Source organism: Kribbella sp. NPDC026596, from assembly GCF_040638415.1.
Taxonomy (GTDB): Bacteria; Actinomycetota; Actinomycetes; order Propionibacteriales; family Kribbellaceae; genus Kribbella.
The window spans coordinates 57672-105281 of sequence record NZ_JBEZYF010000029.1; the positions used below are offsets into that span (position 1 = coordinate 57672).

Genomic DNA, 47610 nt, shown 5'->3' on the forward strand with positions numbered 1-47610 from the left:
TCGAGCACGCGCAGCGGTCGGTCACGATCCGCCCGTCGCAGGGGCCTGACTTCCCGATGTCGTACGACGTCCTCGTGGTGACCGCGGGAGCGGTGACCCGGACGTTCGACGTACCCGGTATCGCCGAACGGGCGATCGGGATGAAGCACGTCGAGGAAGCGGTGGCGATCCGGGACCGGTTACTCACAGCGTTCGACGAGGCGTCCGGCCTCGAGCCCGGTCCGATCCGGCGTCGATTGTTGACAATCACCTATGTCGGCGGCGGTTTCTCCGGAGTGGAAGGGTTCGGTGAGCTCCTGTCGCTCGCTACCTCCCTGCTCAAGCTCTATCCGGAGCTGTCCCAGAGCGACCTCGCCTTCCATCTGGTCGAGGCGACCGGCCGGATCCTGCCGGAGGTCAGCGACAAGCCGGGGCAGTGGGTCGTCTCGATGCTCGAGCAGCGCGGAGCAGAGGTGCACCTGAACACCACGGTGAGGTCGGCCGAGGACGGTCACGTGGTGCTGTCGGACGGAAGCGAGTTCGACTCGGAGCTGATTGTGTGGACGGCCGGCAACGCCGCTACGCGGCTGATGCGTAACCACACCGATCTGCCGCACACCGAGCGCGGTCTCGTGCAGGTCTGCGCCGACCTCCGGATCGGTACCGACGCCAATCCGGTCACGGACGCCTGGGCTGCCGGTGACGACGCGGCCGTTCCGGATCTCGCCTCGGGGACCGAGGGCACTTTCACGGTGCCCAATGCGCAGAACGCCGTACGGCAGGGGAAGTTGCTGGCGAAGAACCTGGTCCGTACGTTGCGCGGGCGGGAGCCGAAGCCGTACGTGCATCACAGCCTGGGGGCCGTGGCGACGCTTGGTCTGGGGAAGGGGATCTTCCAGTACCGCGGGATCGTCATCAAAGGTCTGCTCGCGTGGCTCATGCATCGCGGGTACCACGTCCTTGCGGTCCCGACGTGGGACCGCAAGGTGCGCGTCTTCGCGATCTGGGTCGCCGCGACGTTCTACGGCCGGGACGTCGTCTCGCTGGCCTCGGTCCAGCGTCCGCGGGAGGCGTTCGCGACCGCGGCCGGCGTACCGGCGCTCAGCTCGCACCGACCGGCCGCGTCGAGCGAGCCGGTCGATTCGGGCGAGTCGGTCGAGTCAGTCGATTCGGGCGAGTCGGTCAGTTCGAGTCAGCCGGGATGAGCAGGTCGGTCAGGTCGAAGGCCGGCCCGGCGGCGGGCTGGGTCGGCTCCCAGTCCGGCTCGAGGCTCAGGTAGCTGGCCGGGTCGGCGCGGAGCAGACCGATCAGGACCTCCGCCACGATCCGGCCGCCGACCGGCCCGAGCCGGTCTCCACCGCCGAGGTGCTCGGATTCCTTCAGGATGTAGAACCACAGCGGGGTGCCGTCGGGCCAGGTATCCACGGTGAGCGGCGGTACGCCGATGAACCGCGCGAGCTCCTCACCACTGGGCAGTCCGGTCGTGTCGCCGCGCAGCAGATCGCGGACCGCCAACGATCGGTAAGCCTCGGTGTCGACCACGCCGGTGACCTGCTCGGGCAGACCGATCAGGCTGGCGGCGAGCCGGCCGTCGAGGCGCTTGGCGCGTTGCGCGGGCGGATGCCCGGGCACATCGAAGACCTGGGTGAGATCGAGCCGGTGGTTCGGCGGCCCGAAGCCGACGAGGTCGGGAAAGAGCGGCAGCTCGGGACCGCCCTCGACGAGCCGGTAGGTGTGCCGGATCTGGCCGTGGCCGTAGCGGTACGCCGCGTCCGCGAACTCCAGTGGGATGAACGCCTGCCCTGGTGCGGGCGCGAACCACTGGCCGCCCTTGGTGAGAACCTCGTCGACCAGTTCCGGCCCGACGAGTCGTGGCAGGAAGTCGTGGACCACGATCCATTGGTAGTGCCAGGTGAGCGTGACCCGCGCGTGTTCGAAGACGTCGGCCTCGGGGACGCCCTTGGCCCGCAGATTGTCGACGATCCGATTGTGCGCACGCAGCAGTGCGACATGGAGGGTCAGCGTGAACAGATGGACGTCGTTGCGCGGATCACCGATCAGGGCCACGCCCTGCTGGTTCCGGGGTACGTCGCACCCGTCCGGGCCGAGCAGGAACTTCGCCGGGTCGTGGAGATCGAACAGGTACGGCGAGCCGACCGGACCGTCGGAGTACATGATCTCCAGGTTGAGCTTCGGCGCCCGCGCGTTCTTCAACGCCTCCGTCTCGACTCCACCGGTGATCGGCGACCGGTCCGCGGTGATGTCGTGCGCGACCAGCTGCCCGAAGAACGGCCACCCGGCCGCCTCGGTCGCGTCGTCGCCGACGGTGCTGCGGTCCAGCTCGGCGGCGGCATCGCAGATCCCGCCGTCACCACCGGCGCGCATCAGTACGGCGGGGTCGCTGCCCAACGGATCGAGTCCGGTGAACATGCGCCCGTACCGTGCCCCGCCGGTCGGCCGATCCACACTCCGCACCGAGCTCAGGCAATGGTCCCGCGCCGCCGGATGCCCACTCATTGAAATCCTCCTGGTCTCTACGCCCTGCCACTGTCTACCCCTTGCCATCAGACAAGACAGCACAGCACCCCGTCCTGTGACCGATCAGGAATCGAGAAGCACGGTGGCAGGGTCCGTCACTAGCGTGATGGGCATGACGACAAAGCAGAAGACCGAAGCCCGCAAGCCCGGAACGCCGGGGACGTTCTCGCGCTGGGTGCAGCGGACCATGAACGCGCGGACCAACACCAAGATCCGGAAGGGACGTGCCCAGCTGATGGGCATGGACGTCCTGATCCTCAAGACGGTCGGCCGCCGCAGCGGCGAGCCGCGGGAGACCCCGCTGGCGTGGTTCGCCGACGGCGAGAACGCCTGGCTGGTCGTCGCCTCGGGCGGCGGCAGCCACCACCCGGACTGGCACGCCAACCTGATGTCCCACCCCGACCAGGCCGCCGTCGAACTTCCCGGCAGCACCGCTACCCCCGTCACCCCCCACACCCTCGCCGGCCCCGACCGCGACGACGCCTGGCAGCGCATCACCGCAACCCAGCCCCGCTACGCCAAGTACCAGAAGAAGTCCGACCGCCAGTACCCGATCGTCCGCCTCACCTCACGCTGATCAGAGGATGCGGGTGAGGCGGCCGTCTGGTTGTACGCGGATGGTGGTTCTGCGGGGGCCGACGGTCAGGTCGATGAAGAACATGGTGCCGACGGTGCGGGTGCTGAAGGCAACCTTCTCGGTGGAGGCGGCCGGTACGACGGCGGACAGGATCGTCGCGGTCGATCCAGTCCGGTTGAACTTGACCACCGGGGCCGGTAGCCGGTGGAAGATGTCCGGGAAGTACCAGCCCTGCACCGGATCCTGCCGGCCCTCGGCGAGCGTGATGGCGTCGGCGGGCAACTGCTGGCGGTAAGGGATCTGCAGCAGGTAGATCTTGGAGCTGTCCCCAGGCTTGGCTGCGACAGCCGTGGTCGCCGACTGCACCGTCACCTTCTGGTCCGGCGCCAGGTGCCACAACGTCTCGTACCGCTGATCGCTCGCCGACTGCCCGCGGTCCAGGGTGACGATCAGGTCGGGGTCCTTGAGCACCAGCACGTCCCGGGTTCGCTGTACGCCGATCGCCGGGCTGTCGGTGAGCGTGTAGTACTCCGATGTCGGTGCCATCGCGGCCCGGACCAGCCGGGTCTCCACCGAGGCTGTCTTCGCGGACGGGATCGTCATCACGTTGTGGGCGGCCTGGCTCTTGGTCCAGGTCTGCCACTTGTCGAGCTGGTACCCCGAGTTGCCCGGGTCGATCAGGATGTCCCGGCCGTGGGAGGAGTAGGTGATCGACATGTGGTCGTCGTGCCCGTGCAGCCGACGGCCCGGACCGAACCTGATGCTGTACGTCGACTCCTGCGTGAACGGCCTCGTCTCACCCCACCCGGTCCGGCCGAAGACATAGCCGGCGTCGTAGACCGCGGTACGACGGGCCGGTTTGGTCCCGTGCTGTCCGAGCGTGGCGGCGTACTCGAGGGGAGTGCCGGTGCCGCCCAGCGGGGTCTGGCGGATGGCGTCGCCGACCTGGTGGAGTTCGCCGGTGGACTTGGTGGCGAGGGCGAGCCACTCTGACAGCACACGGCGTCGTTCTTCGATGACCGGTCCCGGGTCGGAGCCGCACCGCTTCAGCGCCGTGGTCGCACGGCCCCAGAGCAGATAGTTGAACATGGCGTACCCGATCGACTGCTCGTTCGTCGACCCCTGCGGGTCGATGGCGGTCGTGATGGCCTCGGTCAGCCGTTGGAGGGCGAGGCTCTTGAGATCGGCCCGCTTGAGCGTGCAGCCGACGCCGAACAGGGCGATGCTCTCGTCGGTGCCGTGGTTCCACGGCCCGCCCCAGTTCTCGGTCATGAACTTGGCGTGATCCAGCAGCGACTGGTCGAGCCACGCGTACTGCGTCGGCAGCGAGCGGACATGCAGTCCGGTGAGCACGGCCTGGCGCGCACAGAGCAGCACGTTGGTGCGGTGCATCGTGGACTCCCAGGCGCCGACGTCCCCCTTCCACGAGTACGGGTTGTCGCGCACCCAGTCCTGGATGATCGCCATCACATGCCTCAGCGCCGTGCGGTCGCCCTTCGCGCCGGCCTCGATGCCTTGCCCCAGCCAGCGCAGCGAATGCAGCCACAGGTACCAGCTCGGCTTCTTGTACGGGTCCGAGCGCCAGTTCACGTCGCCGTTGCCGTCACCGACGCGGTACGGCGGATCGTCGCCCCAGACGAACGTGTCGTCCAGGACCATCTGGACCGGGACCTTCGACTCGATGCCGCTGTAGCCCGTGCACTCGTAGGTCCCGGTCACGGCCACCGGCGTCGTCGGCGGGGGAGAAGCGGGCGTGTCGACCGCCTCGATCGGATCGCTCGGGAGCGGCTCGCTCGGCGTCGGAACGCTCGGTGTCGGAACGCTGGGGGTGACGGGTCCGGCGGCCGCCGTCGTACTGCGGTCCCGGCCGCCGGGCATCAGCACGGCGACCGCGCCGGCGAACGCGACCGCACACACCAGCACGCACACGACCGTCAGCGCGACGGTCGTACCCCACCGCCTGCTCCGCTGCGCAGCCACCCCAGTGCCCCCCAAAGCTCAGCCACGGCCAACGGCCGGCTGTCACGCCGATGAGGTTACAGGGATCGGGGTCCGGCGGCCGACGGCGGCGAGTGTGGTGACGAGGAGGGCGATGGTGCTGCTGGCGGAGGCGACGATCACGCAGGTGATGAAGCCGGTACCGAGGCTGTGGGCAGTACCGAGGAGGGGGCCGAAGGTGGCGACACCGATCGCACCGCCGACTTGGCGGGAGGTGTTGAACGCTGCCGAGGCGGCGCCGTGCAGGGCGGGTTCGACGCCGGCGATGGACTGCGAGGTCATGGTGGGCACGAGGAGCCCGGAGCTGATGCCGATCGGGATGAGCGCAACCACGAGTGGCCACAGCGCCGTCGAAGTACTGGCCCAGGCGAGCCCGAGAAGGGCGATGGCCAGCACGGCCTGACCGATGCTGAGGACAGCCGGGCGGCCGAGTCGTCGGGTGAGCGCGGTCGAGCAGATGTTGGCGACCGAAATCAGTCCGGTCAAGGGCAGGAAGAGGAGACCTGTGGACAGCGCGCTGAGGCCGCGGCCTTGCTGGAGCATCAGGCTCATCGCGAACAGCACGCCGTAGAAGGCGAAGTTGAGCAACGCCCCTTGGATCGCGGTGGTGGCGAAGCCACGGTCGGCGTACAGGCCTGGTGGCAGGAGCGGTTCCCGGCTGAACCGTTCGACCCAGACGAAGCCGGCGAGTCCGGCGACGGTCAGCGCGACGGCTGTGAGGACCGCGGGATACAGCCAGCCCTGTGCGGGAGCTTCGATCAGTGCGAAGACCAGCCCCCCGATCAGTACGGTCGCAGTGCCCATGCCGGCCAGGTCGAGTCGCCGGCCCCGGCGTACGACGGAAGGCATCGAGAGCAGGCTCCAGATCAGGGCCGGGATCCCGATCACCACGTTGACCGCGAAGACGGCCCGCCAGTTCGCGACCGCGACCAGCGATCCACCGAGCAGCGGACCGGCCGCCATCCCGACGCCGCCGGCCGCGGCCCACCAGCTGACCAGCCGGTGCCGGGCGTGCTCGTCGGTCGCCGACGCGGTGGCCAGAACGAGTGCGCTGGGCAACAAAAGTGCGGAGCCCGCGCCCTGGACGAGCCGGGCGAGGTTGAGCATCAGCATCGAGGTGGCGACCGCGCAGACCGCGGACGACGCGGTGAACACCAGCAGGCCGGTCACGAACGCGCGCTTGGCGCCGAGGGTGTCGGTGATCGCCCCGGCACCGAGCATGAGGGCGGCGAAGGACAATGTGTAGGCGTTGACGGACCACTCGAGTTCGGCGCGGGACGCGTTCAGGTGAGTGGCGAGCTGGGCGAGGGTGACGTTCACGATCGTGCCGTCGACGAAGACCATGAAGGCCGCGACGAGCCCGAGGACGACGACGCCACGGCGATGTCCGACAGTCATGAAAGCACTCTAGATCAGTGTTTGATCAGCGTCGAACAATATGCCACTGGGTGGAACAGTTGACCTCGGCGCGAGGTCTGGCCGCCTGCGGCTATGAGTACCACGGACCCAAGGGGCACGTGGGCTTCGCGCCACGCATCCGGCCCGAGGACTTCCGCTGCGCCTTCACCGCGCTGAAGGCTGGGGCCTTTAACCGGCCAAGGTAGTTGTCACCAGCAACCGAGCCGTGGTCGCCCTGACCCACCACCCCGTGATCGTCAGCGACGACCGACCGCTGGAGATCGACCTCCGCAGCTGAGCTGTCAGCCGGCGGGTACGCCGGGGTCGGGTTCGGCGACGTGGCAGGCGGCGTCGTGGTGCTCGCCGAGGCGACGGAGGGTGGGCGTGACCTGGTGGCACTCGTCGACGACCAGCGGGCAGCGCCAGCGGAAGCGGCAGCCGGGGGTCGGGTCGATCACCTTCGGCGGCTCTCCGGTGTCGCCTTCGACAGCTGCGGTCAGCGGTGCCCGGGGATCGGGTACCGCTCCCAGCAGCAGGTCGGTGTAGGGGTGCTTCGGGTTGGCGAGCACCGACTCCGCGGGACCGGCCTCCACGATGTGACCGGCGTACATGATCATCAGCCGGTCCGCGACGTACCGCGCGCTGGCGATGTCGTGGGTGATGTAGAGGAACGACACACCCTCGGTACGCCGCAGCTCGGCCATCAGGTTGAGCAGGCCGATGCGGATCGACACGTCGAGCATCGAGACCGGCTCGTCGGCCAGGATCAGCTTCGGCTTGTGCGCCAAGGCCTGGGCGAACCCGATTCGTTGCCGTTGGCCACCACTGAGCTCGTACGGGTACCGGTGCATGACGTCGGACGCCGGCGACAGCCCGACGGCCTCGATCACCCGCTCGGCCTCCTCGAACCGCTGGTTGCGGTTGAGCTCGGGGCGGTGCAGCTTCAGGCTGCGCAGGATCCCGTGGGACACCCGGAAGGCAGGGTTGAGCGAACTGAACGGATCCTGGAACACCATCGGTACGTCGCCGCGGTAGGCCAACTGGTCGCGGCGCGAGCGCATGCTCGACACGGGCCTGCCCTGGTAGTAGATCTCGCCGCTCGTCGGCTTGTACACGCCGGCGAGCAGTCGCGCGATCGTGCTCTTGCCACTGCCGCTCTCGCCCGCGAGCGCGACGATCTCCTGCCGGCCGATCCGGAGGTCGACATCGTCGACGGCGTGCAGGTGCTGGCGCGAGAAGCCGCGGCCGATCCGGAAGTGCCGGGTCAGCTTCTTGGTCTCGAGCAGTGGTGCCTGGTCCGCGTCGGTCGAGGCAACCTGATCGACATTCACCGCGGTCATGGGACCTCCCGGCCTAGACTGAGGAGTGGAGGGAGCGAAGCGACTGGAGTGACGAGGGAAGGCCGGGAGTCAAAGCCCCATGACCCTGCCGGCGCCGAAGGCCCGGCCAAAAGCACAGTCATGACATGGCCTCTCGGATCGGTTCCTCCAGTGACTTGTGGTCAGGCGCGTGTAGCAGGCAGCGGGCCTGTACCGGGCCGACCTGGTAGAGCTCCGGCGCGATCTTCGGGCAGTCCTCGAAGGCCTTCGGGCAGCGGGGCTGGAAGCGGCAGCCGGGCGGCGGGTCGGCGAGGTTCGGCGGGCTGCCGGGGATCCCGGTCAGGGGCACCTTCGGCCCGCGGATCGACGGGAACGCGTCGAGCAGTCCGCTGCTGTACGGGTGCGCGGGGTGGTCGAAGACCGCCCGGGTGGCGCCGAACTCGACGACCTGCCCGGCGTACATCACCAGGAGCTTGTCGGAGAAGTGGCTGACCAGCGACATGTCGTGGGTGACGAAGATGACCGCGAACCCGAGCTGATGCTGCAGTTCCTTGATCTGCACCATCAACGACCGCTGCGCCACCACGTCGAGGGCGGATGTCGGCTCGTCCATGATGATCAGGTCGGGGGTGAACAGCAGCGCCATCGCGATCATGGCCCGCTGCCGCATCCCGCCGCTGAGCTGGTGCGGGTAGCTCTTCAGGTGGATCGGGTCGATCCCGACCAGGCGCAGGACCTCGGCCGGGCGATCGTCGGCGACCGGTTCGTCGTGCGCCATGATCGCGTCCTGGAACTGGGCACCGATGCTTTTCACCGGGTTGAGCGCGTTCATCGCGCTCTGCATCACCACGGAGAAGTCCCGCCAGCGCATCGCGGCCAGCTTCTTCTCGCTCATGCCGACGAGGTCCTGGCCCTGGAACTTCACACTGCCGCCGGTGATCGCGGCCGGGGAGCTCAGCAGTTGGGCAATGGCGAACAGCAGCGTCGACTTGCCGCAGCCCGATTCGCCGACCACGCCGACGAACTCACCGGCGTGGACGTCGAGATCCACCGCGTCGACCGCGACGACCGGACGGCTGCCGGTGTCGTACTCGACGGTGAGATCCCGGACCTCAAGAATTGGCTGACTTGACACGTCGCCTCCGAACCGGCCGCAGTGCGGGGTTGCTGATCTCGTCGAACGCGTAGTTGAGCAGGGCGAACGACACACCGAGCAGCGCGACCGCCAGACCCGGCGACAAGGCCCAGGCAGGCAGGCCGTTCACCAGGGCGCCTTGGTTCTGCGCCCAGTAGAGCATCGTGCCCCAGCTCAGCGAGTTGGGATCGCCGAGACCGAGGAACTGCAGGCCGGCTGCTGTGAGCACGGCGTACAGCGCGGCGCCGAGGAAGTTCGCGACGATCAGGGAGATCATCGTCGGCAGCATTTCGACCACGATGATGTACGACGACCGTTCGCCCCGGACCCGGGCCGACTCGAGGAAGTCCCGGTTGCGGAGCGACAGTGCCTGCGCGCGCATCTGGCGGGCGCCGTACGACCAGCCGGTCAGGATCAGCACGATGATGATGACGGTCAGGTTGCCCTTACCGGCGTACGTCGCCAGCACGATGATCAGCGGGAACGTCGGGAGCACCAGGAAGACGTCGGTCAGCATCGACAGCCCGTCGTCGGCGAACCCGCCGAGGTAGGCGGCCGAGACCCCGATGATCACCGACAGGATCGTCGCGCCCAAACCCGCGACGACGGCGATGATGAGGGACTCGCGGGTGCTGTAGATGAGTTCGGCGTACACATCCTGGCCGAGGCCCGTCGTCCCGAGCCAGTGGTCGCCGGACGGATGCGCCAGCGGGGTGTCGCCGATTGCGCGCGGATCGCCGTGCAGCCAGGGGACGAAGAGCTGCGGGAACGCCGCGAGCAGGATGAACAGCAGCAGCAGGGCGGCGCCGACCATGGCCTTGCGGTTGCGCATGATGGCGCGCAACAGACCACCGCGCGGGCGGCGGGTCGCGCTCGGTGCTGCGGGCGCGGCGGCGCCGGTGACGATAGCGCTCATCGGTTACCCCTTCGTCCGGGCTCGCGGGTCGAGCAGGAACACCGCGAAGTCGCAGAGCAGGACACAGATCAGTACGGCCAGCGTCACCAGCAGGAAGAGGGCCTGCAGCAACGGGTAGTCCGTACTGACCGTGGCGTTGTAGAACATGTAGCCCAGGCCGGGGTAGTTGAACACGTACTCGACCAGGATCGTGCCGGAGATGACGAAGCCGAGCGACATCGCGAACCCGGACAGGTTCGGCAGGAACGCGTTCCGGCCGGCGTAGCCGAACATGATCCGCCGGCCCGGGATGCCCTTGGCCCGGGCCATCCGGACGTAGTCCTCGGCCAGCGTGGTGACCATGTTGTTGCGCATGGTCAGGATCCAGCCGCCGATCGCGGTGATCAGGATGGTTCCGGCCGGCAGGATGCCGTGCTTGAGCACGCTGCCGATGAACTCGGGGTTGAAGCCCGGCGTCAACCCCTGATCGTAGTTGAAGTCGTTGGGCAGGACCGGATGGCTGCCGATCGCGAACAACGAGATGAACAGCAGCGCGACCCAGAAGTACGGCAGCGCCGACGTCACGATGAAGAGCGGCGGCACGACCCCGTCGATCAGCCCGCCGCGCCGCCAGCCGGCGATCGTGCCGATGAACGTGCCGATGACGAACGCCAGGACGGTTGCGATGCCGACGAGGCCGACCGTCCACGGCAACGCGCTGCCGATCAGCGTGGTCACCGGGACACCGAGGCTGCTGCCGATCGACACGCCCCAGTGCCCGGTCACCATCGCCTTGAGGTACTCGATGTACTGCAGTACGAGGTTCTTGTTCGGATCGAACCCGAACTCGGCCAGGACGGTCTGCAGCTGCTCTGCCGTGACCACCGCGCCACCCTTGCTGAGCCGCTGCCGCAGTGCATCCTCCGGACTGCCGGGCATCATCCGCGGGATGAAGAAGTTCAGCGTCATCGCTGCCCAGAGAGTGAGCACGAAGAACCCGAGACGACGTATCAGGTACCGCACGACCACCAGCTCCTCGTGCTCACTCTCACGAATGATTCCTTACTTCTGGGCCGACTTGGAGTACAGGTTCGTCAGGACCTGTCCGACGTCGGGGATGTTGTACGGCGCGGGCTGGGCGTAGGGGTCGTCCTGCGTCGGCCAGCCTTGGATGTCCGTGGTGTTGTACTGGTACCAGTCGACCGACTCGGTGGTCGGGATGAGCGGCACGTCCTTGATCATGTACGACGAGATCTGCTTGATCAGCTTGACCTGCGTGTCCGGGTCAGCACTCCCGTACTGGTCGAACAGCTTGTCGACCGCGGGGTTGATGTACCGCTCGTAGTTGGTGCTGGCCTGCTTGCCGATCGGCGCGGAGTTCTTCGAGTACAGCAGTTGCCGCAACTCGTAGTACGGCGTGGGCCCGCCGGCCTGGCTGTTGTAGGCCAGGTCGAAGTCACCGGTGTAGAGCTTCTGGTTGAACGACTGCTGCTGCAGGTCCTGGATGGACAGCTCGATCCCGACCGCGGCCAGCTGCTGCTTGACGACCGCGAGCGAGGCGTCCCAGTCGGTGTAGCCGGTGACCGTGATGATGCTGAGCTTGAGCGGGTTGGACGACGAGTACCCGGCGCTCTGCAGTAGTTGCTTGGCCTTGTCCGGGTTCGGCTTGTCGTAGCCGGCCGCCGTCAGCGCGTCCTTGTCGACGTACTTGTCGAAGGTCGGCGTCACGACGCCAGACTGGTTCGCGGCCGGCTGGTAGCCGCTCTCACCGATCTTCGAGATTTGCTCCCGGTCGAGCGTGTACGCGATCGCCTGCCGGACGGCCAGGTTGCTGGTCACCTTGTGCGACGGGTCGAGGTTCGGGATGATCGCCACGTTCGCGGTCGGCGGGAACCAGTAGTTGTTGTCCGGCGACTTGGACTTGTAGAAGTTGTCGATGTTCGGGATGTACTGGCCGCCCCACTGCGCCTTACCGCTGGCGAGGTCGAGGTTGGCCGGGTTGTTGTCCAGGTAGGCCGGGTACTGGACCTTCTGGATGTACGGCTTGCCCGGCTGCCAGTAGGAGCCGTTGGCGGCGTAGGTGATGTTGTTGCTGGTGCAGGACTCGACCGTGAACGCCCCGGTGCCGATCGGCTTCGTGTTCGGCCAGGTGGCCGGCTTGGCGGCCGCCTCACCGGTGGACCAGATGTGCTTGGGCACGATGCCGACCTGGTTGGCGAAGTTGAAGAAGTACGGCTCGGCCGCCCCCTTGAACTGCAGTGTGACCTTGTTCCCGGCCGCGGTGACGCTGGTCAGCCCGGCACCGGTCCACAGCGCGTAGAGGTCCAGGGCCGGCTGCTGCTTCATCAGGTTGAACGTGTAGACCACGTCGTCGGCGCTGAAGGGCTGGCCGTCGCTCCACTTCACGCCGTCGCGGATGGTGAAGACGATCGAGTCCTTCTTCGGCGACCAGGTGAACGCGGTGGCCAGCATGGGCGTGGTGGCACCGCTCTTCAGCACGTTGACGAAGGTCAGCGGCTCGTAGACGAAGCCGAGCGCCTGCTGGTTGACCGCCGGGTTGAACGGGTTGAACTGGCACGGCCAGGTCTGCCCGCCGACGTTGGCGATGGTGACCGTGCCACCCTTCTTGTACTGCCCGGTGCTGCCGCCGCTGCTCGTCGAGGACGTCGGGTTGCTGGATGCACTCCCGATCGGCTTGTCACCGCCCCCACAGCCCGCGGCGGCCAGTACGCCGACCGCCATCGCGGCGACGGCGATCCGTTTGATGCCCCTCATCGTCTCTGCCTTTCACTCCTCGAACTGATGGTCATGCGAATGCCTCTTCGCCGAGGTCCGCCCCCGCGGCCTCGACACCCAGGGCGAGTGCGCCTACCAGCGGCGCGTCGGAAGGGAAACGGGCCACGGCCAGTTCCGGTGGGAAGGGGACAGCCGCGTCGAGCGCCCGGCGCAGCTCCGGTGCGATCTGGTCCCAGGAGCGGACCAGTCCGCCACCGACGACGATCCGGACCGGGTCGACGGCGATGGCCAGGTTGACCAGGTGCATCGCCAGTTCCCGGTGGAACTCGTCGGTGAGTACGGCGGCGTCCGGCTGGGTCCGCGCCAGCGTGAACACATCGGCCGCCGTGACCGGTCGGCCCAGCCGGGCGCTTCCGGTCGTCTCGAGGGCCTGACCACTGACGACGTGTTCCAGGATGGTGCGCTGCTCGGCACCGATCCAAACGTCAGCGGCGGACCGCAGGTTGTAGCCGATCTCGCCGGACGCGCCGTGCGCCCCGGAGATCACGGTGCCGGCGGCAACGATCGCGGTGGCCAGACCGGTGCCGAGGTTGAGGTAGATGCCCGGGTCGCAGCCGGCCAGCGCACCCCAGCGCAGTTCGGCCGCGGCGGCCGCCTTCACGTCGGTCCCGAGCCGGACGGGGATGCCGGGAAAGGCCTCCCGGACCAGTCGGCCGAACGGGAGCTCGCCCCAGCCGGGAAAGGTCGGTGCGAGCTCGACGCGGTCGTCGTACGGAATGCCCAGGGTGGCCACGCCGACGCCGGCGAGCTGCTGGTCCGGGGCGACGTCCGCGAGCAGGTCGCGGGCTGCGGTCAGTCCGCGACCCAGCGCTGCTTCGGCTCCCGCCTCGGCCCGGCTGTCGAGAGTCGTGTCGCCGAGACGCCGGCCGGACAAGTCACCGACGGCAACGGCGATCTTGGTCCCGCCGAAGTCGAGTCCGAGGACGACCGGCGTACGAATCATGGACTGGCAACTCCTCGTGCCTACCAATAGAATCGATAGGAAACTAACTTAACAATCACCGTTGGCACAAGGGCTAACTGTGACTGCTGTTCGAAGCGTTATGGACGCAAGGGGGTCGACGTGACGGTAGTCGCCGGAGGTGCCTCCGCGGCGCGCCCGCAACTGATTCGCGCGATGAACGAACAGGTCCTGCTGGAGCACATCCGGCGGTCCGGACCGGTCTCACGGACCGAGCTGGCACAGCTGTCCGGACTGTCCAAGCCGACGGTGTCCGCGGCGCTGACCACGATCGAGCGCTCCGGGCTGGTGCACACGACCGGTCAGCGGACGGGCGTGCCCGGGCCGGCGGCGCGCCTGTACGAGGTGCGGCCGGAAGCTGGGTTCGTGCTCGGGCTCGATGTCGGGCGGGAGTTCCTGCGGGGCGCGATCGCCGATCTGGCGGGAAACATTCGCTGCCGGCTGAACGTGCGTACCAAGGCCGGTGACGCGATGGCCCGGATCCAGGAACTCTCGGACCTGGCGGGAACGCTCGCGGCCGAGGCGGGGATCAGGACCGAGCAGCTGACGCAGACCGTGCTCGGCAGCCCCGGTGTGTACGACGCTCGGCTCGACGCGCTGACCTTGACCGGGCGACTGTCCGGGTGGGACTCGCCGGCGACGCTGGCCGCGCTGCGTGATCGCTTCGGGGCTGCGTTGATGATCGAGAACGACGTGGATGCCGCCGCGCTGGCGGAGCGGGTGCACGGTCACGGTCGTGACGTCGACAGCTTCGCGTTCGTCTCCGTCGGCACCGGGATCGGGATGGGGCTGGTGCTGGACGGCAAGCTTCGGCACGGTTCGCACGGGGTGGCGGGGGAGATCGGCTATCTGCCGTTCACCGAGGGCAGCGGTAGTGATACACGGGATGCTCGCAAGCGAGGTGGCTTCGACGCGTCGGCCTCGGCGGCGGCAGTGGTCCGAGCCGCTCGGAGGGCGGGGGTGCGTGGCGCCTCGTCGGCCGAGAAGGTGTTCGCGGCGGCAGCGCGCGGCGATGTGGTCGCGGCCGCGGTCGTGGCCGAGGAAGCGCTCCTCGTGGCGAAGGCGGTCTGTACCGTCATCACCGTCGTCGACCCGGACCTGGTTGTCCTGGGTGGTGGCATCGGTCAGGCGCCTGGCTTCCTCGAGGCCGTCGTCGACCAGCTCCGGCTGATGGCGCCGGTGCTGCCCGATGTGAAGGCCAGCGTTCTGGGGACCGACACCGTCGTGGCCGGCTGCATCGCGGCAGGCCTGGACCGCGCTTGGCGAGACCTGGTCGGCCGGATCTCTGCTCCTGCCCTCTAATGTGGTGGGGTGGGCGATCAGTCGAGTTGGCGCGACGAGCGGCGGGAGGCGGCCGCGGCTCATGCTGCCGCGCTCGAACGCAAGAAGGCCGCCGAGACGGCGCAGGCCCGGGAGTTGCTGGTCCATTTCGTGCAGAAGATGAAGAACCTGGGCATCGAGCCGGAGCCGTTGCGGGCACAGGTCATCGGCTCGTCCACCAGCTATCGGACCGATGTCACCGGCTGGTACCTCCGCCGCAACCGCTCACTGGCCGTCGACCTCGACGCGAACTTCTACATCCTCGGCGTCTCGCCCAGCCTCAAATCCCGCCTGACCGGCGTCCACCTCACCCCATCCGACCCACCTCTGGTCGTCGGCCAAGGCGCCCGAGACGGCGAATCCATGCCACTCCAGCACCTACTACAACTCCGCATGGACTCACTCTCCTGGTAGCACCGTCGCAATCAACGCCGTCCCAGGAGCCGTCCGCCCACCCGGACCGGCAGACGGTACGACGTCCTCGGCACTCAGTGCCTCACCACACTCCGAGCAGCAAACCGTCGCCGTGGTGATCCGCCCGCAGGTGGCATGGGTGAACCGCAGCGGCTGACCCGCGGGCGGCGTGGCCCACCGATCGCCCCACGCCGTGAGAGAGATCAGAATCGGCACGAGCTCCTGTCCGGCCTCGGTCAGTGCGTAGGCATAGCGGACCGGATTCTCCTGGTACGGCGTACGCCGTACCAAGCCGCCGTCCATCAGCGTGTTCAACCGGTCGGTCAGCAGATTGCGAGAGATCCCGAGATCGGTCACGAACTGATCGAAGCGGTCCAGACCGAGATAGAGATCCCGCAGCACCAGGGGAGTCCACCAGTCGCCGATGAGTTCGAGCGACTGGGCGAGCGAGCAGTGCATCGTGGCGAAGCTGGTGTTCCGCATGTCACCACTCTAGTCAGTTGCTTCATTGAACTCACTGTCTCTACGGTGGGGGCAACGGATGACGAGGGGAGAGCGGTCGATGTATCACCGGGTTGTGGCGGGGCAGGTGCGGAAGGCTTTTGCGGAGATCAGTGCCGGGAACTGGGAGGCGATGGTGGCCGGGATGGCGCCGAATTTCAGTTACACGTTCTACGGTGATCACGCGTTGGCGGGGCAGCGGCACACCCATGATGCGCTGCGGCGCTGGTGGGAGCGGTGCTTCCGGTTGCTGCCGAATACCCGCTTCGAGGTCCAGGACATTCTGGTCGCCGGCTGGCCGTGGAACACCCGGGTGGCGACCGCGGTGACCGTCCACGTCGGCGTTGTCGACGGTTCGCAGTACGAGAATGTGGTTCATCAGTTCCTCCGGATCCGCTGGGGCAAGATCACCGAAGTCCGCACCCTCGAGGACACCGCGGTCCTCGAGAAGACCCTCGATCGCCTCGCCGCGGCCGGGTACGCCGAAGCCCACGCGGCCCCGATCACCGATCGCCGAACAAGTTGCTAGGGGCAACAAAGAGGCCGGGGCTGTACCGCGGCTGCATCGAGGTCTAATCTCGGAGAGGGCAAATCTGACTGCGCACGTCGGGGGGACGGGATGGCGCTGCGGACGGGCATGCCGACCATGCGGCTTGCGCTGTTGAGGGGCTTCGCCCTGTCCGAAGGCGACCGCACCCTGGACCTGCCGCAGAACGCCGAGCGGCTGGTGACCTTCCTGGCCCTGAACGGCGGCGCCCCCCGGCGCGATTATGTCGCCGGATCGTTGTGGCCGGAGTCGGCCGAGCTGAACGCCGCCGCGAACCTGCGGACGGCGGTCTGGCGGATCCAGCAGGCAGGCGACCGGGTACTCGAAGCCACCCGGTCGCGAGTACAGCTCGCAGCCGACGTCAGGGTCGACCTCCGCGAAGCAACGGCCGTCGCGTTGGGCGTCGACAGCCGGGCGGAGCAGGAGACCGGAGCCGAGTTGCTAGACCTGCTGGACTCGGAACTGCTGCCGGACTGGTACGACGACTGGCTGCCTCCGCATCGAGAACGGTGGCGGCAGACCAGGCTCCACTCGCTGGAGAGTCTGGCGCTGCGGATGGCGCGGGCCGGCCGATTCGCCGTGGCGGTCGACGCTGCGCTGGCGGCTGTCCGGGCCGAGCCGCTCCGCGAGAGTGCGAACCGTTGCCTGATCGAGGTGCACCTGGCCGAAGGCAACGTCTACGAGGCCAGGCGGGTGCTGGAGCTGCATCGGCAGGCGATCCGGGCCGATCTCGGCATCGACCCGTCGCCGCAGTTGGTCGCCCTGGTCAACGGTTCGCGGCACAACGGAGCGTTGACGATGCGTTGACGGGGACCGAGGACCGTTGTCGCAGGGGGCGGTACCTGTCCGTCCCGGGGCTGGGGGGAAGCAGCATGGGCATCGAGCGGCGAGCCGGCCGGTCGTGATGGATGCTGCCGACCAAGTCCTGCTGCGCCTCGCGGACCCCGCTGCCCGACCGACCGTTCTCGATGCCGACGCGCTGCTCCAGCTCGCCATCACCTGCTATGCCGTCGACCCCGCGACCGTGACTGGCGCGACGACGGCCATCTACGACCGGCTCGACCTGGCAGTCGCGCTCCCGGTGCAGACCTCCCTCACCGCCCGGTTGATGCGCGCCGGTGACGCCCTCCCCTGGGACGTCACCGCGGCCTGGGACACCGGCCGACCATCCACCCCCGGTGCGGATGCCGTCATGGTCGGCAGTCTGGTGATCCGTACCGCGGGGCTGGGTGGGCTGATCGAGGCGGTCGAGGTGACCGAGGCCCCGGCCGAGGCGCACTTCAGCGCCGCGCTCGACATCCAGTTGCAGCTGAGTGCGCCGTCGAACGGCGCGGGAGCTCCGCCGCTCGTCCTGCCGGTCGTCGTCGCATTCCTGGTCGACGACGGAACCTCTCCGCGCGACCTGTTGCGTGCCACCGCTGTCGCCCGCCGGGTCGCCCGTACCTATCCGTCGCCGTCGCCGCCGGACGACGCACCGGCCCGCCTCGTCGATCGCGCCGTTTGCTGGGTCGTCCCCGCCGCGGCCTTCGAGGACGAAGGCTGGCCCGGCGGTACGACGGCCGACGAGCGGCTGGCCGCCGCCCGCGCGTGGCTCGGCCCGCAAGGCATTGCTGTCGTCGTCACCTGAGCATCCGCACTACCCACCCGAACTCCGGAGGACCGCATGAGCACCCTGGTGCAACCGGCGTACCCCTACGTGAACGTGACCATCGACACGAGTGCCCTGGTCCCGGCCGCGCAACGGAATCCCGGCGTCGTCGCCGTGGTCGGCAACGCGGCGTCCGGGGCGTCCGCGCCCGCCGGGACGCCGATCGAGGTCACCGACCACGCGTCGATCATGAGCTCGTTCGCCAGTGGTACGACGGCCAACGCCCTGACCCAGAGCCTGGATCTCGTGCTGGCCCAGGACCCCCGGCCGAGCAAGGTGTACGGCGTCCGCACGGGAACCGCCGACGACTACGCCGGCGCGCTGGCCGGTCTCGACGCCGCGGACGACGTCACGTTCGTCGCGCTCGCCGGCGAGACCACCGTCGGTACGGCGACCAGCGGCGCGACCGCGGCCACCGGGCTGATGGCACTCAAGGAACACGTCGAGAACGCGTCGGCCGCGGGTAGCAAACGGATCGCGGTCGCGATGATCGACCCGGCCACACCGCGATCACCGACGTACGTGACCGACGTACTGGCCACGGACAACCCACTGCGCAGTGCGTCCGGCCGGATGGTGCTCGTCGCCGCCCGCGGCGCCACCCTCGACCCGACCAGTACGACGGCGACCGCCGACGCCGCCGCGGCCGTGATGGGCGCGATCGCCGGCTACCCGCCGGGGACCAGCGTGGTGCTCAAGCAGGTCCGCGGTTTCACGATGCCGGTGACGGGTCAGTACACGCCGGCGGAGATCACGGGCCTCGCGGGGGAAGGCGTCATCCCGCTCGTCGACCCCGCGCTGATCCCCGGTTCGGGGCTGTACCTCGGCGACGGCGGGCTGTTCTCCAGCGACGCGGCCCGCAACTACGTCGACCTGGTGACGTTGCTCGACCAGCTCGAGTTCGCGCTGCGGGCCGGGTTGATCGGGGCCATCGGCGACACCGGGATCACCAAGGCTGGGCTGACCGCGGTCCGGGTTCGGATCGAAGGCATCGTCGGGCCGTTCGTGGCGTCGGCCGCGATCGACTCGTTCGCGGTGTCGATCCCGTTGCTCGCGATCCTGTCGGTCCCCGAGAACGCCCGCGACGCCGCCGACGCCGCGCGACTCGTCACCGCCCGGCAGACCCGGCGGGTCGACGTGACGCTGCTCGTCGAGATCGCCGCCACCATCCACCAGCTCAACGTGACGTTGCAGCCGCACTTCTGAGACAGGAACAGCGATGACCATCACGCAGTCCGACTGGAAGACCCGGCTCGGCGTCCGCTTCACCGTCGACGGCAACGAGACCCGCGTCTTCCTCGCCCAGTCCTACGTGCCCACGTTCGGTACCAGTGCGGAGCCGCTGCACTCGATCGAGCGCACCCACGTCGGCGTGGTCGCGACCCCGCAGTCGTTGACCTTCACCCTGTCCGTCACGGCGATCGGTCCGGCTGCGGCCGAGCTCACAGCGCTCGCGTTGCGCGGCGATCCGTTCGACATCGTCCTCCTCGAGCAGGAGGGCGACGACTGGTCCTTCTCCACGATCGTGCTGGAGCAGTGCTACATCACCAGCGCCGCACCGGGGTCGGCCACCGTCAGCGGTGCGCCGGTCGCCACCTTCTCCGGCTTCTCCCTCGCCGCCGCGGTCACCGACAACGCCGGCACGACCACGAAGGCACCGCAGTAGAGGAGAGTCGTCATGGACGAGCCGAGCATCGTCGAGCGCACGGGTCTGGTGCTGCTGAGCCAGGGCGAACTCGTCGTCCCCGCGCCGGACAGCGAGGCCGTTCTCGCCCGGGTCCGCGACGACGGGCTCGTGCTCGAGTTCCCGGTCGAGGTGGAGATACGGATCATCCCCGCCTGTGACCCCGACGACCACGTCGACGCGACGCTGGCCCAACTCACCGCGGCCCTCGAGGCGCTGACGTGACGACGGTACGGATGCCGGTGCGGGTGCGTCTCGAGGTCACCGCGGACCGGGTCGACGACGAGCTGGTCTGGACGGTGACGGATGCCGTCGACGCCGCGCTCGGCCGGGCCGTCGATCGGGCGCTCACCGTGCGAGCCGTCCGCGAGGCGCCGGCCGGCCCGCCGGTGACCGCCGCGATCAGCTTCAGCGGGGACCCGCTGCCCGACCAGTTGGCGGGCGCGCTCGAGCGGTCGTTGCTGACCAGCATCGACCTCGCGGCGGCCCGCCTGACCCGCAGTACGCCGGTGGCCGGCGATGAGGAGGTTCGTTCCGGCGCGGGGGAGGCCCGTGACGACGACCGGGTGGTGTTCGGCGAGGCCGGTGACGCCTATCGGGTTCCGTACTACGACCGTCACGCGGATCCGGTCGACGTACGCCTGCACGGTTTGCCGCAGGACAGCGGTTCGGCCGAGCGCCGGCCGCCGCCACAACGGCTGCGCAGGTTCAAGGACTTCCGGGAGATCGGGGCGGCGGTCCTTCGGCGTACCGGCGGAGTGCCGCCGGAGCAGATCGCCGTCATCGGTGCGCCCGCCACCGGCGACGCAGCGTTCGTCGCGTTCGTTGAGTTCGACGGCGGGCAGGTGCGGGTGGACGCTCTCCCGCTCGCAGTGTGGGACTTTCCGGGCGGCAACCGGCGCGCCGAGCTCGCGAACGTGAACTTCGTCAGTGCGGACCGGTGGAGTTTCTACGGGCAGGCCAGTGGCGAGGCGCAGGTGCGGGACCTCCTCGTCGAGGCGATGATGCTGGACCTCCTGCGCGAGTCCCCGGGCGTTGACCAGGCCGACCTGAAACGCCAGGCCCTGCAACGGATCAAGCGACTTCCGGCCCGCACCAGCGACACGCTGTACCTCTATCAGCTGACCTCCGGAGGCGAGCCGGTCTGGATCGGTGAGGCCGACCCGAAGTTCCCGCGTGGACCGCTCGACGTGCTCGTGCTGACCGAGGACGACCCGGACGAACCGGAGGACAAGTACGGCAACTGTCCACCGCTCGACGCCGAAGAACCCTTCACCTGGCTGAGCATGCTGGGCCTCCTGCACGACGCGCCGTCGACGCCCGACACGCCGTTCCTCGGCGAGCCCGCGATCGAACTGTGGCCGCCCACGATCTCTGCCCGGCTGTCCCGGAAGGTGGCACAGGTCGCGAGCATGCTGCACCTGTCGCCGGGCCCGTACGTCGGCGGCTTCCTGATCGGCGCGATGGCCCACATCGACCGCAACTGCCGGATCCTCACCAGCAACCGCGCTCCGATGTCACCACAGCTGCGCAACATGGCCGCGGCCTTCGGGCTGATCAAGGAACTGGAGCGCGAGTACGTCACGATCATGCTCAGCCAGGACGACCGCCGGGCCTTGCCATGTCCGGTCGCAGGGCAGTCCGAAACCTGGGTACTGCGCTTTGCCGAAGTACTCGGTTCCGCGCGGGACGACGCGGTGGCCTCGATGTTCGTCACGCAGTGCCAGGACGTACTTCTCCAGGTGCTCTTCGCCAGTGGACATGAGCTGTCCAACCGGGCCAACAACTTCGCGTCGTACATGTCGCTGACCCGGATGCTGCTCACCGTCATGCTGGCCGACGTACCCGACTTGATGACGCTGCGCGAGGCGCTGATCGGCGAGCTGCGGCGCGAACGGGCGATCGCGATGGCCTCGACCTCGGTGGGTGGTCCGCTCGCGGCCGGCTGGGTCCGGATGACCGGCTCACTGATCGACTCGATGGTCGAGGAGCCCGTCTCCCGTGAGCCCGAGGCCGGTACGGTCAAGCCGTTCAAGGGCGGCCCGCGGGTGTACGACGGCAAGGGCCGGTGGTGGACGCTCGCCGAGCTGGACGCGGTGATCTCGACCCAGCGTCAGCAGGTGACGAGCATCGACCCTGTCCTCGACAAGGTGTCCGAGGTCGACGATCTGGTCCGCAAGCTCAAGGCCGCGCAGGTGCTGGACGCTTATGCCTCGACCGCGGCCGGCCACGCCCTCACCACCGCGGTCGACGACATCTTCCGGGACCTGCTGACCGACCTGATCCAGGAGAACGACCGCTGGCAGCGCAAGGCGGCCACGGACCGGAAGTACGCCTTCGGCCTGGCGAACTTCACCCGCTCCGACGAGCGAGCCGATTCCGACATCGGCGCCAAGCTGACGGGCATCCACAAGATCGCGGACGAGCAGCTCCGGCCGGCTTTCACCGATCCCGAGGCGTACCTGAACGGCATGCGCCGCCTCGCCGCCGTGGAGATCGGCAAGGCGGAGCTCTCGGAGATCCTCAACCTGGTCGGGCTGACCGTCCTGGCCATCTTCTGCGCACCGCTCGCATTCGCGGTCGGAGTGATCCAGGCAGCGGAAGGTCTGCACACCGCGTTCGAGCACCGCGACCTGCAGCGCGCCATGCTCAACGCCGACGAGATCCTGTCCAAGGCGCAGGTCGAGGCCGAGATGTGGGCCGCGGTCATCAACGCGGCGCTCACCGTGCTGCCCGAGCTTCCGGCGCTGGCTCGTGGCGCCCGGACCGCGGGGCGGGCGCTGGTCAAGGGCGAGGCGACCGAGCTGGCGGCGGCCGCGACCCGGCAGGCGATGCGGGACATCGCCAAGCGGCTCGCCGAGATGAGCCTGGAGCACTTCACGATGCGGTTCACCAAGGAGCTGACGCAGGCGTACCTGATCAACCTGGCGCTGTCGAAGGCGATGAACCGGATCGCCGACGCGGTCGCCTACCAGGTATCCGTCACCGGTGAGGCTTCGGTCGGCGACGCGCTCGACGTACTGGACCGGGCGATCCAAGGACCGTCGACGGGAGGGACGCAGTGAACTTCAGGATCCGGGGCCATCCCAGCGAGATCCGGGTCCGGGTCGCGCTGGAGGGTCATCCCGTCGTCGAGACCTTCGCCCGGCGGTTCGGAGTGGACCGGGAGCACGCGCAGACCGTGGTCACCGAGTCCGTGCTCGACGCGATGGATCTGCTCGGGTCGGCGTACGTCACCAAGATGACGCGGGTCGTCAGCCGGATGACCCAGCTGCGGGAAGCCATCCACTTCGTGTACGAGAAGGTGCTCAACGGTTCGACCGAAGCGCTCGACCGAGTCGAGCTGGCCCGGCGTTTCGAGGAGCTCCATGCCGAGACCAGGCAGCTGGCCGACCCGAAGACGTGGGCCGAGCGCGAGGGCGCCGCGGTGGAACCGCTCCCGCCGATCCCACATTCAGCGCCGCCACCCGTTGAGCCCGTGACCCCGCCGGTCACCGTGGAACCTGTCGCGCCGGTGAAGCGAGCGCCGTCACGCCGACGCGCAGAGCCGCAGTACCCGGGAGCACGTCCCGGCCTCGAGGGCAAGCCGACCCGGGCGCCCCGCGAAGGGGAACCCATCCGGGGCAGCCGGAGCGGCGGGAAGTGGCGTGAGGAGGTCAAGCGCACCGGCGACATCACGCTCGAGCTGGACGTCGACGGCCTGTACTGGAAGTTCCCCGACCTGGAAGAGGGCGTCGTCCTGCACTTCCCCGAGTACGGCTACCGGGTCTGGAAGGAGCCGGGCACGGGGACGATCGTCGAGGAACTGCTGGCCGGTCCGAGCGTCACGAAGGCCCGGCGGTTCACCCGTGGCGAGGATGTCTTGTTCACCGCCGCGGACGTGAGTGAGGCGTATCGCGCGGCCGGGACCGAGCGAGCTCACGGCGCGGGTTCGCCAGGGCTCGGTTTCGATGCGCCGTACGGCGTCGCCCACGCGGTACGGCGGATCAACCAGTGGCTGGAGAACCGCGGAGTCGAGCAGTGGGTCCGCAACCTGCGGGACAACGCCGAGCCGGGCGTGGAGTACCTGTGGACGACGCGGACCAAGAAGAGTGGTCAGACCCTCGCTAACCGCGAGTACACGATCAGCGCGGTCGTCGACGGACAGATCATCGAGCTGTACGTCTTCGAGACGAGCGTGCCGGCCGGGTCCCCGCCGGGCGACGCCACCGTCCAGTTCGATCTCGTCGGAGTCTCGCCGGCCGCGGAGCTGTACGGCGCGCCGCAGACCAAGGAGAGCCGGGCCGCGCTGGAAGCCGCGGCGGAGTCGGGGCAACCGGGTCAGCCGCCGATCGAACGGGTCGAGCCGCCGGAGGTTCTCGTCGATGCACTCAAGCGGACCACACGGACGACGCCGGAGCTCTCGCACCCTGCGGTGGCCCGGACCGGCAAGCGGATCGAGGCGCTGACGAAGCTGCTCGACGGAAAGTTGCTGAGGCACGCGCTGGGTTCGGAGGACGTCCAGTTGGTCGAGGCCATCGACCAACTGACCAACGCGGTCCAGGATCTCCATCGCGAGATCACGACAACGGCTCCGGACGCCGCCCGGCTCGCCCGGATCGACGCGGCGATCAAGGCGTTCGCGGGTCGTGCCGCCCGCTGGACCGACCACGTTACCGCTGCCGACGTACGGGCATTGGTTCGTCAGCTCAAGGCTCTGCGTGGGGAGCAGTGAGATGACCAGCAGCTTCGCGCCGTACCTGCACACCCCGAGTGCGGTCCTGTTCGACGGCGTCATACCCGTACCGCTGTGGGCCGTGACGCAGATGTCGATCGACTCGACCTTCTCGGTCCCGGCGGTCGGCGGGACGAGCCGGCGGGTCGCGTTGCCCGCCCATGACGACACGATCGGACTGAGCGCGGTCCTGATCGGGCCGTTGCGGATGGAGTGGAAGATCGCGCTGGAGAACATCGCGGAGGCGAGCCGCTACGGTACGGCGCTCTCCCCGAAGACCGGTGGCATCGGGACCGGGCTGGTCCTGGTCTCGAGCGCGACGGTGCGGACCAACCTGGCCGTCCAGTCGCTGTCGTTCAGCTTCACCGCCGCGCGCCGCGACACCATCGACCTGACCATGCGGCTGATCCACCTGCCGCCGCCGGGCAGCCTCACCCGGCTGATCGACGTCACCGCGATCGGGGTCGGCGCACTCACCGACGTCCTGCCGTTCTGAGGCCGGCCGATGACCCAGCTTCCCGCCTTCGTCACCCGGCCGCTGATCGACGCGTACGCCGATGCGCTGCCGCCGGTCGTAACCCCGCCGCCGGTCACGCCTGGCACGGTCATCGAATCCGCGCTGACGGACGGCGTACCGTCCCGCCTCGCTCTCGACGCGTCCCGCACCCTCGTGCTGGCGGTGCCGGTCGGGGTCGCCCGGGTCCTGCTGGACGCCGACCCGCTGACCGTCGTCTGGGACGACCTCACCGCCGGGACGTCGTCCGACCGGACACCGGTCGACCTGCCTCGGCCACGACTCACGCTGCTCGTCGGCGAACGGATCGCGGACACCGCCGTGGTGATCGAGCACCGGCCGATCCAGTTGGCCGACCACGGCCGGGCGCAGGTCGAGGTGATCGTCGACCGTCTGGTGCTGACCGCGGCGACGCTGCGTTCTCGTGGCCCGTCCGGCGCCCGGCTCGTTCTGCGCTGGCGCGACCTGCTCGTCGCGGATGACCTCGGCCCGGCACCGACGTCCGGAGACCCGGCTCTCGACCTGGTACGGAGGAGCACGCGATGACCACGACAGGCCTGTCCGGTCCGCTTGGCAGCCCGGGTCGCGACGTCACCCCGGGAACCCTGCCGACGTGGGCACTGGTGTTCTCCGATGACGCCGCCAACGGGTCCCGGCTCCTGACCATCTCCGGGGATACGTACGACGGCAGTGTTACGGCCACGCTGCCCGCCGACCTGTCCGGCGGGCGGTACGAGGTAGTGGTCGAGGGTCTCACCGACGAGGACTACCAACGCATCCGGCGACCCGCCGGGGATCACCTGCGTGCCGAGTTGCACCTGTGGTGGAAGGACTCCGGCTCCGGCGTCCTCGCGGACTTGACCCGTGCGGCCGGTCTGACCGATCTGCTCGGTGGCGCCGCCGACTCTCCGCCGGCCGACAGCCTGGTGGCGGTGATCCGCGTCGACACGCTGCGGCGGCAGGCGGGGGAGCGACGGATCGACACGATCATCAGCGGGCGGGAGCTGGTCTTCGCAAGGCTCGGGGAGGCGGTGGTCCGGGGCCTCTGCTACACGTCGCTCGAAGTGGCCGCCCAGGACATCGCTCGCGTTGCCGGAGTCCCCGTGGTGACGCATGGGTTGAAGGACCTCGCGCCGGCGGCGGACGAGAAGAACTTCGCCGATGTCCGTCCGGGGGCGGCGCTCGAGGCGATGCGGACGGTGCGATCCCAGGCCGCGGCGTCCCTCGGTCGGCAGGGCCTGTCCGCGGCGGTCGTGCGGGACGGCGTACTGCATGTGGGGCTGTGGACGGCCACCGATGCGGGCAGCGCACGGCTCGGCAACGAGCGGGTGCTTGACGCCTCGGGTGGCCTGCTCGCGGTCACGCGCGGCGCCGACGCCGACGCACCGGTACCGGACGCGGCGGGCAAGCAGACGGCCAAGCCACGCGCGACCGTGACCGCGACCTGCCTCGGCCGGCCCGATCTGAAGCCAGGCGACATCGCGAAGATTCCACTGCCTCCCGACGATTTCCCGACCGCGGTGCCGGCCGGGCGCGGGCTGCCGCTGCTCAACGATGTTGCGGACCTGTTCGGCGCGGGGGCGGGCTCGACGGCCGGATCGCCCTGCCTGGTGACCGGAGTGACCCATCGGCTCTCGGTTCGGCAAGGCTTCGTGACGATCGTCCGCGCGGCTGTTCTACGCGACGACAAGGACGACGGCTGGGATCCTGTCCCGCCACCCCGGCACGATGACGTGCACGCCGAACAGGACGCGGTCCGCGGCAGCGTGCCGGCCGACAAGGCTGCGGGCGCGGCCGGAGCGGTCCGTGGGGTCGCGCGTGCGGTGGCTCGTGGCAGTCGGGCACTTCGCCTGCTGGTCGGTCAGATCCGGGCCCATCCCGCCGGTCCGGGCAACTCGCCCGACCAGACGAGCAGCGACATCTGGTACTCCCAGGCTCCGGACGACGGCCGGCCGGCGGCGGTACGACGGCTCCCGGTGACTCCCGATCAGCACGGCGAGCTGCGGCAAGTGCCGGTCGTGACTCCGTTCGCGTTCGGCGGGTACGGCCTCGTCCTGCCCCGCTACCCGGGCGAACGGGTGCTGCTCGCGGACACCGGTGGCGGCCAGGACGTCGTCGACCTCGGCAGCGTGTGGGACGAGGACAGGACGCCACCCGCCGAGCCGGGTGACTGGTGGCTGCTCCTGCCGGTGGCCGTGCCGACCGACGACCTCGAGGCCGGGGAGGACGCGGCACCGCCCGCCGACGGCTTCGCGAGTCACGATCTCACCGACGCCGACGGCCGCCGGATCGTGGAGGTCAGCGGTCTGACTCTGCGGGTGGCCGACGTACTGCGGAAGACCAGCGAACGACCGGATCCGGGCCAGGCCGGGGTCGTGATCCTGGAGAGCACCAAGGGCGGGAAGACGGCGCGCATCGAGTTGCACGACGACGGCACCATCGCGATCACCGGCACCGGGATCACCCTGGACGCCGGCACCGGCGACATCACCCTCAAGGCGGCCGACGTGAAGGTCTCCGTCACCGGCACGATGGACGTGAGCTGATGGCCCGCCCGAAGGTCGTCGTCAAAGATGGCAACCTCACCTGCACGCACACCGGGAAGCGGAGTCTGACCGCGCCGGGCGTGAAGCTCACCGTCGGCACGTCGCCGGTGATCCCGCTGGCGACGGTCCCCGGCGCCGCGCCGTACCAGAGTTGCACGTTCGCTCATCCCTGCATCAGCACCATCGTCACGAGCCTGGGGTCCGGCAAGCTCACCGTCGGTGGCAAGCCGGTGCTGCTCGACAGCGACACGGTCAACTCCGTGAACGACGTACCGACAACCTTCCCGGCCACGGTCATCCCTGGCCAGTCCAAGCTGACCGCCTCGTGAGGACGCCATGAGCCCGATCACCCCCAGCACACCCGACGGCACGTCGTCCGACGAGACGGTCCGGCGTCGCCGGCTGCTCGGTGTCGGTGTCCGCGCCGACCTCGTCGATCCCTCGGACCTGGCCCGTGACGTGAGCCTGCGCAGTACGCCGGGCGGCGTGGACCTCGACGTCGTCGAGGGACTCGACGCGCTCAGCCAGGACCTCGCCGTCGGCCTCACCACCTTGCGGGGCAGCGATCCGTTCAACGCGCGCTTCGGCTTCCTGGGGCTCGGTCCGCTGGCCGAGCAGACCTCACCCGCGATCGCGCGCGAGGCCTTGCGCAGCGCGGTCGCGCAGGTCGTCGCGGCCGACCCGCGGATCCGCCGGATCACCCAACTGACAGCGAGTACGCCGTCGGGCGGCAGCCGGGCGCTGGACGTCACGGTGTCGTTCGAGGCGATCAGCGACGCCGGCGCCACCCTCACCGTGGCCGGGCTCGGCCCGCAAGCAGCCGGGTCTGCGGACGGATCTGAGGATGGACAGGAGGACGGACAGTGAGCGACGACACGAGTCTGGACCTGACCCAGATCCTGGCGGTCGACGACGCGGTCAGCCGCTCGACCGGTAGCGATGGCTTCGGCGTGACCGACGCGGGTTTCCTGCCGAAGCCGTTCACCCGGTTGCTCGCAGAGAAGATCGCGCTGGCCCGACAGCTGATCGACGACGACCTCGACCTGTCCAGCGGCAGTGTGCTGCGCAAGCTGCTGGAGATCAGCGCGCTCGAGGACTCGCGGACCTGGGCCGCACTCGGCGCGCTGTACGACGACGGCTTCGTGAGCACGGCGCGCGGCCGGGCGCTGAGCGACCTGGGTACCGAGCTCGGACTCGACCGCCCGTTCCTCGCGGCCTCGGGTCAGGTCACGCTCACCGCGGCCGGCACACTCCCGGACGGTATCGACCAGCTCGTCCTCCCACGCGGCAGCCGGATGAGCACGTCCGGCGGTCACCGGGTGGCGCTGGCCGCGACGGCGACACTCACTCGGCGGACTACCTCGCTGCCCGCGGCCGTGGTGAGCTTCGACCCCGGTCCGGCCGGGAACCTGGACCCTGCGGTGACCGATGCCGCTAACAACCATCCGCAGCGGATCGACCGCTGGGAAGTTGCCGACAGCAAGCTTTCCGCGCTGCTCGCGGCCGACACCGCGGCCGGTCTGCCCGCCGGTGCGTCGGCCGCCGGCCAGGGGTTGGTCCGCATCGAGCACACTGTCGCTCTGACCGGGGGCGAACAGCACTGGGACGACGACCGGTACCGCGCGCTGCTGCTCGGCGCGCCGCGCTCGGTCTGGTCCACCGACGCGATCGCCACAACGGTCTCGCTGATCCCCGGGGTCCGGCAGGTCAGTGTCCGCGACGGCTGGGGTGGCATCGACCTGTCCCAGTCCGTCTTCGGTGACTTCACCTTCCTCGAGCGACTGTTCGCGACCGATCGCGACCTCGCTTCGCCGTACTTCGTCAGCGTGCTCGTCGCACCTACGGAGGCGGCCGTGTTCGACGGGCCGAACGGATTGCGCGCATCCGTCGAGGCCGCCATCCGGGATGTCCGGCCGGTCGGGGTGTTCCCGGATGTGGTCGAGGCCGACCAGGTGTTCGTCGGCGTCCAGGCCGACATCGTGACGACCGGTCTCGCCCTTCCGGCCGGGAGTACGGCGAGCACGAACTCGAGCCCGTCGGCGCTGGCGCTGAAGGGCCGGCTCGCGGACCGCCTGCACCGCGTCGTCGACCGGCTCCGGATGGCCGAACCGGTCCGGTCAGCGGCAATCACCGCGGCCCTGATGTCCGAGCCCGGCATCACCGATGTCGTCCAGCTCCGGCTGGTCAGATTCCCACCGCTCGTCGACACGGTCGGCAGTACGACGGACGGCGGCGATGGCCCGCAGGTGCTCGGTGCTGATGAGAACCTCAGTCTCGGTGCCGACCAGATCGCGGTTCTGGTCGATGCCCCGGACCTGCTGACGGTGCGGTGAGCCGGCCATGACAGCTGATCTGCTCGCTCAGGTCATGGAGTCCGGCGCCGGGTCATTGGCTGCGGTTGCCCGCGAACTCGTCGGTCCGTTGGCGGGTGCGGCGACTCCGCAACCCTTGCCCTGGGACGCGCAGACTGCGCGGGTAACCGTCCCGGTCGGCAGCCGGTACGCCGTACTGCTGGTGACGCTGCTGGCGGACACCGAGCGGGACCAGCTCGTCGTGGTACCGCGGGTCCTGCTGCCGGCGCCGGCCACGAACCAGCCCGCGGTCACGTTCGCCGAGTGGAGTCAGGCAGGCAGCAGTCTGCCTGGGTACGTTCCGTCGGTGGACGCATCCGGTGTGGCGCCGCAGCTTCGGCTCTCGCTGACTGCGACCCGGATCGCGGCGGACGGCACGACTACGCAACTGTCGCCTGCCGACGTCCGCGGTCTGCTGCGGATCGATCTCGTCCAGGGGCTGACCGGCCGAGTGATGACGGCAGTGCTGGCGGAGAAGCAGCGGTTGCGGCGGAGCGCGCGCGAGATCGCCGCGATGCGGACGCTGGCCGAAGCGCGCGGGAACGCCCTCGATCGGCTCGGGTCGGACCTCAGCTGTCCTCGGTTCGCCGACGAGCTGGTGTGGGACGCCGAGCGGCGCTCACCGGCGACTCAGCCGCTGTCGCCACCGGGTCGCCTCGAGGACGACGCGGAGTACCGCGCCCGACTGGGCTTGTTGCGCGGCTGGCGGTCGCCGACGTCGTCGTGGGTCGAGGACGTCCTCAACAACGCCCCCGGCCCTGGCCTGCCTGGACCTGTCGGGGTCAACGAGCTCCGCAACCCGATCCACCTCGCTTTCCGGTTGGTCGCGCCGGACTCCCCGGGCCGCCGGGCCGAGCTGCTGCAGACCGTTCGCCAGGTGCATCTGATCTGGCCGGCCGGCAGCGCGGACGGCGACGCGGCGCACGCGGGTCGGCTGCTACCGCAACGGGTGCAGGAGCGAGTGACTGCGACTCGCGCCTCCATGGCGCGGTGGGGGTTACCCGACCATCAGCCGCTTTCACCAGGGCTGGCGGGTGCGTTGGAGCTGGTCGAGGCCCGCTGTGATCAGTTGGCGGCACAGCCTTGGACCGCGATCGTCGAGGGGCAGAACGACGACGGTGGCTCGCGGTTCGAGCTCGGACTCGGAGCCCTGTTGTCAGCACCCGTCCCGGCTGTCCTGGATTCAGCGATCGCAGCCGCCGAGGCGCTGGCCGACCCAGGTCTCGTGCCGCAGCCACGGTCGGTCGACCCGGCCGGCGCGTGGATCTTGAATGCGTGTGGACTGCGCACCGCTGAGCTGACACCAGATGGGACCGTGTTCGTCAGCACACTGCCGATGGGACCACTGGTCATCGATCTGGAGCCAGGCCCGGACGCACCGGTGCCCCTGACCGCCACGGCGAGCCTCGCCGGTGCCACGGACACGCAGTACGACGCTCCGCTGGCTGCTGTGGTCGCAGCGATGGCGGCACGTCAGCTGTCCGCTGTCGACGTGTCGGGCCCGCTGTCCGGTGCGCAGCCTGCCTCGACCTTCCCGGACCTCACGCAGCGGCTGGCGCATCTCGGCGTACCGACTGCTGAACAGGTGGATGGATTCGGGCGCCAGCTCGGTGCGGTGTCGACGCGGTTGTTCGCGGCGTTCGACCTGGGACCGGACGGCACTGCGGCGATCACTGCGCATCCGGAGCAGCTCACTGCCACGCTGACGGCCGCCGCGGCGGCGGGGGCGAGCAGTGTGGTCGCGTTCATCAGTTCCGCCGGCAACGTCGTACTGGTCCTGGGTGTGACCGGACTACCCCTTGCCGGAAGCAACTTGGCTGCACGGCAGACCGTGCTCTATCGGTGGGAGTCGCGGGGCCTGGCAGGTAAGGCCGTCCGGCTGGATCCGCTGCGTGGACCAACCACACAGATCTACGCGGCGGGGTCCGGCATCAGCGTGGTGAGCTGCCTGGCTCACGTTCGCGGACTGGGGAACGACCCGTACGAGTGGAGTCCCTCGCTACCAGAGGGATCGCTGCTCACCTTGCGTCAGTACGAGCACCTGATGAACCTGATCGAGTTGGCGACGCCTGTCGGCGTACGGGCCAACACGTGGGAGCTACGCCAGCGACACATCGACGTGGACGGCTCCGGTACGCCGTTCCCGCTCACCGCGGCCGCAGCCCGGACCTACCGGCACTACCGCACCGTACGTTGACCAGCCGCCGCGCAGCGGCCGAGGAGGGGACCATGTCGAGCAACGACAGCAACGCCGAGGAGCCGTTGGTCTTCGGCGTACCGGCAAGCACGATCGCCGCCTCGCTGCGGGAGGCCGGTCTCACCGAGGATGCTGTCATCGCCGTCCTCGGCCAGGGGATCTCCCGCTCGGCCCTGGCAGCCGGGGACGCGGCTGCGGCCGCCGCGGCGGCGGGCTTCACGTTCCAGGTGCAGATCTCCGAGACCGCGCCGGAGTGTGCGCTGACCTATGAACGGTTGTTCGTGCACCCGGACTTCATCGACGGCGTCACCGTCGTGCAGGCGGGACAGACGCCGGACGAGATCGGGTTCAACGCCCGGTTCCACGCGCTCGAGGGGGAGTTCGACAGCATCTCCCGCGACCTGAGCATCTCGAGCAACTGTGTCGCCGAGTTGCGCCGGGAGCTCTTCCAGCTGACCCGGGAGCTGGAAGTGAAGATCACCGAGATCGACGCCCGGATCGCCGCGAAGGGCAAGGACAAGGACACCAAGGAGGGCAAGGAGTCCAAGGAAGGCAAGGAAGGCAAGGAGACGAAGGAGAAGGACTCCAAGGAAGGCAAGGACAAGGAGGGCAAGGACCACAAGGACGGTAAGGACAAGGACCACATCGACAAGGTCACCCACCTCGAGAAGCTGGTGGCGATCGAGAAGCAGCTCGACAACCCGATCATCGCGGGCGAGCCGGCGGAGCCTTCGGGGCGGGCGCGGACGTTCATCACGCTGGAGGACAGGCCGGACGTCGGCGCCTCGGCCCTCCAGGACGACGAGCCACCCTCGGCACCCGCTAAGAAGGCACCCGCCAAGAAGGCACCTGCCAAGAAGGCACCTGCCAAGAAGGCGCCCGCGAAGAAGGCACCGGCGAAGAAGGCGCTCGCCGAGAAGATGACGGCTGAGAAGGCGCCCGCCAAGAAAGCGGCCGCGAAGAAGGCGGCTGCGAAGAAGGCTGTCGAGTCGGGGGAGGGGTGACATGCGGCTGGTGCTGGCGCATTCCCACGACGTCGCCGCGCGGGAGCTGGCCGATCGCTGGGGCGACGACGCCGTATTGCTCACCCCGGCTGAGCTCAGTGCCGAGCGCCTGCTGCTCCACCTCGACACTCAGGGCGAGGCCCGGGCCCAGGTTGCGTCCCGGCCGGAGGTGACGTCGGTGCTCACCCGCCTCGGTGGTATCGGACCCGCGGATCTGGTCCAGGTCGACGCGCAGGATGCGTCGTACGCCGCAGCGGAGTTGGACGCGTTCCTGCGCGCGTGGCTCGGCGCGTGGCCCGGTCCCGTCGTCAACCGCCCGAGTACGACGTGTCTCAACGGACCGGGCTGGCGACGCGAGCAGTGGGCCGTCGCCGCGGCGGCGGTGGGACTCCCTGTCCGTCCGGTGCATCGCCACGCCACACCGGGCGGTGCGCCGGACAGCGGCCCGCTGGAGTCGGCAGCCCGGACGTGGGTGACTGCCATCGGCGACCGTTGGTTCGGGTCAGGACGGGCAGACCTCGGGCACAAGCTGTGCACACTCGCCGAAAGCGTCGGGTGCGTTGCCCTCGAGGCGATGTTCATCGACGACGTGGTCGCGGAGATCAGTCCGTGGCCGAACGTCGCGGCCCCGGAGGTCGCCGACACCTTGGCGCTGATGATGGACGGCATGCAGTGACCGCGCTGCTGTGGGGTCTGCCGGGCGATTCGACGATGGCCGCCGTACACACCGAGCTGGTGAGGTTCGGCGTCCCGGTCCTGTTCGTCGATCAGCGCTCGGTGCTGGACACGGCCGTCGAGCTGAGAGTCGGTGCACGCATCGAGGGCGCCGTACGGGTGGGGGATTCGGTGGTCGACCTGGCTGACGTCGGTGCTGCCTACTTGCGACCCCACGACGGCATGCGGGTGGCCGCCGTACGCGATGAACCTCCCGGCTCGCCGGTACGGCGGCACGTGCAGGAGGTCGCGGACATCTTGTCCACCTGGGCAGAGCTCGCCCCGGCGTTCGTCATCAACCGTCCGTCCGCCTCGGCCGGCAACGGGTCGAAGCCCGCCCAGCTCAGGGAGATCGCCGCCGCCGGCTTCGCTGTGCCCGAGACGCTCGTGACGAACGACCCGGAAGCCGTCGCGGCGTTCTCGACCCGGCACGAGAACGTGGTCTACAAATCCACGAGTGGCATCCGGAGCCGGGTCCGGAGCCTGGCCGACGACGTTTCGCTCGAGGATGTCCGGTCCTGTCCGACCCAGTTCCAGGCCCAGGTGCCGGGCGTCGACGTTCGGGTCCACGTGGTCGGAGCGGAGATCTTCGCGACCCGGATCGACTGCGAGGCCGACGACTACCGCTACGCCTCGCACCAAGGGCTGCCCCGTCCGCGGCTGTCCGCGACCGATCTGCCTGATGACGTCGCGAAGCGCTGCCGGCTGCTGGCCTCCCGCCTCGACCTTCCCGTCGCCGGCGTCGACCTGCGCGTGACACCGGACGAGGAGTGGTTCTGCTTCGAGGTCAACCCGTCGCCTGCCTTCTTGTACTACCAGCAGGCCACCGGCCAGCCCATCGCAACCGCCGTCGCCGGACTGCTGGCGGCCGCCGTGACATGTGCGCGGGTGGCCTGATGACCACAGCGACAGCGGCCCAGGTGGCGGTTGGTTCCGAGGCGGTCTACCTCCACAGATTGCTGACGGATGCAGAGGCGACCACAGCAGCCCAGCAGGTGTTGAAGCCATCGGCAGACTTCCGCGCCAAGTGCTGGCACACCGGGCCGGACCTGAGCACGATCGGTACGCCGCTCTACCGCACCCGGGATCGCCTGGAGTACTACACCGAGCAGGCCCGCGTGACCAACGCGCTGATGTACGACACCTACCGATGGCTGTACGACCGGGTGGCCGATTTCTTCGAGGACCGCTACTCGCACCCGGTGGATTTCGTCGACGGGCTGGCGATTCCCGGCTTCCATCTGATGGCGTACGGCGGCGCCGGCCGGTTCGAGGGTGGGGGCTGGCACCTCGACCAGCTCGCGCAGCAGGTCCCGTACTTCGCTGACCGAGCCTCGGCGATCGACGGCATCGTGAACTTCACCCTCCCGCTCGCGGTCCCCGGTGGCGGCACCGGCATGGACATCCGCGCCGACGAGGGTGAGCCGGCGGAGGTCCACGTGCCCTACCGGCCCGGCGTCGTACTCTTCACCGATCGCGAGCTCCTGCACCGCATCGGCGCCTCGGTCTCTCGCGGCCCGGCGGACTACCGCCTCACCCTGCAGGGTCACGGGGTCTGCTATCGCCGGCGCCTGCTCTTGTTCTGGTGAGGAATTCCGCGCCTGACCGAAACTCGGATGCTTTTGTCGGTGGGGGTCGTTACGGTCGGTTGAGTGCTGACTCTGCTGCGGTATGCGTTGCGTGTTGCACCTGGTAGCACCGCTCTGACGGTGGGCCTCGCTGTGCTCGGCTCTGTGCTGGGGATGGGGGTCACCCTGCTCACCGGTCAGGTCGTCGGTGCCGTTCCAGGTGTGATCGACGACGCCCCGGGAGCAATGTCGTTCACCAGGTTCTGCTGGCTGCTCGGGGCGCTGCTGACGGTGTTCGTGCTGGAGAGCCTTACGCCCGCGATGCACCGAGTGACGTCGTTGATCCTGGACGCGGCGCTCGTCCGCGAGATCGGCACCGGCATCACCGAGCCGCTGCTGACCCCGCGCCGCATCGCGCACCTGGAGGACGCCGAGGTGCTGGATGTGCAGGAGCGGGCGAAGGGCAAGGGCGGCTTCCATCTCGCGCAGGGCTTGGCGAATCTCCCGTGGCTCCTGGCCAGCCGAGTCACGTTGATCGGCTCCGCGGTCATCGTCGGCGTGATGTTCTCCTGGTGGATCGCCGCGATGCTCGTGGCCATGACCATCCTGCTGGAGTGGTGGGGTGGCCGCCTGATCGAGCGCGAGATCGACGTGTGGTGGGGAAACACCGAGGAGCAGCGGCGGGCCAACTACCTGTTCGACCTCGGTATGCGCGACGCGCCCAAGGAGTTGCGCGTCTTCGGCCTGCACAACTGGCTGGTCGAGCGTTACGTGCGCGAGTGGACCGCGGGCTTCCGTGCGGTGTGGGAGCGGCGCGGCAACAACGTGAAGTGGTCGATCCTGATGGGTGGCCTGCAGTTGATCGCGAACGTGGTCGCGATCCTGCTGGTCGGCCGGGCCGCGCTCGACAGCACCCTGCCCCTGACCGAGGTCGCGACGACCGTCCCGGCCATCCTTGCCATCGGAGTGTCGGGGAACGGGTACGGCGTCGTGCAGGTCCGGCGCGGACTGTCGGCGTACCGGGCGATGAAGGAACTGCCCGGCAAGATCGCCGAGCGTCACCCCGAGTCTTCCTCGACCGGCAAGCATCGCATCGAGACGATGCCGGCCCGCGAGATCCGTTTCGAGAACGTGAGCTTCCGCTATCCCGGCTCCGACGTCGATGTGCTGAGCGGCCTCGACCTCACCATCCACGCGCACGAAGCGCTTGCGCTCGTCGGCGTCAACGGTGCCGGGAAGTCGACGCTGGTGAAGTTGCTCGGTGGTGCGTACCGACCGACCACAGGCCGGATCACGGTCGACGGCGTGGACCTGGCCGAGCTCGACCTTGCTGCCTGGCAGCGGCGCATCGCGGCGATCGTGCAGGACTTCCTGCGGTTCCCGCTGTCGGTCACGGACAACGTCGTGTTCGGTGCGGTCGAGCGCGCGGACGACGACCTCACACTGGCCAGGGTTGCCCGTGAGTCCGGGATCGACGAGCTCGTGCGCGGTCTGCCGGAGGGGTGGAACACCGTGCTCGACAAGACCTTCGACGGCGGCGTCGACCTGTCCGGCGGTGAGTGGCAACGGATCGCGCTGGCGCGAGCGCTGTTCGCCGTCCATGCGGGGGCCGGCGTGCTCGTGCTGGACGAGCCGGCGGCGGCGCTCGACGTACGGGCCGAGGCCGAGCTGGTAGAGCGCTATCTCGAGCTGACCTCGGGGGTGGCGTCGCTGATCATCTCCCACCGGTTCTCTGTGGTCCGGAACGCCCACCGCATCTGCGTGCTGGCCGACGGGCGGATCGTCGAGGACGGCACGCACGAACAGTTGCTGGACAAGGGCGGGACGTATGCCGACCTGTTCCGCCTGCAGGCCGAGCGGTACGTCACGGCGCCGGAAGACCCCGAGAGCGAGGCCATCGATGCGTAGCCTGCGGGTCATCTGGCTGTGGCTGGGCACGTCGTTCCGGGCAGCGCCGTTGCTGATGACGATCTCGGCCGTGCTCGTCGCCGCGCGTGCGATCACCGCACCGACGCAGACGTACGGCGTCAGCCGGCTCGTCGACGGGATCGCGAGCGACGAGTCCAGCACGATCGCACTCGGCATCGCCATCATCGCCGTCGGTCTGGCGGTCTCGTTCGTCGCCGATGTCGTGGGCTGGCCGTTGCAGGACACCGCGCAGGAACGCATGGCCGGACGTGTGCACGCCGACCTGGTGGACGTGACCACAGGCATTCCGGGGTTGTCGCATCACGAGCGGCCCGACGTCGCCGACCGGCTGGAGCTGGTCCGCGAACGCGCATGGCGGATGGGTGTCGGCGCCGAGGTTCTGCTGTGGGTGTTCGCGACGGTGACCAACACGGCCACCGTGCTCACGCTGCTCGGGTCCGTGCATCCGTTGCTGCTCGTTCTGCCGTTGCTCGGTGCCACGCGGATCTGGTCGGCGTACCTGAGCAGCACGCGGCAGCAGAAGGCGTGGGAAGACTCGCTGCCGCAGGAGCGCCTGGTCGACCGGCTGATCGAGGTGGCGAAGGACCCGCGGACAGGGCTGGAGCTGCGCGTGTTCGGGCTCGGGAAGGTCTTGCTGGACAAGATCTTCTCGTTGCAGACAGAGCGGTTCCGGCGGCGGGTCGCGGCGGCGCGCTGGGGTGGGAAGGTGGACGGATCGGTCCGGCTGGTCTTCGGTCTCGCGTACGCCGCGGCCGTCGTGTGGGTGATCGCGCGGGCCCGGAACGGTCAGCAGACCGCCGGCGACGTCGTGCTCGTACTGTTGCTGGCGCCGCAGGTGGATCAGATGACCGGCGGGATCGCGCAGAACGTGTACTGGGTCGGCGAGGTCGTGCGGAGCTTCAGCCGGTACGACTGGTTGCGCGAGTACGCGAAGGACAACTCGTGGCAGGCGAGCACCACCCCGGCGCCGACGCGACTCGGCTCCGGCATCGAGTTGCGGAACGTCGGATTCTCTTACCCTGGCTCGGATTCCGCCGTCCTGAGTGCCATTGATCTGAGCGTGCCGGCGGGGTCGGCCGTCGCGTTGGTGGGGGAGAACGGCGCCGGTAAGACGACGCTGGTGAAGCTGCTCGCCCGGATGTACGACCCGACGACCGGCCGCATCCTGGTCGACGGCGTGGACCTCGCGACGATCGCGCCGGAGGCTTGGCGGTCGCGGCTGTCGGCCGGGTTCCAGGACTTCGTGAAGTTCGAGTTGCTGGTTCGCGACGTCGTCGGGATCGGCGATGTCGATCGGTCGTCCGACGAGAACGCCGTACTCGCGGCGATTGCGCGCGGCGACGCGGAATCGGTGATCCGCGGACTGCCGCGCGGGCTGGATACCCAATTGGGCAAGAAGTTCACCGATGGCGTCGAGCTGTCCGGCGGGCAATGGCAGCGGCTCGCGCTGGCCCGGGCGTTCATGCGTGAGCGACCGCTGCTCCTACTCCTCGACGAGCCGACCGCCGCGCTGGACCCCGAGGCCGAGCACCGCCTCTACGAGCAGTACGCCGCAGCCGCCAAGATCGCCGCGGACGAGACCGGCGGGATCACCGTCCTGGTCTCCCACCGCTTCTCGACCGTCCGGATGGCCGACCTCATCGTCGTCATGCACAACGGCCGCGTCGAAGAGGTCGGCACCCATGAAGATCTCCTCGCCGCCAACGGCCGCTACGCCGAGCTCTTCGACCTCCAGGCCCGCGCCTACCGCTGAGAGCCGGCTGAGAGCGACCGAGGAAACGGTTGCCAGTCGTTCTTCGATCGTTCAACTGACCGTTCCTGCCGTAAGATGCATTGGTACCTAATGTTTCCTGGTCAGCTCCCGCCCCCGAAGGAAACCATGGATACACGGCTCGCAGTCCGCGCTCGCGGAATCATGAAGTGCTTCGGCGAGGTCGTCGCGCTCGATGGCATCGACCTGGAGGTCGCACGGGGGCAGATCCACGGACTGGTCGGGCCGAACGGCGCCGGAAAGACGACTCTGCTCGGCCTGCTGCTGGGCCTGGCCATCGCCGACAAAGGCAACCTGCAGATCCTCGGTACGCCGGTCGGCCGCGCGCTCGCTGTCCCTGAAGGCGTCGCGGGTTTCGTCGACGGTCCTGGTCTCTACCCGTCGCTGACGGCCAAGCAGAACCTCGCCGCGCTGGCCGCTCTCCGCGGCGACGATCCGCGGACGATGGGCATCGACGACGCGCTCGACCAGGTCGGGCTCACCGATGTCGCCGACGATCGCGTCCGCGGCTTCTCCCTCGGTATGCGCCAACGCCTCGGCCTCGCCGCCGCTCTACTCACCAGGCCCCGGCTGCTGGTGCTCGACGAACCGTCCAACGGCCTCGACCCGGCCGGCAAGAAGCACGTGTACGGCGTCCTCACCCGGCTGGCTGCCGATGGCACCGCCGTCGTGATGTCGAGCCACCGGATGGACGACGTCGAGGCGCTGTGCTCCGAGGTCACGATTCTGTCCACCGGACGAGTCGCGTTCTCCGGGCCGCTGACCAAGCTGGCCGCCGGGAACGATGAGCTCGACTATCGCGTGCTCACCTCCGACCTGGAGGCCGCTCGCCGGTTGGCCAGTGGAACGGCCGGGATCCGGGTCGTCGACGACAGCGGCGTACGGCAGGGGACCGAGGTGCTGGTGGTGTCGGCAGCCGTGCCCGCGCTGGACGACCTCGTGAAGCAACTCGTGCACGCAGGCATCGCGGTGCGCGAGCTGGTGCCCGTGGTCTCGCCACTCGAAGCAGCGTTCCTCGACCTCACCGAACAGCAGGAGTCGGACCGATGACCGCCACCGTCGCCGAGACCACCAAGGAACCCGCGGCTCCCGTCGCCCGCCGCGTCTCGGTCCAGCGCGCGTACCGCTTCGAGCTGGTCAAGCTGCTCTCGCAGTGGCGCGTGCGGTTGCTGCTCGTCGCCTGCTGGCTCGCGCCCGCGCTCTTTGTCGCCGTGATCAGCCGGCAGGCCTCACTTCCGGTCGACACTCTGTTCGGCCGCTGGATGCACGCCACCGGATGGGCCGGACCGCTGGTGATCCTCGGCTTCTCGGGATCGTGGGCGCTCCCGCTGCTGACCTCGCTGATCGCCGGCGACGTGTTCGCGTCCGAGGACCGCCTCGGCACCTGGCGCCACCTCCTGGTCGCGGTCCGGTCGCCACGCCGGATCTTCGTGTCGAAGGCCGTCGCCAGCCTCACCGTGATCGTGGTGCTCGTGATCGGGCTGGTCGCTTCGAGCACGATCGGCGGCCTCGCGGTCATCGGCAACCGATCCCTGATCGGGCTCGACGGCCACCTGCTGTCGCCGGGCGACGCCGCCGGGAAGGTCCTGCTCGCCTGGGCCTGCGGACTCGCCCCGACCCTGGCGCTCGCCGCGATCGGCCTGCTCGGGTCCGTCGCGTTGGGCCGTTCGCCGATGGGCCTGCTGCTGCCCGCTGTGGTCGCCCTGGCGATGCAAATCGTTCAGCAGCTTCCGGTCCCCGTCGCCATTCGCTACGCACTGCCCGGTTACGCGTTCATCAGCTGGAACGGCTTGTTCACCAGTCCGGGACAACTCGGACCTCTCCTGATCGGAATCGCGGTCAGTCTGGTGTGGGTCGTCGTCGCGACCGCCCTGGCCTACTTCCTCTTCGTACGGCGCGACTTCACCAACCCGACCCACGACGGGTCCGGGCGGCTGGCGGTCACCGCCGGTCTGCTGCCACTCGTCGTCCTGTTCGGCCTCACCGCCGGGGTGCTGACGCCGGTGACCGGGACCGGCTCCGGGATCGACCAGGACAAGGTGCAGCGATCGGTCGCCACGTCCTTCGCGCACCTGTACCGCCTGCAGACCAAACAGCTCAACCGGCCCGACGTCACCGAGGCGCAACTCCAGACCTCGGCCGCCTGCACCAAGGGCGGCGACCAGGTGGCCGCCGTCGGTCCGGGCAACGACTGGCGTTGCGTCGTGAGCTGGCACCTCCCTGGTGTCGAAGCGGCCGGTTCGGCCATCTACCAACTCGACATCAACCCGCTCGGTCGGTACGTCGCCGACGGGGACGGACCGAAAGAAGTGAACGGCTTCTTCCTGGTCCGGACCCCGGCAGGCGACGAACCGAACCCGCTGTGGCAGTTCGACGGCAACATCGAACTGCTTCCGTCCACCTCGAAGGGATAATTCCCATGCAGGTAACACGCCGCCGCCGGCGTGACGAGAAGGGTCTCAGCATCCTTCTTCGCCGCCGGATACCACTGCTCACTGCGGGCACCACCGCCGCGGCCGTGGCCCTAGCCGGCACTGCGGTCGCCTCGACGCATCAGTTCGGGGACGACCAGGTCGGCCAGGTCACAGACAAGGGCCAGGTCGTGTCCGCCGACCAGTACATCAAGCCGTTGGGCGATCGCCTGGTCTTGCAGAAGGGCAAGATCATGTCGTCCTCGGTCAGCCCCGACGGCAGCCATCTGGCCGCCGGGGTGACCGACGGCGGAATGGCGCTGGCGATCATCGACCTGAAGAACTGGAAGGTCCAGCAGTACATCGGCAACAACGCCGCTGCCGATCTGAAGATCCCCGGGAACGACATCGGCCAGGAAGGCCCGACGTACTCGCCCGACGGGTCGCAGTTGTGGCTGGGCCAGACCGACGGCTACCGCAAGTTCACGGTGAACCCGGACGGCTCGCTCGCCAACCCGACGTTCGTCCCGATCGCGGCCGACGGCGCGAAGCACGCGCTGGTCGCCGAGGCGGTGTTCTCGCCCGACGGCGCCACCGTGTACTCCGCGGTCAACGGCCAGAACCGGGTCGTCGCGATCGACACCGCGACCGGCACCATCAAGCAGAGCTGGGCCGTCGGCAACGCGCCGCGCGACATGCTCATGGTCGGGAACAAGCTCTATGTGAGCAACGAGGGCGGCCGGCCGGCCAAGCCCGGCGATCCCACCATCAACTCGTACGGCACCCAGGTGGTGGCCTCCCAGGTCACCGCGGCCACGACGACCGGTACGGTCAGCGTGATCGACCTGTCGCAGCCGGCCGCCGCGCCCGCGAGCATCGACGTCGGCCTGCACCCGACCGCTCTGTTCGCCAAGAACGGCGCCGTGTTCGTCACCAACACGGCCACCAACAGCGTGTCGGTCATCGACACCCGGCGCGGCAAGGTCACCCAGACCATCGCCACCCAGCCGTGGCCCGAGGCCTCGGTGGGCTACGAACCCGACGGCGTGACGCTGACCGACGACGGTCACCTGCTGGTCACCCTCGGCCGGGCCAACGCGGTCGCCGTCTACAAGTACAACAACCCGCTGGAGCCGGTCAGCTATGTCGGCCTGCTTCCGACGGACTACTTCCCGGCCGAGATCGCGACCGTCGGCAAGGACATCCTGGTGTCCAACACCCGCGGTGTCGACGCCCGCCGGGACACGACAGCGGCCGGTCGCGGCACGCACGACACCACGTCGAGCCTGACCAAGTTCAGGCTGCCGGACGACCACGCCATCCGGCAGAGCACCGCTACGGTCTTCGAGCAGAACGGCTGGACCAACGGCTCGGCGCAGGTCGCGACGGACAAGGGGCACCGCGAGCCGGTGCCGGTTCCGGCGAAGCTCGGCGACCCGTCGACGATCAAGCACGTGTTCCTGCTGGTCAAGGAGAACCGGACCTACGACCAGCTGTACGGCGACATCCCGGAGGGCAACGGCGATCCGGCGCTGGCGCAGTACGGCGAGAACGTGACGCCGAACCAGCACGCGATGGCCAAGCAGTTCGGCCTCTACGACAACACCTACGACATCGGCACCAACTCCGCCGAGGGTCACAACTGGCTGATGCAGGCCGACAACCCGGAGTACACCGAGTCCTCGGCCGGTGAGTACCTGCGCAGCTACGACACCGAGAACGACGCGCTCGGCCACCAGAAGAGCGGCTTCATCTGGACCGGTGCGCAGGCCGCCGGCAAGTCCGTCAAGGACTACGGCGAGTTCCAGTCGATCGAGAGCAAGCCCGCCGGCGCGACCTGGCAGAACCTGTACTGCGACACCAAGAACATGGTCGCGACCGGGCAGAACACCGCCTATCCCATCCAGACGGGCTCGGCGATCCCGTCCCTCAACGACGTGTCGGTGCCCGGCTTCCCGCTCTTCGACACCAGCGTTCCGGACATCTACAAGACCCAGATCTGGAAGCGTGACTTCGAGAAGAACGGGCCGGCCAACCTGAACATGTTCTGGCTGTCCAACGACCACACCGGTGGCCCGCCGAGCGGACCCGCCCAGGTCGCGGACAACGACCTGGCCACCGGTCAGATCGTCGACGAGATCTCGCACAGCAAGTACTGGAAGGACTCCGCGATCTTCATCGTCGAGGACGACTCCCAGGCCGGTCTCGACCACATCGACGGCCACCGGGCCCCGATCCAGATCATCAGCCCGTACGCCCAGCACGGCGTGGTCGACAGCCACTACTACACGCAGATCACGATGATCCGGACGATCGAGCAGATCCTCGGGATCAAGCCGATGAACCAGAAGGACAGCGCGGCGACCCCGATGGCTGCCGCGTTCACGCAGAAGCCCGACTACACGCCGTTCAAGGCTGTGCCCAACCGCACGTCGCTGACGGCCGGTATCGCCACGCTGCCGCCCTGTGGCGCCGACGTCCCCGCGGCGCAGAACCCGACCGCCGCGCCCGCGCCGAAGGCGACGGTGCCGACGGACCAGCAGGCGGTAGCGGCTCAGTGGGAGGCCTGGAAGTCGCAGCAGCGGACCACCGGTCCGAACGCGAAGGCCGACTTCGCCAACCCGTCGCAGATGAACCACTTCGACTGGTACCAGGCGCATGACTGGTCCACGCCGTACCCGGGCGAGAGCAAGATCGTCGCTCCCGCGGACGTGCCGGGTGCCCTCATTCCGGCGGCGGAGAACGACGGATAAATGCACGGATGACGGACCGACCACGCCGGGCGTCGAGCCGGATCGAGCAACCCGCCGATCCGGCCGACGTCCGCGCGGTCGGGTACGGGCCTGACGATGTCGTGCAGGTGCCGGAGAAGTACGCCGAGCTGCCCGTGCACAAGGAGAAGTCGGGCCGGGCCGATCACTGGAACGAGAAGCTGTCGAATCCGGAGCCGTCGTCGGTCTACGTGGTCGACGAACGCTACGTGTACGCGACCGACGCAGCCGGTCGCGTCACCCATGCCGAAGGATGGCTCGGGTGGCTGCCGTCGGAGCAGAACGACGAGCGCCGCGACCTGGACGCGCAACGAGAGGCGGGGGAGCCCGACCGTCAGCGCACCGACGATGGTGGTCATCTCTTCGCGACCGTATTCGACGGACCGGGTGAGGCGATCAACCTCACCGCACAGTCGCGGTCGCAGAATCGGGCGGTGAAGGGCAGCGACAACTGGCGCCGCATGGAGGAGAGCTGGCAGGCGTTGCGAGCGGCCGGCATCCAGGTGCACGCGGCCATCGATGTGCGGCACCCGAACGGGACCTCGCCGCGGCCGTCGTCCCGGGCCGTTGTCGACCGGCATGAGGGTGAGCGATCACCGCGGCGTATCTTCAAGGAGACCAAACCGCAGTCGGCCCGGGGACGTGAATGAGCGAGATCGGAAGCATCGACGCGATCGCGCGAGCACTGACCGCCGGCCTGCCCGCGGGGTGGCGTGAGGTGACCGCGGTCTACCGGGCCACAGCGCCGTACGCCGAACTGGACGCGACCGTGGACGGCGCGCAACTCGACCCGCTGCCCGAGGGGCTGGAGGACTCGTTCGAGATCCTGCGCCAGCAGATGTACCAGCCGGGGAAGGGCGCCTGGCTGACCGCCACCATCACCGTCACCGCGGCCGGGCATTTCGCCACCGACTTCGACTACGACCACGAACCCGAGTGGTCGATTGCTGTCCACGCAGGCATCTATGCCGCCGACCTGGCCGAGTTTCCACGGGACGCGCAGTACGTCCCGGACTGGCTGCGTTAATTCGGTGGCGGGCCGTCAGGCCCGGTGGTAATTTCTTCGACCTGTCTTTTCGGGATCGAATCGAACCGGATGGGTGCGCTCCGGGGCGGGACCCTGTTGATCGCCCCCCATCCGAAAGCTCTCCAGGATTCGAGGCTCAGCCCGATGATCGAACCGGAACTCGAGGCCGAACGCGCCTTTCTCGCCACTGCCCGCGCCGCGCTGAGTCGCATGTACCAGGAGGTGGAGACCCGCGACGTCCCGCTGATCGGCGGCGAGGACAACGACGAACGCTTCACCAACGAGGCGAACGAACGCGCCAAGAAGATGCGCACGCAGGCTCTGCTAGACCTGCCCGACGTACCACTGTTCTTCGGCCGGCTCGACTACGAGACCGGCACGATCGAGGACATCGACCAGATCTACATCGGCCGTCGGCATGTGCACGACGGCAGCGGCGTCCCGCTGGTGATCGACTGGCGGGCGCCGGTCTCGGTGCCGTTCTACCGAGCCACCCACAGCGACCGGCAGCGCGTCCTGATGCGTCGCCGGTACGGCTTCTCCGACCACGCCGAGCTGACCGGTTTCGAGGACGAGCCGATGGTCGGGACCCCCGAGACCGATCAGGCCGACGCCTTCCTGCGCGCCGAGATCGAGCGGCCGCGCACCGGACCGATGCGCGACATCGTCGCCACCATCCAGCCGGAGCAGGACGACCTGGTCCGGGCGCCGCTGCATCCGAGCGTGTGCGTCCAGGGTGCGCCGGGCACGGGCAAGACCGCGGTCGGTCTGCACCGCGTGGCGTATCTGCTCTATACCGAACGGGAACGGCTCAGCCGCGGCGGTGTCGTGATCGTCGGGCCGAACCGCTCGTTCCTGTCGTACATCCGCAAGGTCCTGCCCGCGCTGGGCGAGGTCGACGTACGGCAGATCATCATCGAGGAGCTGATCAGCCGGCCCGCCGCGACGACCGACGAGCCGGAGGCCGCGCGGGTCAAGGGTGATGCCCGGATGGCCGCCGTACTGCGCCGGGCCTTGTGGTCGTACGTCGGTACGCCGACGGACGGAATCCTGTACAGCAAGGGATCCCGGCGCTATCGCGTCCATGACTACGAGGTGGTCGACATCGTCTCCGACCTGCGGGAGTCGACCCGGTACGACCCGGGCCGGAACGCACTCGCGCAGCGGATCGCGCACGTCGTGCTGGTTCGGATGGAGCAGCGCGCCGAGTCACCGGACGACCGCGTGCAGAACGCCGTGGCCCGCTCGAAGCCGGTGAAGGACCTGATCAACGCGGTCTGGCCCCGCGTCGCACCCGAGCAGGTGCTGCACAGGCTGTGGTCCGACGCCGGCTTCCTGGCGCAGGCTGCGGGAGATGAGTTGTCGGCAGACGAGCGTACGGCGTTGCAGTGGTCCAAGCCGGCCCGATCGTGGAAGTCGGCGAAGTGGTCGTTCGCCGACACCGTGCTGCTCGACGAGCTCGAGGACCTGATCGAACGCCGTACCGGCTCGCTCGGCCACCTGGTCCTGGACGAGGCGCAAGACCTGTCGGCCATGCAGTTGCGCGCACTGGGTCGACGGTGCCGCACCGGCTCGGCCACCGTCCTCGGCGACCTGGCCCAGGCCACGACCCCGTGGGCCGCCGGATCCTGGGACCGGGTCCTCGGTCATCTGGAGAAGTCGGACGCCGTCGTGGCCGAGCTCGACCGGGGCTTCCGCGTCCCCGCCCAGATCATCGACTTCGCGGCACGGCTCCTCCCGCAGATCGCTCCGACTCTCGGGGTTCCGAGTGGCGTTCGTACGGTCGCCGAGGCGCTCGCGATCGTGCACACCGACGAGCCGTCCCTCCCTGACACTCTCATCGCAGCCTGCAAGACGGCCCTGGCCGGGGAAGGTTCGGTCGCCCTGATCGCAGCCGACGAGCAAATCTCCGCGTTCCGCGACGCGCTGGCCGCCGCCGGTCTCCAACCATCCCTCCTCGGCGAGACCGACGACGACCTGGACGCGACCCGGTTGGTCTGCGTACCGGCCACCCTCGCGAAGGGCCTGGAGTTCGACGCCGTCATCGTCGCCGAACCGGACCGGATCGTCGCCGCCGAACCACGCGGCCTCCACCGCCTCTACGTCATCCTCACCCGAGCCGTCAGCCGCCTCCACATCATCCACACCCAGCCTCTCCCTACCCCGCTGACGTGACACGTCTGCGCCACTGACCGGGAGAGGTGCCGCTCCGCAGCCCGGCCCTTAGTGGGATACACATCGGTTTACCACTGACCGGGTGGGGCACGACTTTGGACTCCACGCCGAAGACGTCGCGGATGGTGTCGCAGGTGAACACGTCTTCCGGTGTGCCCTGGGTGACCAGGGCGCCGGATTTCATCACGAAGACGTGGTCGGCGTACTC

Annotated in this window: 41 protein-coding genes (1 of these 41 cut by a window edge); 31 read left to right on the top strand and 10 right to left on the bottom strand. The window is 69.0% G+C overall.

Annotated elements, in window-relative coordinates; genetic code table 11:
• Positions 1–1184 carry the 3' portion of an FAD-dependent oxidoreductase gene (locus AB0E63_RS23980; RefSeq protein WP_360370191.1) on the top strand. Its footprint begins 238 nt before the window's first position, so only the last 1184 of its 1422 coding nucleotides appear in the window; its start codon lies beyond the left edge, outside the window; the stop codon is at positions 1182–1184.
• Here AB0E63_RS23980 and AB0E63_RS23985 read toward each other — a convergent pair.
• Positions 1162–2496 carry a peroxidase family protein gene (locus AB0E63_RS23985; RefSeq protein ID WP_360370194.1) on the bottom strand — a complete coding sequence of 445 codons (1335 nt, stop codon included), beginning with the start codon at positions 2494–2496 and terminating at the stop codon, positions 1162–1164. The genes AB0E63_RS23980 and AB0E63_RS23985 overlap by 23 nt on opposite strands.
• A 133-nt stretch (positions 2497–2629) precedes the next feature.
• On the opposite strand from AB0E63_RS23985, the gene AB0E63_RS23990 reads away from it, so the two are divergent.
• A complete protein-coding gene (locus AB0E63_RS23990; protein WP_360370197.1) occupies positions 2630–3094 on the top strand; it encodes a nitroreductase/quinone reductase family protein in 465 nt (154 codons plus the stop codon).
• Here the strand turns inward: AB0E63_RS23990 and AB0E63_RS23995 are convergent, their stop codons facing one another.
• The 8 genes from AB0E63_RS23995 to AB0E63_RS24030 form a co-directional block, all read right to left on the bottom strand.
• On the bottom strand, positions 3095–5074 hold the full coding sequence (locus AB0E63_RS23995; RefSeq protein ID WP_360370200.1) for a heparinase II/III family protein: 1980 nt from the start codon (positions 5072–5074) through the stop codon (positions 3095–3097).
• Positions 5075–5116: 42 nt separating this feature from the next.
• Positions 5117–6490 (bottom strand): MFS transporter, encoded by a 1374-nt coding sequence (locus tag AB0E63_RS24000; protein ID WP_360370203.1) that lies wholly within the window; start codon positions 6488–6490, stop codon positions 5117–5119.
• A 302-nt stretch (positions 6491–6792) separates the two neighbouring features.
• Positions 6793–7830, bottom strand: coding sequence for an ABC transporter ATP-binding protein (locus AB0E63_RS24005; protein ID WP_360370206.1), 1038 nt, complete (start codon positions 7828–7830; stop codon positions 6793–6795).
• 118 nt (positions 7831–7948) lie between these two features.
• On the bottom strand, positions 7949–8944 hold the full coding sequence (locus AB0E63_RS24010) for an ABC transporter ATP-binding protein (protein WP_360370209.1): 996 nt from the start codon (positions 8942–8944) through the stop codon (positions 7949–7951).
• Entirely contained in the window at positions 8922–9860 is a 939-nt protein-coding gene (locus AB0E63_RS24015) for an ABC transporter permease (protein ID WP_360370212.1), read from the bottom strand. Before AB0E63_RS24015 ends, AB0E63_RS24010 begins: the two co-directional genes overlap by 23 nt.
• A 3-nt stretch (positions 9861–9863) precedes the next feature.
• The gene (locus tag AB0E63_RS24020) at positions 9864–10862 is read right to left on the bottom strand and encodes an ABC transporter permease (RefSeq protein WP_360370215.1); all 999 of its coding nucleotides are present in this window, start codon (positions 10860–10862) and stop codon (positions 9864–9866) included.
• A 39-nt stretch (positions 10863–10901) separates the two neighbouring features.
• Positions 10902–12614: an ABC transporter substrate-binding protein gene (locus AB0E63_RS24025; RefSeq protein ID WP_360370218.1), complete on the bottom strand. Its 1713-nt coding sequence runs from the start codon at positions 12612–12614 to the stop codon at positions 10902–10904.
• Between the two features lie 31 nt (positions 12615–12645).
• Positions 12646–13578 (bottom strand): ROK family protein, encoded by a 933-nt coding sequence (locus AB0E63_RS24030; protein WP_360370221.1) that lies wholly within the window; start codon positions 13576–13578, stop codon positions 12646–12648.
• A gap of 120 nt (positions 13579–13698) precedes the next feature.
• Between AB0E63_RS24030 and AB0E63_RS24035 the strand changes: the two genes are divergently transcribed.
• Together AB0E63_RS24035 and AB0E63_RS24040 are read left to right on the top strand one after the other, a co-directional pair.
• A complete protein-coding gene (locus AB0E63_RS24035) occupies positions 13699–14898 on the top strand; it encodes an ROK family transcriptional regulator (RefSeq protein ID WP_360370224.1) in 1200 nt (399 codons plus the stop codon).
• A gap of 9 nt (positions 14899–14907) precedes the next feature.
• Positions 14908–15330, top strand: coding sequence for a hypothetical protein (locus AB0E63_RS24040; RefSeq protein ID WP_360370227.1), 423 nt, complete (start codon positions 14908–14910; stop codon positions 15328–15330).
• Here the strand turns inward: AB0E63_RS24040 and AB0E63_RS24045 are convergent.
• Complete coding sequence (locus tag AB0E63_RS24045) at positions 15316–15813, bottom strand: helix-turn-helix domain-containing protein (RefSeq protein WP_360370230.1); 498 nt, start codon at positions 15811–15813, stop codon at positions 15316–15318. The genes AB0E63_RS24040 and AB0E63_RS24045 overlap by 15 nt on opposite strands.
• Positions 15814–15892: 79 nt before the next feature.
• Between AB0E63_RS24045 and AB0E63_RS24050 the strand changes: the two genes are divergently transcribed.
• The 27 genes from AB0E63_RS24050 to AB0E63_RS24180 all read left to right on the top strand — a co-directional run bounded on the left by AB0E63_RS24050 (position 15893) and on the right by AB0E63_RS24180 (position 47402).
• A complete protein-coding gene (locus AB0E63_RS24050; protein ID WP_360370233.1) occupies positions 15893–16360 on the top strand; it encodes a nuclear transport factor 2 family protein in 468 nt (155 codons plus the stop codon).
• Positions 16361–16450: 90 nt separating this feature from the next.
• Positions 16451–17185, top strand: coding sequence for a BTAD domain-containing putative transcriptional regulator (locus AB0E63_RS24055; RefSeq protein ID WP_360370236.1), 735 nt, complete (start codon positions 16451–16453; stop codon positions 17183–17185).
• Positions 17186–17279: 94 nt separating this feature from the next.
• Positions 17280–18005, top strand: coding sequence for a hypothetical protein (locus tag AB0E63_RS24060; protein WP_360370239.1), 726 nt, complete (start codon positions 17280–17282; stop codon positions 18003–18005).
• Between the two features lie 36 nt (positions 18006–18041).
• Positions 18042–19232 (top strand): hypothetical protein, encoded by a 1191-nt coding sequence (locus tag AB0E63_RS24065; RefSeq protein ID WP_360370242.1) that lies wholly within the window; start codon positions 18042–18044, stop codon positions 19230–19232.
• Between the two features lie 13 nt (positions 19233–19245).
• The gene (locus AB0E63_RS24070) at positions 19246–19692 is read left to right on the top strand and encodes a hypothetical protein (protein ID WP_360370245.1); all 447 of its coding nucleotides are present in this window, start codon (positions 19246–19248) and stop codon (positions 19690–19692) included.
• A gap of 12 nt (positions 19693–19704) precedes the next feature.
• Positions 19705–19935 (top strand): hypothetical protein, encoded by a 231-nt coding sequence (locus AB0E63_RS24075; protein WP_360370248.1) that lies wholly within the window; start codon positions 19705–19707, stop codon positions 19933–19935.
• Positions 19932–22775, top strand: coding sequence for a hypothetical protein (locus AB0E63_RS24080; RefSeq protein ID WP_360370251.1), 2844 nt, complete (start codon positions 19932–19934; stop codon positions 22773–22775). The genes AB0E63_RS24075 and AB0E63_RS24080 overlap by 4 nt, the downstream gene beginning before the upstream one ends.
• Entirely contained in the window at positions 22772–24424 is a 1653-nt protein-coding gene (locus AB0E63_RS24085; RefSeq protein WP_360370254.1) for a hypothetical protein, read from the top strand. Before AB0E63_RS24080 ends, AB0E63_RS24085 begins: the two co-directional genes overlap by 4 nt.
• 1 nt (position 24425) lies before the next feature.
• The gene (locus tag AB0E63_RS24090; RefSeq protein WP_360370256.1) at positions 24426–24920 is read left to right on the top strand and encodes a hypothetical protein; all 495 of its coding nucleotides are present in this window, start codon (positions 24426–24428) and stop codon (positions 24918–24920) included.
• A gap of 9 nt (positions 24921–24929) precedes the next feature.
• Positions 24930–25484 carry a hypothetical protein gene (locus AB0E63_RS24095; protein ID WP_360370258.1) on the top strand — a complete coding sequence of 185 codons (555 nt, stop codon included), beginning with the start codon at positions 24930–24932 and terminating at the stop codon, positions 25482–25484.
• Positions 25481–27484 (top strand): hypothetical protein, encoded by a 2004-nt coding sequence (locus tag AB0E63_RS24100; RefSeq protein WP_360370260.1) that lies wholly within the window; start codon positions 25481–25483, stop codon positions 27482–27484. Before AB0E63_RS24095 ends, AB0E63_RS24100 begins: the two co-directional genes overlap by 4 nt.
• A complete protein-coding gene (locus tag AB0E63_RS24105; RefSeq protein WP_360370263.1) occupies positions 27484–27813 on the top strand; it encodes a hypothetical protein in 330 nt (109 codons plus the stop codon). The genes AB0E63_RS24100 and AB0E63_RS24105 overlap by 1 nt, the downstream gene beginning before the upstream one ends.
• Positions 27814–27820: 7 nt before the next feature.
• Positions 27821–28351, top strand: a complete 531-nt coding sequence (locus AB0E63_RS24110; protein WP_360370266.1) for a hypothetical protein — start codon at positions 27821–27823, stop codon at positions 28349–28351.
• The gene (locus AB0E63_RS24115) at positions 28348–29817 is read left to right on the top strand and encodes a hypothetical protein (protein ID WP_360370269.1); all 1470 of its coding nucleotides are present in this window, start codon (positions 28348–28350) and stop codon (positions 29815–29817) included. Before AB0E63_RS24110 ends, AB0E63_RS24115 begins: the two co-directional genes overlap by 4 nt.
• Positions 29818–29824: 7 nt before the next feature.
• A complete protein-coding gene (locus AB0E63_RS24120) occupies positions 29825–32032 on the top strand; it encodes a hypothetical protein (RefSeq protein WP_360370272.1) in 2208 nt (735 codons plus the stop codon).
• Between the two features lie 32 nt (positions 32033–32064).
• Entirely contained in the window at positions 32065–33036 is a 972-nt protein-coding gene (locus AB0E63_RS24125; RefSeq protein WP_360370275.1) for a hypothetical protein, read from the top strand.
• 1 nt (position 33037) lies between these two features.
• Entirely contained in the window at positions 33038–33712 is a 675-nt protein-coding gene (locus tag AB0E63_RS24130) for a hypothetical protein (RefSeq protein ID WP_360370278.1), read from the top strand.
• Positions 33709–34647 (top strand): hypothetical protein, encoded by a 939-nt coding sequence (locus AB0E63_RS24135; RefSeq protein WP_360370281.1) that lies wholly within the window; start codon positions 33709–33711, stop codon positions 34645–34647. The genes AB0E63_RS24130 and AB0E63_RS24135 overlap by 4 nt, the downstream gene beginning before the upstream one ends.
• Positions 34647–35339: a hypothetical protein gene (locus tag AB0E63_RS24140; RefSeq protein WP_360370284.1), complete on the top strand. Its 693-nt coding sequence runs from the start codon at positions 34647–34649 to the stop codon at positions 35337–35339. Before AB0E63_RS24135 ends, AB0E63_RS24140 begins: the two co-directional genes overlap by 1 nt.
• A 63-nt stretch (positions 35340–35402) precedes the next feature.
• A complete protein-coding gene (locus AB0E63_RS24145) occupies positions 35403–37226 on the top strand; it encodes an ABC transporter ATP-binding protein (RefSeq protein WP_360370287.1) in 1824 nt (607 codons plus the stop codon).
• Complete coding sequence (locus AB0E63_RS24150; RefSeq protein WP_360370290.1) at positions 37219–39000, top strand: ABC transporter ATP-binding protein; 1782 nt, start codon at positions 37219–37221, stop codon at positions 38998–39000. Before AB0E63_RS24145 ends, AB0E63_RS24150 begins: the two co-directional genes overlap by 8 nt.
• 126 nt (positions 39001–39126) lie before the next feature.
• A complete protein-coding gene (locus AB0E63_RS24155; RefSeq protein WP_360370293.1) occupies positions 39127–40068 on the top strand; it encodes an ABC transporter ATP-binding protein in 942 nt (313 codons plus the stop codon).
• Positions 40065–41432 carry an ABC transporter permease gene (locus AB0E63_RS24160; RefSeq protein ID WP_360370296.1) on the top strand — a complete coding sequence of 456 codons (1368 nt, stop codon included), beginning with the start codon at positions 40065–40067 and terminating at the stop codon, positions 41430–41432. Before AB0E63_RS24155 ends, AB0E63_RS24160 begins: the two co-directional genes overlap by 4 nt.
• Positions 41433–41437: 5 nt before the next feature.
• Positions 41438–44182, top strand: coding sequence for a phosphoesterase (locus tag AB0E63_RS24165; RefSeq protein WP_360370299.1), 2745 nt, complete (start codon positions 41438–41440; stop codon positions 44180–44182).
• Positions 44183–44190: 8 nt separating this feature from the next.
• Positions 44191–44850, top strand: a complete 660-nt coding sequence (locus AB0E63_RS24170) for a DNA/RNA non-specific endonuclease (RefSeq protein ID WP_360370302.1) — start codon at positions 44191–44193, stop codon at positions 44848–44850.
• The gene (locus AB0E63_RS24175) at positions 44847–45227 is read left to right on the top strand and encodes an immunity protein YezG family protein (protein WP_360370305.1); all 381 of its coding nucleotides are present in this window, start codon (positions 44847–44849) and stop codon (positions 45225–45227) included. The genes AB0E63_RS24170 and AB0E63_RS24175 overlap by 4 nt, the downstream gene beginning before the upstream one ends.
• A gap of 144 nt (positions 45228–45371) precedes the next feature.
• Positions 45372–47402 (top strand): AAA family ATPase, encoded by a 2031-nt coding sequence (locus AB0E63_RS24180; RefSeq protein ID WP_360370308.1) that lies wholly within the window; start codon positions 45372–45374, stop codon positions 47400–47402.
• Positions 47403–47610: the final 208 nt, after the last annotated feature.

Excerpts from the sequence above, each read along its gene's own strand:
- AB0E63_RS23985 (WP_360370194.1), bottom strand. The coding sequence starts at position 2,496 with ATGAGTGGGCATCCGGCGGCGCGGGACCATTGCCTGAGCTCGGTGCGG.
- AB0E63_RS23990 (WP_360370197.1), top strand. The coding sequence starts at position 2,630 with ATGACGACAAAGCAGAAGACCGAAGCCCGCAAGCCCGGAACGCCGGGG.
- AB0E63_RS24000 (WP_360370203.1), bottom strand. The coding sequence starts at position 6,490 with ATGACTGTCGGACATCGCCGTGGCGTCGTCGTCCTCGGGCTCGTCGCG.
- AB0E63_RS24005 (WP_360370206.1), bottom strand. The coding sequence starts at position 7,830 with ATGACCGCGGTGAATGTCGATCAGGTTGCCTCGACCGACGCGGACCAG.
- AB0E63_RS24015 (WP_360370212.1), bottom strand. The coding sequence starts at position 9,860 with ATGAGCGCTATCGTCACCGGCGCCGCCGCGCCCGCAGCACCGAGCGCG.
- AB0E63_RS24025 (WP_360370218.1), bottom strand. The coding sequence starts at position 12,614 with ATGAGGGGCATCAAACGGATCGCCGTCGCCGCGATGGCGGTCGGCGTA.
- AB0E63_RS24030 (WP_360370221.1), bottom strand. The coding sequence starts at position 13,578 with ATGATTCGTACGCCGGTCGTCCTCGGACTCGACTTCGGCGGGACCAAG.
- AB0E63_RS24045 (WP_360370230.1), bottom strand. The coding sequence starts at position 15,813 with ATGCGGAACACCAGCTTCGCCACGATGCACTGCTCGCTCGCCCAGTCG.
- AB0E63_RS24050 (WP_360370233.1), top strand. The coding sequence starts at position 15,893 with ATGTATCACCGGGTTGTGGCGGGGCAGGTGCGGAAGGCTTTTGCGGAG.
- AB0E63_RS24055 (WP_360370236.1), top strand. The coding sequence starts at position 16,451 with ATGGCGCTGCGGACGGGCATGCCGACCATGCGGCTTGCGCTGTTGAGG.
- AB0E63_RS24065 (WP_360370242.1), top strand. The coding sequence starts at position 18,042 with ATGAGCACCCTGGTGCAACCGGCGTACCCCTACGTGAACGTGACCATC.
- AB0E63_RS24070 (WP_360370245.1), top strand. The coding sequence starts at position 19,246 with ATGACCATCACGCAGTCCGACTGGAAGACCCGGCTCGGCGTCCGCTTC.
- AB0E63_RS24075 (WP_360370248.1), top strand. The coding sequence starts at position 19,705 with ATGGACGAGCCGAGCATCGTCGAGCGCACGGGTCTGGTGCTGCTGAGC.
- AB0E63_RS24090 (WP_360370256.1), top strand. The coding sequence starts at position 24,426 with ATGACCAGCAGCTTCGCGCCGTACCTGCACACCCCGAGTGCGGTCCTG.
- AB0E63_RS24095 (WP_360370258.1), top strand. The coding sequence starts at position 24,930 with ATGACCCAGCTTCCCGCCTTCGTCACCCGGCCGCTGATCGACGCGTAC.
- AB0E63_RS24100 (WP_360370260.1), top strand. The coding sequence starts at position 25,481 with ATGACCACGACAGGCCTGTCCGGTCCGCTTGGCAGCCCGGGTCGCGAC.
- AB0E63_RS24105 (WP_360370263.1), top strand. The coding sequence starts at position 27,484 with ATGGCCCGCCCGAAGGTCGTCGTCAAAGATGGCAACCTCACCTGCACG.
- AB0E63_RS24110 (WP_360370266.1), top strand. The coding sequence starts at position 27,821 with ATGAGCCCGATCACCCCCAGCACACCCGACGGCACGTCGTCCGACGAG.
- AB0E63_RS24120 (WP_360370272.1), top strand. The coding sequence starts at position 29,825 with ATGACAGCTGATCTGCTCGCTCAGGTCATGGAGTCCGGCGCCGGGTCA.
- AB0E63_RS24125 (WP_360370275.1), top strand. The coding sequence starts at position 32,065 with ATGTCGAGCAACGACAGCAACGCCGAGGAGCCGTTGGTCTTCGGCGTA.
- AB0E63_RS24130 (WP_360370278.1), top strand. The coding sequence starts at position 33,038 with ATGCGGCTGGTGCTGGCGCATTCCCACGACGTCGCCGCGCGGGAGCTG.
- AB0E63_RS24140 (WP_360370284.1), top strand. The coding sequence starts at position 34,647 with ATGACCACAGCGACAGCGGCCCAGGTGGCGGTTGGTTCCGAGGCGGTC.
- AB0E63_RS24150 (WP_360370290.1), top strand. The coding sequence starts at position 37,219 with ATGCGTAGCCTGCGGGTCATCTGGCTGTGGCTGGGCACGTCGTTCCGG.
- AB0E63_RS24155 (WP_360370293.1), top strand. The coding sequence starts at position 39,127 with ATGGATACACGGCTCGCAGTCCGCGCTCGCGGAATCATGAAGTGCTTC.
- AB0E63_RS24160 (WP_360370296.1), top strand. The coding sequence starts at position 40,065 with ATGACCGCCACCGTCGCCGAGACCACCAAGGAACCCGCGGCTCCCGTC.
- AB0E63_RS24165 (WP_360370299.1), top strand. The coding sequence starts at position 41,438 with ATGCAGGTAACACGCCGCCGCCGGCGTGACGAGAAGGGTCTCAGCATC.
- AB0E63_RS24170 (WP_360370302.1), top strand. The coding sequence starts at position 44,191 with ATGACGGACCGACCACGCCGGGCGTCGAGCCGGATCGAGCAACCCGCC.
- AB0E63_RS24175 (WP_360370305.1), top strand. The coding sequence starts at position 44,847 with ATGAGCGAGATCGGAAGCATCGACGCGATCGCGCGAGCACTGACCGCC.
- AB0E63_RS24180 (WP_360370308.1), top strand. The coding sequence starts at position 45,372 with ATGATCGAACCGGAACTCGAGGCCGAACGCGCCTTTCTCGCCACTGCC.